Raw genomic sequence first — 56,733 nt, 5'->3', positions numbered from 1 at the left:
TCAGCGGTGGGTGTGCCGACCGGCACCATGCGAGTGATGTCGGTGGTGCCACCCAAGTACTGGCCGCCGGAATCGATCAGCAACAGACCATCACCTTCGATGACCGCATGGGCTTCTTTCGTGGCGTGGTAATGAGGCATCGCACCGTTGGCGTTGAACGCGGCGATGGTGTTGAAGCTCAGGGAGACGAAGTCCGGCCGGCGCGTGCGGGCGGCAGTCAGGTGCTCGTCGATGGTCAACTCGGTGATGCGCTCGCGCCCCCAGGCCCCTTCCAACCAGGCGAAGAACTCACAGAGCGCCGCGCCATCCTGCTCCATGGCCCGACGGATGTGCTTGGCGTCGGCCAGGCTTTTGCGGGATTTGGCCAGCGTCGTTGGATTGAGCCCTTCGACCCGCTTCACGCCGCTGCCCAGGTTATCCAGTAAGCCGACCGTCACCCGCGCCGGATCGATCTGCAGGCTCGCACCACTCGGCACTTCACTCAACGCGGCGGCGGCTTCGCTGTAATCGCGCAGGGTCACACCGTCCTGTTCAAGAACGGCGCGCAACGATGCGTCAACCTTATCCAGGGCCACGAACAGCGTTGCCTGTTGCTGGCCGATCAAGGCAAAGGAGACGAACACAGGGTTGAACGACACATCCGCGCCGCGCAGGTTGAACAACCAGGCGATGTCATCCAGCGTGGCGATGAAATGCCAGTCGACACCACGCTCCTTGAGGGATTCACGCACTTTGGCGAGTTTCTCGACCCGGCTGACGGTCGCCTGGGGAGGCAAATGGGCGTAGACCGGCTGATCCGGCAAGCTTGGGCGATCGCTCCAGACCGCCTTGAGCAGATCGATGTCGGTACGCAACCGCGCACCGCGCTCCGCAAGCTTGCCGCCCAGGGTGCGAGCCGATGCCACGGCCATGACCGCACCGTCAACGGCGACCACTCCACTCTCAGGCGTTTGTTCCGCCAGCCAGTCCAAGGGCCCAGGCTGGCCGGGAATGAGCTTGACCAGCTCGATACCACTGCCCTTCAGCTCCTTGGTGGCCTGCTCCCAATAACGGCTGTCGGCCCAGACGCCGGCGAAACTGTCGGTCACGATCAAGGTCCCCACCGAGCCGTGGAACCCCGACAGCCATTGCCGTCCCTGCCAATAGCCTGGCAGGTATTCAGACAGATGCGGGTCGGCCGATGGTACCAACAGCGCATGAATGCCCTCTCGGCTCATCAGTTGGCGGATTTGGGCCAGGCGCTGGGGAACCAGTCCATGAGGCAAAGGCTCGGTGCTCATTGTTTCTCCTGCTCATTGATATTGTTGTTCGATGCCGAAGACGGTTTATGGGAGCGTGGCCCAGAACGCTGGCGCAGTCGCGCACGCCGCCTGGATCAGCTGCACCGCCTTGTCGATATCTTGCTCAGTGGTAAAGCGGCCCAGGCTCAAGCGAATGGTCCGGCCGGCTGCACGCGCATCGTGCCCCAGGGCCAGCAGCACGTGGGACGGAGTGTTCTGTGCCGAATTGCAGGCCGAGGTCGCGGAAAATGCAATCGATGCGCCCAACGTCGCCGGGTTGAACTCACCTTCGCTGAACGTCAGGCTCAGCGTGTGGGGAGTCCGGTGGCTCGCACTGCCGTTTAGACGCACACCGGGCAAGGCCAGCAGCGGTTCAAGCAAACGATTGCGCAACCGGGCAATCTTAGCGAGTTCTTCGTCGAATACCCCGGCTGCCAGTTCGAATGCCGCGCCCATGGCTGCGATCTGATGGGTCGCCAGGGTTCCGGAGCGCAAACCGCCTTCATGCCCACCGCCGTGAATCTGCGCCGACAGCCGTGGCCGAGCACGGTCGCCGACGTAGAGCGCACCGATGCCCTTGGGGCCATAGATCTTATGCGCGGAAAAAGACATCAGGTCCACCGGCCAACGAGACAGGTCGATCTGTACCTTACCGGCGCCCTGGGCTGCGTCCACATGAAACAGCGCACCGTGCTCACGAACGATATCGCCGATGGCGATGACGTCGTTGACGGTGCCCAACTCGTTGTTCACCAGCATTAGCGATACCAGGAACGTGTCTTCGCACAACGCCTCGCGAACCGCTTGCGGGCTGATCAGGCCCTCGGCGTCGGGTGCCAGCCAGGTCACCGCGACGCCGCTCTCTTCGAGCTGGCGCGCCGTGTCGAGAATCGCCTTGTGTTCGATCAGGCTGGTGATGACATGGCCGGCGGAACCTCTGCGCCCTTGGGCCACCCCTTTGAGGGCCAGGTTATTGGATTCGGTGGCGCCGGACGTCCAGACGATCTGTTCGGGCTGAGCCCCCACCAATTGCGCCACCTGCTGGCGGGCGCACTCCACCGAGCGCCGGGCCTCCTGGCCGAAGGCATGGGCGCTGGAAGCCGGGTTGCCAAAATTGCCGTCAAAGCCCAGACATTCGACCATGACCCGGATGACCCGCTCATCCACCGGTGTGGTGGCGGCGTAGTCAAAATACAAAGGACGTTTATTCATAGGAAACTCGCAGAGCCTGCTCCGGGATCAGGCGCCCTCGTTGGATTCGAGACTAGCAATACCTGATCAAAGACCTTAAAGAAGTCGGACTTCGTTTAAAAGTGCGTAGGAACGCTCCTGAACAGCGAGCTTAGCAGGCATCGCGGCGAAGCTCAGCCCTCAACTGATGCTTTCGAGCAACAACGGATACAGCGAAGCGACCAACAACAGTGCCATGCCCCAGTTGAACACACGCAACCAACGACGATCACGCAACAGGTTGCGCAACAGGCTGCCGCACACCACCCACAGGCTCACGCTGGGCAGGTTGATCAGAGCAAACACCGCCGCAATCACCAACACGTTGAAGAAATAACCCTGGAGTGGCGTGTATGTACTGATGGCACCGATGGCCATGATCCAGGCCTTGGGATTGACCCATTGGAACGCTGCCGCCCCCCAGTAGCTGATCGGCGTATTGTCTCCCGCCTGACTTTCCGAAACCGGACCGGAGTGGGCTATTTTCCACGCCAGGTACAACAGGTACGCCGCGCCGATGTAGCGCAGCGCGGTATAGAGCAGTGGATAAGTCTGAAACACCGCGCCCAGGCCAAGACCCACCGCCAGCACCAGGAAAAAGAAGCCGCAGGTAATACCCAGCATGTGAGGAATGGTGCGGTTGAAACCGAAATTGACACCCGAGGCCAACAACATGGTGTTGTTAGGTCCAGGCGTGATCGAGGTCACCAGGGCAAACAGGGCGAAGCCCAGCAGCAGGTCAAGCGAAAGGGTCATTTCAAGTCAGTCCATCAGGGCGGTCAGTCAAGCCATGACCCTACCCCACGCCTTGGCGCAAACCCACGGACAGTTGGGCGAAACTTTAAGCGGTACAGTCCCTCAGCTTGACCGGCCAGGTTGCGGCACGACCTGCTCGGCGCTCATTTGGCCCTGATCGTCGAAACCCACATTTTTCTGCGACGAACCGAGCAACTCGGCTTTTTTCGCGTGGTACTCATCAAACGAGAGGCCTCGACGATTCAAGGCTTCAAGGGCCAGCTCGCGGGTCTCATCGGCCGTGTAAGGGCGCAGCTCCGGGGAGGAACTGGCGCAGCCGCTCAGGAGGGTGGCGGTCAACAGCAGCAAAACAGCAAGGGTACGGTTCATGACGAGTGTCCGGCGTTCTGGAGTTGGGCGATGAACAAAGGCTACCCACCAGCCCTGCACGGCAGAAATCAACCCTCTCAATAGTGGCTATTGCCTTTGTGGATCAGCCGCTGCATTCAGTCGACCAACTGGCAATGCAGCGCGTTGTCCAGGCTGCGTTCGATGTTGCGCAGCACTTGGAACGAGCCAAACGTCACAGCTTTGGCTCGATGAGCCTGGATCAGCCGCCAGAAATTCTGCTCGCCACTTTCGAAACTTCGAAGCGCCGCCTCGCCTGCCTCGCGGGTTTGCCACTGCAGATAGTTGAGTACGCGCCGACCATCCTCGCTGGCCTGGATACTGGCACTCAGGAACCCCCGGTGGTCCCGAGCCAGGCGCTCGGTCTGCTCCGACAAGGCCGTTACCAGCGCCTGTTGCCATTGAGGCTCGATATCGAACTCCATCAACTGGGTGAAACTGCGATTGTTCCTTGGTAATTGCATGAAAGGTCCCCTCTGCACGTAAGGCGGATCTTGCGATCCGAACGCAGGCAGGGTAAAACCTAAAGTTAACTCTAGGTCAAGCAGAGAATTGAGCGGTGACGCAGATCGATGTCCACAAGGAACTCACCGTCGGCCAAGTAGCCGCCCGCAGCGGCGTGGCGGTCACGGCCTTGCACTTTTATGAATCCAAGGGGCTGATCAAAAGCACACGCAACCCGGGCAACCAACGTCGTTACTCACGGACAGTGTTGCGCCGTGTGGCGCTGATCAAGGTTGCCCAGCGCCTGGGCATTCCCTTGGCGGAAATCGGCGAAGCGTTGAAAAACCTGCCGGACAACCGTGCGCCAACGGCCGCCGACTGGCAGACCTTGTCGGCGCAGTGGAGCCGGGACCTGGACGAGCGCATCAACCAATTGATGGCGCTGCGCGATCGACTCACCGGCTGCATCGGCTGCGGATGCCTGTCGATGGACGCTTGCCCGCTGCGCAATCAGGGCGATGTGCTGGGCAAACACGGGCCAGGGGCTCACCTGTTGGAGCAGCCGTGAAGCGTTCGTCGGAACATGACCCCGTCCACGGCGGCTGACCTATAGTGGGTGGGCGTAAACCGACGAAGACTCTCTTCGCCTCCCATAACAACAAGGAGAACCGTCATGGGCGTCAAAGCCATTCCCGAAGGTTTCCATAACATCACGCCCTACCTGGGCATTCAAAAAGCTGCCGAAGCCATCGACTTCTACAAAAAAGCCTTCAATGCCACCGAGGTCATGCGCCTGGCCATGCCCGACGGCCGCATCGGGCATGCCGAACTGCGGATCAACGGTTTTCCGATCATGCTCGGTACGCCTTGCGACCAAGGCCCGCTGAGCAACCCGGACCAATCGCCATCGGTCGGCCTGCATTTATATGTCGAGGACGTGGACAGCGCATTTGCCCAGGCCATCGCTGCCGGTGGCACGTTGATTTCCGAGGTCAAGGACCAGTTCTACGGCGATCGCACCGGCACCTTGAAAGATCCCTATGGGCATCTGTGGTTCCTGGCAACGCACAAGGAGGATTTGAGCCAGGAACAGATCGAACAACGGGCCAGGGAAATGCTTCAACAGCAAGGCTGATTTGCCCTTGCTCCCGCGGGGTTACGCCCCGTAGGAGCTGTCGAGTGCAACGAGGCTGCGATCTTTCCCCTGACACTTGAGCCTCAAGCGAAAGATCAAAAGATCAAAAGATCGCAGCCTTAGGCAGCTCCGACCACGCGAAACATTTTCTTTCATCTTCCTCTTCAGGATTGCGATCGCTCGTTCGTCTTAATTAGATGCAGTAGGCCGCGTCGGCAAAAGCCACCGTCTGCTTTTTGCGGTTCAAGGTATTGCGAAGCCCGTAATACCGAACCTTTCATCGAATCAAGACGTTCAATCATGTCGAAGAAATCCCGCTCCAAACTCTGGTTCCTGGTCCATAGCTGGCTGGCATTGCCCGTCTGGTTTTTCGTGCTCATCGTTTGCGTCACTGGCACCCTGGCGGTGGTCAGCCAGGAGATTGTCTGGCTCGTCAACCCTGAGATGCGCGCCAGCAAGCCTTCGGACGATGCCGCCCTGCTCAGCTACGACCAGATCATCAGCGCGATCAAGCAGAACCAGCCGCAAACCCAGGTGCAAAGCATCATTCGCCCGGACGAGTCGCACTTTGCCCTGGAAGTCGGCGTGACCTACCCTGACGGACGCCCCGACACGGTCTACGTCAACCCGTACAGCGGCGTCATCCAAGGCTCGGCGCCGACATTCAACTTCCAGGCCTTCACCCGCGCCCTGCATGGCTGGTGGCTGGTGCCGTTCACCAATGGCTACAGCTGGGGCTGGTACCTGGTGTCGTTCCTGGGCCTGCCGTTGCTCGCATCCCTGGTGACCGGGCTGGTGGTCTACAAGCGTTTCTGGAAAGGCTTCTTCCGTCCGACCCTGCGAATTCGCCATGGCGCGCGGATTTTCTGGGGTGATTTCCACCGGCTCAGCGGGATCTGGTCGATCTGGTTCATCGCGGTCATCTCCGTTACCGGCACCTGGTTCCTGATTCAGGCCTTGCTGGGCGACAACCAGATCTCCATTTCCAGCGAACCGGTCATCCCGGTGGTGGCCCGTGAAAACGTGCCATTGTCCGTCGACGGCCTGCCGCCCCCGCAGTTGAACCTGGACCGAGCCATCGAAATCGCCCAGCAACGCATCCCGGGATTGGAAGCAAGTTTCATCAGCCTGCCCGGCAATGCCTACAGCCATCTGGAAGTCGGCGGCCGTGGTTGGTATCCGCTGATGTTCCAGACCGCCACCATCAATCCCTATAACGGTGACGTGGCCGCCTCGCGGCTGCTGTCCGACCGCACGACGCTGGAATTTGTCACCGAATCCATGCGCCCGTTGCACACCGGCGACTTCGGCGGCCTGTGGATCAAGCTCATCTGGTTTTTCTTCGGCTTGGTCCTGAGCTTGATGGTGCTCAGCGGGCTGCTGATCTGGACCAAACGCACGGCCCTGGCCACCGCCAATGCCCTCAAGCGTAGTCAGAAACCCTCCCGTGAACCCCGCATCGCGCAGGCATTGCAGCCGTCGGTCCACCGTGAGTCGTCGGAGGGCTACCTGTGAATCCGTCCAATGCCGCTTCATCACCGTCACGCCTGAGCCCGTTCTGGCGTAAATGGCGCTTTCACCTCAACGTGCTGTTACTGCTGATCCCCCTGGGGTTCATGCCCAAATATTTATCCGAAGCCGCGCTGTTCCGCGGGGACACCGGGCTTGGCGAGCGGGAAGTCGGTGAAGTCCAGGTCGGACCCTGGAGTCTGCGCCTGGCGGAATTTCGCAACGAAGCCCCACGCGTCCAAGGGCCTGCCGGCCCCATGAAGCATTTCAACGCGGCCCTGTGCGAACGCTGTATCGGTCAGGTCAAGGCCACCTACCTGCGCGTCGGCAAACCTCGCAGCCTAAGGGCCGCCGGGGTGATTTTCTTCGGCTCCCCCTATCGCATGGGCGCCGTGTTGCCGGTCCCGCCAAAGACCCATCCCGATGCCGAACTGTGGATAACCCTCGAGGGTTGGGACGGTTCGATGCATCAGGCCTCCATTCCCCTGAGCCAGGCCTCCCCGGCCACCGTCGCCTGGCTGAAGAACCAAGGACCCAAACCATGACCTTGCGCACTTTATCCAACGGCCTGGCATTGCTGTTCTGCGCAGGTGCAAGCACCAGCGCCTTGGCTCACAACCCATTGTGCGAATGCAAAGCCATCGACGCCGAGCAGATCCAATGCACCGGCGGTTTTTCCGACGGCAGCGGCGCGCCCGGAGTGACCCTGGACGTGATCGGCTATGACGAGACCATCCTCGTCCCGGGCAAGCTCGGTGCCGACTCGAAGCTGACCTTCAAGAAGCCGGACGCTGAGTTCTACGTGCTCTTCGACGCCGGCCCCGGCCACGTTGTGGAAATCGACCAAGCCGACATCGAGGCCCCATGACCAACACCACAACTCAAGTCATCCGCCCCGCTGGCGCGGGCCATGAAACCCTGTATGTGTTACTGCTGTGTCTGCTCATCGTACTGGTCGCCGGGTCTGTGGTGGCCTGGCATGGCAAAGCCGAAGCCCCCCCTCAGCTGGCCTCGAACCAACTCGACGCCCGCCGCGACCTCAGCGCCGCCGAGCAAGGCATCTACGCCGACCTGCGGGTGACCCTGGATGAAATCCGCTTGCTGCGCGAAGACCAACCCACCCTGCCCGGCCCGAAAACCCTGGCCGAAGAAGGCTTCGCGCCGTTCGCCCAGGACGCCAGCTCCGTCAGCCGGGGCGGCCACACCTGGCAACAACTGCAGGACCAGGCCTACTTCGGCGTCAGTGCCAATTCTTCCGTGGCCGGTTCGTTTCTGATGCGCATCGGCGAAGCAACCGACGCCGCGCCGGACATCTGGCTCAACCGCCGCAATGGCCTCGCGACACCTGCTGCGCTGGACGACGCTGCTTTGTCCGCCGCTGGCTGGCAACAGATCGTCGCGCAATTCGATGCCGGCGTAACCCGCCAGCACCGACACTGACCCCACGCCTTCATTCGAGAGAAGACCGTTTGCCCATGCCTATTGCATCCCCCCGCCGCCCCTTGCGGCGCCTACTGTTGATCGGCCTGCTGGCCTGCCTGTTTACCTCGCAGGCGTACGCCGTAACAGCCAAGCGCCTGCGCATCGGCATTACCCTGCACCCTTATTACAGCTATGTGACCAACATCGTCGGCGACAAGGCCGAGGTCGTGCCGTTGATCCCGGCCGGTTTCAACCCCCATGCCTATGAACCACGGGCCGAGGACATCAAGCGCATCAGCGGTCTCGACGTGATCGTGCTCAACGGTGTGGGCCACGACGACTTCGCCGACCGCATGATCGCCGCCAGCGAAACCCCGAACATGAAAGTGATCGAGGCCAATGAAAACGTGCCCCTGCTAGCCGCCACCGGCACGGCGGCCCGTGGCGCGGGCAAGGTCGTGAACCCACACACCTTCCTGTCCATCAGCGCTTCCATTGCCCAGGTCAATAACATCGCCCGGGAGTTGGGCAAGCTCGACCCGGACAATGCCAAGGCCTACACCCAGAACGCCCGCGCCTATGGCAAGCGCTTGCGGCAGATGCGAGCCGCCGCCCTGGCGAAGCTGACCCAGGCCCCCAATGCCGAGTTGCGGGTCGCCACGGTGCATGCCGCCTACGACTACCTGTTGCGCGAATTCGGCCTGGAGGTGACCGCCGTGGTCGAGCCGGCCCACGGTATCGAACCGAGCCCCAGCCAGTTGAAGAAAACCATCGACCAACTGCGCGAGCTCGACGTAAAGGTGATCTTCTCGGAAATGGATTTCCCGTCCACCTACGTCGACACCATTCAGCGTGAATCGGGTGTGAAGCTGTACCCGCTCTCGCACATTTCCTACGGCGCCTACAGCCCCGAGAAGTACGAAAAGGAAATGGCCGGTAACCTCGACACCGTGGTCCGGGCAATCCAGGAGGCTGGCGCATGACCGTCCAGGAAACCCTCACCCTGCACCGCGTCGGCCCCTTGATTGAGTTCGCCGACGTCAGCCTGAACCTGGGCCGCACCACCATTCTCGACAACGTGGCATTTCATGTGGAGCCCGGCAGCATCCATGCCTTGGTGGGCCCCAATGGCGGCGGCAAGAGCTCGCTGATCAAGACCTTGCTCGGGCAGATGCCGCACCAGGGACGTCTGAGCCTGCAATGGCCAGGCGAGCCCGGTGTGATCGGCTACGTGCCCCAAGCGCTGGAGTTCGACCGAGGCTTGCCCATGACGGTGGAGGATTTCATGGCGGCGATGTGTCAGCGGCGGCCGGCCTTTCTCGGTTTGAGCAAGCAATACGCTGGCGCCATTGGTCAGGCCCTGGAACGGGTCGGCATGGAGGACAAGCGCAAACGGCGCATGGGTGCGCTGTCCGGCGGTGAGCGCCAACGCGTGTTGCTGGCCCAGGGGTTGATTCCCTCGCCGCAACTGCTCGTGCTGGATGAACCGATGTCGGCCCTGGACGAGGCCGGCATCCAGGTGTTCGAACGGTTGCTGCAGCACTGGCGCCGAGCAGGAATCACCGTGCTCTGGATCGAACATGACCTGGAAGCCGTCGGGCGCTTGGCCGACCGTGTCACCGGCCTGAACCGCGGGGTGCTGTTCGACGGTCCGCCCCGCCAAACCCTGACGCCAGAACGCCTGCTGACGCTGTTCTCCACCCATCCGCGCACGAACGGGAGCGCTGCCTGATGAGCTATGAAGCCTTTCGTTTGATGGTCCAGGGCTGGGCTTCGGCCGGTTACCTGCCCGAAGCGCTGGCCTATGGGTTCGTGGTCAATGCGTTGCTGGCCGGGTTGTTGATCGGCCCTGTGCTGGGCGGCCTCGGCACGCTGGTGGTGGTCAAGCGCTTCGCGTTTTTCTCCGAGGCGGTGGGCCATGCGGCGCTGACCGGCGTGGCCATCGGCATCCTGCTCGGCGAACCCTACACCGGGCCTTACGGCAGCCTGTTCGGCTACTGCCTGTTGTTCGGCATCCTGCTCAATTACCTGCGCAACCGCACTGGCCTGGCGCCCGACACGCTGATCGGCGTCTTCCTGTCGGTGTCCCTGGCCCTGGGCGCCAGCCTGCTGTTGATCCTGGCGGGCAAGATCAACGTGCACATCCTGGAGAACGTACTGTTTGGTTCGGTGCTGACGGTCAATGGCAATGACCTGCTGGTGCTGGCGGTGGTCGGCTCGCTGGTAATGGCCCTGGCCTTGCCGCTGTACAACCGCATCATGCTCGCCAGCTTCAACCCGCAACTGGCGGCGGTGCGCGGGGTGGCGGTCAAGACCCTGGACTACTTGTTCGTGGTGCTGGTGACGCTGATCACCGTGGCGGCGGTAAAAGTCATTGGCGCCATTCTGGTGGGTGCGTTGCTGGTGATTCCGGCGGCGGCGGCGCGCCTGCTCAGCCAATCATTGAAAGGCTTTTTCTGGTGTTCAGTGCTGATCGCCACCGCCAGCACCTTGTGCGGGATTCTCGCGCCGATCGTGTTCGACCTGCCGATCCCGTCAGGCGCTGCGATCATCCTGGTGGCCGGCATCGCCTTCGCCCTGAGCGCCATCGCCCGCGGTGTCGTCCCCAGCCTCAAAGGGAATCTTGGATAAATGGTTTTTTCATTGCGACAACTGACCCTGGCCGTGGCGTTGTGCGGCGTGGCCGTCACCTCATCATTTGCCAGCGAAAAGGTCCGGCTGCTGGCATCGTTGCCGGTCACCTACGGATTGGGCGAGGCCTTGCTCAAGGGCACCGAGGTCAGCCTGGAGCGGGCGGCGCCCGTCAATCTGCCAGGCACCCGGCAAAGTGCCTACTTCAGCGGCCGTGGCGCACCGGCCTTGAGCAAACTGGCCAGCGATGCTGACGGGGTGATCGGCCTGCGCTCGCTATGGCCGGACGATCCGCTGTACCCCATGGCGCGACGCAGCAATATCCGCATCGTCGAAGTCGATGCCGCGCGCCCGGTGGACGGCGCCCTGCCCGGTATCGCCGTGCAGCCGGGCATGGCCGACGGCCTGGCGAGCCAGCCGTGGATGGCCAGCCATAACCTGGGACGCATGGCCGACGTGATCGCCGCCGATCTGGTACGCCTGACCCCGGCGGACAAACCGAAGATCGACGCCAACCTCGCGGCCCTCAAGCAGCGCCTGCTCAAACTCAGTGCCGACAGCGAAAAACGCCTCGCCAGCGCCGATAACCTGAGCGTGGTCAGCCTGAGCGAGCATTTCGGCTACCTGATCAGCGGGCTCAATCTGGACGCAATCAGCACCGATGCCCGGCCCGACGCCGAATGGACAGGTGAAGCCCTCAAGCAGTTGAGCACAACGTTGAAAGACAATGACGTGGCGCTGGTGCTGCATCATCGCCAGCCTTCGGATGCGCTGAAGGCAGCCATCACAGAGGGAGGTAGCCGGTTGCTGGTGTTGGGCACCGATGGGACCGATCCGGTGGCGGAGTTGGAAAGCAATGTAGGACTGGTGGTCACCGCACTGACGGCAGACTGACGGAAGAAATACGATCAACCTGTGGGAGCGAGCCTGCTCGCGATGAGGTCGGCACATTCAACATTGGCGTCGACTGATACACCGCCATCGCGAGCAGGCTCGCTCCCACAGGTTTTGTATTGTTCCTGAAGCATCGACTTAGAAAACATCCCCCGGCACCCGCACAAACCCTTCCATCAACACCCGCGCGCTACGGCTCATGATGGCTTTTTTCACGGTCCATTCGCCGTTGACCTGGCTGGCCTCGGCGCCGACGCGCAGGGTGCCGGAGGGGTGGCCGAAACGCACGGCGTTGCGCTCGATGCCGCCGGCCGCGAGGTTGACCACAGTGCCGGAAATCGCCGCGGCGGTGCCGATGGCCACCGCTGCGGTGCCCATCATGGCGTGGTGCAGCTTGCCCATGGACAGCGCCCGTACCAACAGGTCAACGTCCCCGGCCGCGACGGCTTTTCCGCTGGATGAAACGTAGTCCGCCGGCGGCGCGACGAACGCCACTTTCGGGGTGTGCTGGCGCTGGGCGGATTCGTCCAGGTGCTTGATCAAGCCCATGCGCAAGGCGCCATGGGCGCGGATGGTTTCGAACATGGCCAACGCCTTGGGGTCACCGTTGATGGCGCCCTGCAATTCGGTGCCGGTGTAGCCGACGTCCCGGGCATTGATGAAAATCGTCGGGATCCCGGCGTTGATCAGCGTCGCCTTGAAGGTGCCAACGCCTGGCACTTGCAAATCGTCCACCAGATTGCCGGTGGGAAACATCGAGCCACCAACGCCCTCTTCTTCTGCCGCCGGGTCCATGAATTCCAATTGCACTTCGGCCGCCGGAAAGGTCACGCCGTCGAGTTCGAAGTCACCGGTTTCCTGAACCGCGCCGTCGGTGATCGGCACATGGGCGATGATGGTCTTGCCGATGTTGGCCTGCCAGATCCGCACCACGGCCACGCCGTTTTGTGGAATGCGACCGGCGTCAACCAAACCACTGCTGATAGCGAATGAACCGACCGCCGCCGACAGGTTGCCGCAGTTGCCACTCCAGTCCACGAACGGCTTGTCGATGGACACCTGGCCGAACAGATAATCGACATCGTGGTCGGCCCGGGGGCTCTTGGACAGGATCACGGTCTTGCTGGTGCTGGACGTCGCGCCGCCCATGCCATCGATCTGTTTCTCGTACGGGTCGGGGCTGCCGATCACCCGCAGCAGCAAGGAATCCCGGACAGCGCCTGGGACGCGGGCCGCTTCGGGCAGGTCTTGCAGGCTGAAGAACACGCCTTTGCTGGTGCCACCACGCATGTAGGTAGCGGGAATTTTGATTTGCGGTGCGTGAGCCATGATGCTCCTCAAGCGGACACGCCGGGTGTCCGCAGTTGTGATTTAGACGGCAACCGCCGATTCAAGGAAATCCTGGGCAAAGCGTTGCAGCACGCCCCCGGCTTCATAGATCGACACTTCTTCAGCGGTATCGAGGCGGCAGGTCACTGGCACTTCGACGCGCTCGCCGTTCTTGCGAGTGATGACCAACGTCAGCGTCGCACGCGGGGTGCGCTCGCCGATCACGTCATAGATTTCGCTGCCGTCGATGCCCAGGGTCTTGCGATCGGTGCCGGGCTTGAACTCCAGCGGCAACACGCCCATGCCCACCAGGTTGGTGCGGTGGATGCGCTCGAAACCTTCGGCAGCGATCGCCTCGACACCGGCCAGGCGCACGCCCTTGGCCGCCCAGTCCCGGGACGAACCCTGGCCGTAGTCGGCGCCGGCAATGATGATCAGCGGCTGCTTGCGCTCCATGTAGGTCTCGATGGCTTCCCACATGCGCATGACCTTGCCTTCGGGCTCGACCCGGGCCAGGGAGCCCTGCTTGACCTTGCCGTTTTCCTGGACCATTTCGTTGAACAGTTTCGGGTTGGCAAAGGTGGCACGTTGCGCGGTCAGGTGGTCACCGCGGTGAGTCGCATAGGAGTTGAAGTCTTCTTCCGGCAGGCCCATTTTCGCCAGGTATTCACCCGCGGCGCTGTCCAGCATGATGGCGTTGGACGGCGACAGGTGATCGGTGGTGATGTTGTCCGGCAGCACCGCCAGCGGGCGCATGCCCTTGAGCGGCCGCGCACCGGCCAGCGCGCCTTCCCAATACGGCGGACGACGGATGTAGGTGCTTTGTGGGCGCCAGTCGTACAGCGGCGTCACTTTCGGCCCGGTGTCTTCCTGGAGGGCGAACATCGGGATGTACACCTGGCGGAACTGCTCCGGTTTCACCGAGGCCTTGACCACCGCGTCGATTTCTTCGTCGCTCGGCCAGATGTCCTTGAGGCGGATTTCCCGACCGTCCACCACGCCCAGTACATCCTTCTCGATGTCGAAGCGGATGGTCCCGGCGATGGCATAAGCGACCACCAGCGGTGGCGAGGCGAGGAACGCCTGCTTGGCGTACGGATGGATACGCCCGTCGAAGTTGCGGTTGCCCGACAACACGGCGGTGGCGTACAGGTCGCGGTCGATGATTTCCTGTTGGATCACCGGGTCCAGCGCGCCGGACATGCCGTTGCAGGTGGTGCAGGCGAACGCCACCACGCCGAAGCCCAGCGTCTCAAGCTCGGACGTCAGGCCCGCTTCATCCAGGTACAGCGCCACGGTTTTCGAACCCGGCGCCAGGGACGACTTGACCCACGGCTTGCGGACTAGGCCCAGGCGGTTGGCGTTGCGCGCCAGCAGACCGGCGGCGATCACGTTGCGCGGGTTGCTGGTGTTGGTGCAACTGGTGATGGCGGCGATGATCACCGCACCGTCGGGCATTTGCCCGGGCACATCGTCCCACTGCCCGGAAATGCCTTTGGCAGCCAGATCCGACACCGCGACACGGGCGTGCGGGTTGCTGGGACCGGCCATGTTGCGCACCACAGACGACAGGTCGAAGGTCAGACCCCGCTCGTATTGCGCGCCCTTGAGCTTGTCGGCCCACAGGCCGGCCTGTTTGGCGTAAGTCTCGACCAGTCGCACTTGGTCGTCTTCGCGACCGGTGAGTTTCAGGTAATCGATGGTTTGCTGGTCGATGTAGAACATCGCCGCCGTGGCACCGTACTCCGGGGCCATGTTGGAAATGGTCGCGCGGTCGCCCAAGGTCAGGGCACTGGCGCCTTCGCCGAAAAACTCCAGCCAGGCACCGACAACTTTTTGCTTGCGCAGGAACTCGGTCAGCGCCAGCACCATGTCGGTGGCGGTGATGCCCGGTTGCAGCTTGCCGGTCAGCTCGACGCCGATGATTTCCGGCAGGCGCATCCACGAGGCGCGGCCGAGCATGACGCTTTCAGCTTCCAGGCCACCGACGCCTATGGCGATCACGCCCAGGGCATCGACGTGGGGCGTGTGGCTGTCGGTGCCCACGCAGGTGTCGGGGAACGCCACGCCGTCACGCTGTTGGATCACCGGGGACATTTTTTCCAGGTTGATCTGGTGCATGATCCCGTTGCCCGGCGGAATCACGTCGACGTTCTTGAAGGCCTTCTTGGTCCAGTTGATGAAGTGGAAACGGTCTTCGTTACGCCGGTCTTCGATAGCGCGGTTCTTGGCGAAGGCCTGGGGATCGGACCCACCGCTTTCTACCGCCAGGGAGTGGTCGACGATCAGTTGGGTTGGCACCACCGGGTTGACCTGCGCCGGGTCACCGCCCTGCAAGGCGATGGCGTCGCGCAGGCCAGCCAGGTCCACCAGCGCGGTCTGGCCGAGAATGTCATGGCACACCACGCGGGCCGGGAACCACGGGAAGTCCAGGTCGCGCTTGCGCTCGATCAGTTGCAGCAGCGACTCGCCCAGCGTGGCCGGGTCGCAGCGCCGCACCAGGTTCTCCGCCAGCACGCGGGAGGTGTACGGCAGGCCGTCGTAGGCGCCGGGGCGAATGGCATCCACGGCCTCGCGAACGTCGAAATAATCCAGCGAAGTGCCGGGCAGCGGTTTGCGAAATTCTGTGTTCATCGTCAGGACTCGGGTCACGGTGGTTTCAGAAGGGTGGCGCAGCTACTGAAGTGAACATGTTCCCTTGTGGGAGCGAGCCTGCTCGCGATTGCGGTGTGTCAGCCAACATTGATGCTGCTGACCCGACGCTATCGCGAGCAGGCTCGCTCCCACAGGGTTCAGGGTTTATCCAGTGCCTGCGGCTAGAACCCTCCAGCTCAGCGTTGTTCGATTGGCACGAACTTGCGCTGTTCGACGCCGGTGTATTCGGCGCTCGGTCGGATGATGCGGTTGTTGGCGCGTTGCTCGAACACGTGGGCGGCCCAGCCGGTCAGGCGCGAGCAGACGAAGATCGGCGTGAACAGCTTGGTCGCAATGCCCATGAAGTGGTACGCCGAGGCATGGTAGAAATCGGCGTTAGGGAACAGTTTCTTCTGCTCCCACATGGTCTTGTCGATGGCTTCGGAGACCGGGAACAGCACGGTGTCGCCCACTTCGTCGGCGAGTTTTTTCGACCAGCCCTTGATCACCTCGTTGCGCGGGTCGTTGTCCTTATAGATCGCATGGCCAAAGCCCATGATCTTGTCTTTGCGCGCGAGCATGCCGAGGGTGCCTTCGATGGCGTCCTGCGGCGAGCTGAAGCGCTCGATCATTTCCATCGCCGCTTCGTTGGCGCCGCCGTGCAGCGGGCCGCGCAACGAGCCAATGGCGGCGGTGATGCAGGAGAACAGGTCCGACAGCGTGGAGGCACAGACCCGGGCGGTGAAGGTCGAGGCGTTGAATTCGTGCTCGGCGTAGAGGATCAGCGACACGTTCATCACCTTGACGTGCAGCTCGCTCGGCTTCTTGCCATGCAGCAGGTGCAGGAAATGGCCGCCGATGGACACTTCGTCGGTCATACACTCAATGCGCTGGCCTTGGTGGCTGAAGCGATACCAGTAGCACATGATCGCCGGGAACGCGGCCAGCAGACGGTCAGTCTTGTCGTGTTGCTCGGAAAAGTCCTGCTCGGGCTCCAAGTTGCCCAGGAACGAGCAGCCGGTGCGCATCACATCCATCGGGTGGGCGTCGGCGGGAATGAGCTCCAGCACTTCTTTCAAGGCTTGGGGCAGGTCCCGCAGTTGGCTCAGCTTGCGTGTATAGGTATCCAGCTGGGCCTGGGTCGGCAGCTCGCCGTATAGCAACAGGTAGGCCACTTCTTCAAATTGCGCATCTGCCGCCAGGTCGCGAACGTCGTAGCCGCGATAGGTCAGGCCGGCGCCCGACTGGCCTACGGTGGACAATGCGGTTTGCCCGGCCACCTGGCCACGGAGCCCGGCGCCACTGAGTACTTTTGCTTCGGCCATTTGCTGTCTCCATTTTTTAGATTTGTAGAGAATGGGGGGGAACGATCGCCGCCTCGTTGCACTCGACAGCTCCTACACAGCACCTACGCGGTCCAACTCTGGAGCTGTCGAGCGAAGCGAGGCGGCGATCTTTTCATTTTTTCGCCGCGAACAACGCATCGAGCTTCTGCTCGAAGGTGTGGTAGTCGATGCGATCGTAAAGCTCCATGCGGGTCTGCATGGTGTCGATGACGTTTTGTTGCGTGCCGTCGCGGCGGATCGCGGTGTAGACGTTCTCGGCGGCCTTGTTCATGGCCCGGAAGGCCGACAACGGGTAGAGCACCAGGGACACGTCGGCACCGGCCAACTGTTCGGTGGTGTACAGCGGGGTCGCGCCGAATTCAGTGATGTTGGCCAGGATCGGCGCTTTCACGCGGCTGGCGAACAGCTTGTACATTTCAAGCTCGGTGATGGCCTCCGGAAAAATCATGTCGGCACCGGCCTCGATGCAGGCCGCGGCGCGGTCCAAGGCTGATTCCAAGCCTTCCACCGCCAGGGCATCGGTACGGGCCATGATCACGAAACTGTCATCGGTACGGGCATCGACGGCAGCCTTGATGCGGTCGACCATCTCTTGCTGCGAGACGATTTCCTTGTTCGGACGATGGCCGCAACGCTTGGCTCCGACCTGGTCCTCGATATGGATGGCCGCCGCGCCGAACTTGATCATCGACTTGACCGTGCGCGCCACGTTGAACGCCGAGGAACCAAAACCGGTGTCCACGTCTACCAGCAGCGGCAGGTCGCACACGTCGGTGATACGGCGCACATCGGTCAGCACGTCATCCAGGCCGGTGATGCCCAGGTCCGGCACGCCGAGGGAGCCAGCCGCCACGCCGCCACCCGACAGGTAGATCGCCTTGAAACCGGCGCGTTTGGCCAGCAGCGCGTGATTGGCGTTGATCGTGCCCACCACTTGCAGCGGATGCTCATTGGCGACCGCATCGCGGAAACGCTGGCCTGGAGTGCTGTTGCTCATGACTCACCTCGTTCAGTGGCGGCGCTGTCCTGGAAATGACGCGCGATGTTGCGTTTGGAAGCGCCGATGTGTCGGCGCATCAATAATTCAGCCAGCTCGCCGTCACGGTCGGCGATGGCGTCTAGAATCCGATGGTGCTCGGCAAAGGCCTGGCGCGGACGGTTGGGCGTGGTGGAAAACTGGATGCGGTACATGCGCACCAATTGGTACAGCTCGCCGCAAAGCATTTGCGTCAAGGTGCGGTTGCCGCTGCCCTGGATGATCCGATAATGGAAGTCGAAATCGCCTTCCTGCTGGTAATAACCAACACCGGCCTGGAACGCCGCATCGCGTTCGTGGGTTTCCAGCACCCGGCGCAGCTCGTCAATTTCTTCCAGGGTCATGCGTTCGGCCGCCAGACGGCAGGCCATGCCTTCGAGAGACTCACGGATTTCGTAGAGTTCCAGCAGCTCGGCATGGCTCAGCGACACCACCCGGGCGCCGACGTGAGGCACCCGCACCAGCAGGCGCTGGCCTTCCAGGCGATGGATCGCCTCGCGCAGCGGCCCGCGGCTGATGCCGTAGGTACGTGCCAGCTCCGGCTCGGAGATCTTGCTGCCAGGGGCGATCTCGCCTTTGACGATGGCGGCCTGGATACGTCGGAAGACGTTTTCGGAGAGGGTCTCCGAATCGTCCTGGGCCATCACCGGGGTTTCGAGCTGATCGAGCATATTGTCGACACCTTGCAAATCAATACGGCAAAAACTAACCAATAGCGGCGTTAACGTCAAAACAAAAATAAACATTGTCGACAATCGTCTAATAAGCCCACCTACCATAACCGCTCGTTTGAATGCGTCGTAGCGTCCGGCCAGCGGTGGCGTCAGAAAACCACCGTGCTAGAATGCCGCGCGATTTGCCACTCTCCTTTTATAGGGAAGGCTACCCAGGGAGCTTGTGCAGCAATGCCAGGGCCTGAACCGATAAACGGAACGCTGCGCACCAGGATCTATGACACTCAAGCCCTTCACCGCTGTTCTATATTTCATGTGCCTGCCGGGGCTTGCCGCGGCGGGTGAAAAAACCGTGTACGGCCTCAACGAATACGCTGCCCTGCAGGGCATCGACCTGGAGGTCGCCGCCAAACTGGACACCGGCGCCAAGACCGCTTCCCTCAGTGCCCGGGACATCAAGCGCTTCAAGCGCAATGGCGAATCCTGGGTGCGCTTTTACCTGGCCATCGACGCGGCCCACTCGCACCCCATCGAACGTCCGCTGGCCCGGGTCAGCAAGATCAAACGCCGCGCCGGTGACTACGATCCGGAAGAGGGCAAGAAATACACGGCCCGACCGGTCATCGAACTGGACATCTGCATGGGCTCGGCCTTGCGCAGCATCGAAGTGAACCTGACCGACCGCAGCGCCTTCCAATATCCGTTGCTGATCGGCTCCGAGGCGCTCAAGCGCTTCGACGCACTGGTCGACCCCAGCCTTAAATACGCCGCCGGCAAACCTGCCTGCACCAATGCCGCTCATACCGCAGAGTAATTTCCAATGCGCTCTCTTACCCTCCATCTGAAAATACTGATCGCCATCCTGGTGACGGTGGGCCTGTCGGTGACGGCCTATCAGATTTTCGTGCTCGGCATCCCGGTCAACGAAGACGCCACCGACGACTTGTGGAACATCGACGCCAAGGTCGAGTTCGTGCCCAATGCCAAGGATCCGGTGAAGATCCAGATGTTCGTGCCACCGCTGAGCCTCGACTACGTGAGCCTCAACGAGAGTTTCATTTCCAATAATTACGGCGTATCGGTGAACCGGGTCGACGGTAACCGCAAGGTGACGTGGTCGGCCCGTCGCGCCAAGGGCAACCAGACCCTTTACTACCGCCTGGTGCTGACCAAGCGCTACAGCACCGAAAAATCCAAGGTCAAGGGCCCGACCTTCCGCGACAGCATCGCCGTCGAAGGCCCGGAGAAGCTGGCCTCCGAAGCCCTGCTCGCGCCGATCCGCCAGCATTCGGCCGACGTCGAGACGTTCATCAGCGAAGCGATCAAGCGGGTCAACAACCTCAACGACGACAACGTCAAGCTGTTGCTGGCCGGCGACCCTTCCTCGGCCAACAAGGCGCGAATCGTCGAACTGGTGCTGTCCATCGCCCACGTGCCGGTGGAAAAGGTCCACACCATCCGCCTGGTGACCGGGCAGCCGCAGACACCTGAGCTGTGGCTGCGCAGTTTCAACGGCACCGACTGGCTGTATTTCAACCCGGACACTGGCGAACAGGGGCTGCCCAGCGACCGCCTGCTGTGGTGGACAGGCGATGAAAACCTGATCTCCGTCGATGGTGGCAAGAAGGCCACCGTCACCTTCAGCATGAACAACAGCGAAATGAACGCCATTCGCCTGGCCAAGCTGACGGACGAGAACACCGACGCCAGCTTCCTCGAATACTCGCTCTACGGACTGCCGCTGCAGACCCAGCAAACCTTCATGATCATGGTGATGATCCCGATCGGCGTGCTGGTCATCCTGATCCTGCGCAACCTGATCGGCCTGCAAACCCTCGGGACCTTCACCCCGGTGCTGATCGCCCTGGCCTTCCGCGAGACCCAACTGGGTTTTGGCATCATCCTGTTCACGGTGATCACCGCGCTGGGCCTGTCGCTGCGTTCATACCTGGAGCACCTCAAGCTGCAAATGCTGCCGAGACTCTCGGTGGTGCTGACGTTCGTGGTGGTTCTGATCGCCGCCATCAGCCTGTTCAGCCATAAGCTGGGCCTGGAACGCGGCCTGTCGGTGGCGTTGTTCCCGATGGTGATCCTGACCATGACCATCGAACGCCTGTCCATCACCTGGGAAGAGCGCGGCGCCGGCCACGCGATGAAAGTCGCCATCGGCACCCTGTTCGCCGCAACCCTGGCGCACCTGATCATGAGCGTGCCGGAACTGATCTACTTCGTCTTCACTTTCCCGGCGATCCTACTGATCCTGGTGGGCTTCATGCTGGCCATGGGTCGTTATCGCGGCTACCGCCTGACCGAGCTGGTGCGGTTCAAGGCCTTCCTCAAGGCAGACTCCTGATGTTCGGCTTCTGGAAGACCTGGAAGGCCCTGGAGGCCCGGGGCATCATGGGCATCAATCGGCGTAACGCCGACTACGTGCTCAAGTACAACAAGCGCAACCTGTACCCCATCGTCGATGACAAGATCATCACCAAGGAGCGGGCCATCGCCGCCGGCATTCATGTGCCGGAGCTGTACGGGGTGATCTCCACCGAAAAGGAAATCGACAAACTCGACGAGATCATCGGCGGGCGCACCGACTTCGTGATCAAGCCAGCCCAGGGCGCCGGCGGCGATGGCATCATCGTCATCGCCGACCGCTTCGAAGGCCGTTATCGCACGGTGTCCGGCAAGATCATCAGCCACGAGGAAATCGAGCACCATGTCTCCAGCATCCTCACCGGCCTGTACTCCTTGGGCGGGCACCGTGACCGGGCGCTGATCGAGTATCGCGTGACGCCGGACCAGATCTTCAAGAGCATCAGTTACGAAGGCGTGCCGGACATCCGCATCATCGTGCTGATGGGCTATCCGGTGATGGCCATGCTGCGGTTGCCGACCCGCCAGTCCGGCGGCAAGGCCAACCTGCACCAGGGCGCCATCGGCGTGGGCGTCGACCTCGCCACCGGCCTGACCCTGCGCGGCACCTGGCTGAACAACATCATCACCAAACACCCCGACACCACCAACGCGGTGGACGGCGTGCAACTGCCCTACTGGGACGGTTTCATGAAACTGGCCGCCGGTTGCTATGAACTGTGCGGGCTGGGCTACATCGGCGTCGACATGGTGCTGGACCAGGAAAAGGGTCCGTTGATTCTGGAACTGAACGCCCGGCCAGGCCTGAACATCCAGATCGCCAACGACTGCGGCCTGACCTTGCGCACCCACGCGGTGGAAGCCCACCTGGAAGAACTCAAGGCCCGCGGCGTCGTGGAAACCGCGGAAGAGCGCGTGGCATTCGTCCAGGCGTTGTTTGGGCATATTCCGCCGGTTGAGGGTTGAGGGCTGAAATGTAAAACCCTGCGGCGAGGGCGCTTGCTCCCGCGGGGTCTGTAGGAGCTGGCGAAGGCTCGGGCCGCGCTCGGACGATCTTTTGATCTTTCGCTTAGAACTCAATGGCTGGTGGAAAGATCGCAACCTCGTTGCACTCGACAGCTCCTACGGGCACAACCCAGCGGGATCTCCCGCGCCACAACCAGTAGCTTTGATAGCCACAGACGTACTCATCTCCGACATCCCTCTAGGAGCAAATCCTACAGAGGGATTACAATCGCTCCCCCGCCTGAACGGCTGACCCACCCCCGCCCATGCCAACCTGCTCCGTACACCCGCTGCCCTACCGCACCAACCCCGCCGAATATTTCGCGGCGATCCGTCATGCCCCCGGCAGCGTGCTGCTCGACAGTGGCCGGCCGAGTGCCGAGCGCGGCCGTTACGACCTGCTCAGCGCCTGGCCGTTGGCGCAACTGGCAGTGTTGCCGGACGAAAGCGGCAGCGATTTCCTGCAACGCCTGCGCATTCAGCTGACACAGCTAGGTGACGCAGAACTGCCGGCCACGGTGCAATTGCCCTTCGCCGGCGGCCTGATCGGCTACTTGAGTTATGACTTCGGCCGACACCTTGAAGCCCTGCCATCCCACGCCAAGGACGACCTGCAACTACCCGACGCTCGTTTTGGCGTGTACGACTGGGCGCTGATCAGCGATCACCAGGCCGGCACCAGCCAATTGATCTTCCACCCCCATTGTGGCGAAGGCGAACGCCAGCGCCTGATCGCGCTGTTCAGCCAGCCGACTGCGGCATCCGTTGGCGCCTTCAGCCTCGAAGGACCGATGACCCCCGACCTCAGCGCCGAAGCCTATCGACAGGCCTTCGAGTGTATCCAGGCGTATATCCAGGCCGGCGACTGCTACCAGGTCAACTTTGCCCAGCGCTTCCGCGCCACCTGCCAAGGCGATGCCTGGGCCGCTTACCAGGCGCTGCGGGCGGCGTGTCCGACACCGTTTTCCGGCTTCCAGAGCCTGCCCGAGGGTGGCGCGGTACTGAGTTTGTCTCCCGAGCGCTTCGTCAAGGTCAGCGAAGGCCATGTGGAAACCCGGCCGATCAAGGGCACCCGGCCCCGCGGGACAACACCCAGCGAAGACGCGGCCCACGCCGCCGAGCTGCTGGCCAGCCCCAAGGACCGGGCGGAGAACCTGATGATCGTCGACCTGCTGCGCAACGACCTGGGCCGCACCTGCCGCATCGGCTCGGTGCGGGTGCCGGAGTTGTTCAGCCTGGAAAGCTACCCGAACGTGCATCACCTGGTCAGCAGCGTGACCGGCGAACTGGCCATGGATAAGGACGCCCTGGACCTGATCGCCGGCAGCTTTCCCGGCGGCTCGATCACCGGCGCGCCGAAAATTCGCGCCATGCAAATCATCGACGAACTCGAACCGACCCGACGCGGCCTGTATTGCGGCTCGTTGCTGTACTTGGACGTGCGCGGGGAAATGGACAGCTCCATCGCCATCCGCAGTTTGCTGGTCAAGGATGGGCAGGTGTGCTGCTGGGGCGGCGGCGGGATTGTCGCGGACTCGGACTGGGAAGCCGAGTATCAGGAGTCGATTACCAAGGTGAAGGTACTGCTGGAAACCTTGCAGAACCTTTAAGGCATCACGGGCAAGCCGAGCTCCCACAGGTTGACGCTATACCCCCTGCTCGCGATGGCGTCGTGTCAGTCAACATCAATGCTGGCTAAACCAACGCTATCGCGAGCAGGCTCGCTCCCACAGGTCCTGTGCCTGTCCAGATCTAACTGGTTTACAAGCTCAGATTGCGGTTCGAAGCCTTGAGGAATTCCTGCTTCAACTCTGCAAAGCTGTGCACCGCCGGGAATTGCGGGAATTCGCGGATCACGTTTTCAGGCGCATGGAACAGAATCCCGGCGTCGGCTTCACTCAACATCGTGGTGTCGTTGTAGGAATCCCCCGCCGCAATCACCCGGTAGTACAGGCTCTTGAAAGCCAAAACCGACTGGCGCTTGGGATCTTTCTGACGCAACTGATAGCCAGTCACCCGCCCGCTATCATCGGTAATCAAGCGATGACAGAGCAACGTCGGGAAACCCAGCTGGCGCATCAACGGTTGGGAAAATTCGTAGAACGTGTCGGAAAGAATCACCACCTGGAAGCGCTCGCGCAGCCAGTCGACGAACTCGATGGCGCCGTCCAGCGGCTTGAGGGTGGCGATGACTTCCTGGATGTCGGAAAGCTTGAGGCCATGTTCATCGAGGATGCGCAACCGTTGCTTCATCAGCACGTCGTAGTCGGGAATGTCCCGAGTGGTTGCCCTGAGGGCGTCAATCCCGGTTTTTTCAGCGAAGGCGATCCAGATCTCCGGGACCAGTACACCTTCCAGGTCGAGACAGGCAATTTCCACAAGACACTCCCATTTTTTCTGATGTTTATCGGTTGAGCGAATAAAAGGCTTACCGACTCTAGCCATTCGTCGAAGCCTGCGCAACGCACAGGAACGCGCCAGCCCCGACAGCATTTGTTACCATCAGCCCCATATAGAGCGCCCAGCGCCACCGACCTGTAGGAAACCGCCCTGATGAGCCCATCGTTTGACGTCGTGGAACTCGCCACGACCTATGCCAACAAGTCCCCACAGGACATCCTCAAACTGGCCTTCACCGAATTCGGCGACGAGCTATGGATATCTTTCAGCGGCGCCGAAGACGTGGTGCTGGTGGACATGGCCTGGAAACTGAACAAGAACGTCAAGGTGTTCAGCCTCGACACCGGTCGCCTGCACCCGGAGACCTATCGTTTCATCGACCAGGTGCGCGAGCACTACAAGATCGACATCGAGCTGGTTTCGCCGGACCACACGAAACTTGAACCCTTCGTGAAGGAAAAAGGCCTGTTCAGCTTCTACAAGGACGGTCACGGCGAATGCTGCGGCATCCGCAAGATCGAGCCGCTGCGCCGCAAGCTGACCGATGTCCGCGCCTGGGCCACCGGTCAGCGCCGCGACCAGAGTCCCGGCACCCGCAGCCAGGTGGCGGTATTGGAAATCGACACGGCGTTTTCCACCCCGGAGCGCACCCTGTACAAGTTCAACCCCCTGTCGCAGATGACCAGCGAAGAAGTCTGGGGTTACATCCGCATGCTGGAGCTGCCTTACAACAGCCTGCATGAACGCGGTTTCATCAGCATCGGCTGCGAGCCCTGCACCCGCCCGGTACTGCCAAACCAGCACGAGCGCGAAGGCCGTTGGTGGTGGGAAGAAGCCACGCAGAAAGAATGCGGGCTGCACGCCGGGAACATCATCGCTAAATCCAAGACCGTCTAAGCGCCCGCCGCACCTTTGTACACAAAAATGTCACCACAAGTGGCATTTTTGTGTTCAATTACCACGTTACCGCCCCTAAAAGTTACACACACCTTCCCACCTTGCCTGCCCTCCTAACTCCACTGGCATTCGCCAAAAAGTAAATACCTGTTTAAACGGTCAGTTTTAAATCACGGTATTTCAGTTAGTTATCCAAAGACCATAACGAAACGAAATTAGTGCTTCATTGGATAGATCCGTAAGTGGCATAAATTTGGCTTTAGTCGACTTATGTTTTGTATACAATTTATATAAAACATACACACACTTTAGATCCGCAAGCCTGAAGCGCCCTATCCCGTACAGGCTGCAGATGCCCCGTAATCAATGATGCTCGCCCGCCGCGACGAAGATTTGTCGAGCCCCGCGCTCAAGCACAGTCATCGCTGCGCCGAGAATCAGGAGCCTGCCGGAATGCGTACAAGTCTCTCCAATAACATCGCGCTGGATCTGCCCTCCTCCTCCACTGCCCTCGATGACAACACTGCCTTGCCCCTGGCCCTGAGCCCGAGACTACACAACAAGGACCTGGCGCCGACCAAGGCCGAAGGTCGACGCTGGGGCCGCTACAGCATCTTTGCCCTGTGGACCAACGACGTGCATAACATCGCCAACTACTCCTTCGCTATCGGCCTGTGTGCGCTGGGCCTGGGTGGCTGGCAGATCTTGCTGTCCCTAGGGATAGGCGCGGTGCTGGTGTATGGCTTCATGAACCTGTCCGGCTACATGGGCCAGAAACCGGGGTGCCGTTCCCGGTGATCAGCCGGATCAGCTTCGGGATCCACGGCGCGCAGATTCCTGCCTTGATCAGGGCGGTCATCGCCATTGCCTGGTTCGGTATTCAGACCTACCTGGCGTCGGTGGTGTTGCGCGTGTTGCTGGTGGCGATCCACCCGGGCTTCGCCGACTACGACCACGACTCGATCCTCGGCCTGTCGAGCCTGGGCTGGGTGTGCTTCGTGGCGATCTGGTTCGTGCAACTGGTGATCCTGGCCTACGGCATGGAAACGGTGCGCCGTTACGAAGGTTTTGCCGGTCCGGTGATCCTGGTGACCGTCGCGGCCCTGGCCGGTTGGATGTACACCCAGGCCGACGCCACCATTGCTTGGTCGATCCGCGAGCCGCTGACCGGTGGCGATATGTGGCGCAATATCTTTGCCGGTGGCGCTCTGTGGCTGTCGATCTACGGCACACTGATCCTTAATTTCTGCGACTTCGCCCGCTCCTCGCCATGCCGCCGAACCATCATCATCGGCAATTTCTGGGGCCTGCCGGTGAACATCCTGGTGTTTGCCGGGATCACCATCCTGCTCTGCGGTGCGCAGTTCCAGATCAATGGGCAAATCATTGAAAGCCCGACCCAGGTGATTGCCTCGATCCCCAACACTTTCTTCCTCGTGTTAGGTTGCCTGGCCTTCCTGATCGTCACTGTGGCGGTGAACATCATGGCCAACTTCGTCGCCCCGGCCTTCGTGCTCAGCAACCTGGCGCCCAAGTACCTGACCTTCCGCCGCGCCGGGCTGATCAGCGCCGCCATTGCCGTGCTGATCCTGCCGTGGAACCTCTACAACAGCCCGCTGGTGATCGTGTACTTCCTGTCCGGCCTCGGTGCCCTGCTCGGGCCGCTGTATGGGGTGATCATGGTCGACTACTGGCTGCTGCGAAAAGGCCGCATCAACGTGCCGCAACTGTATAGCGAGAATCCAAACGGTGCGTATTTCTACAGCAATGGGATCAACCTGCGCGCGGTGGCGGCGTTCATTCCGGCGGCGCTGATCGCGATTGTCCTGGCGCTGGTGCCTGGTTTTGACAGCGTTTCACCGTTCTCCTGGCTGATTGGCGCTTCAATTGCAGGGCTGCTATACCTGATCATCGCCAAGCGCCAAGCGCATTACGAGGACGTCAGCGGCGAATCCATCGCGGTGGATAACGTCAATCATTGATTGCGCGAACGGCCCGCCAGGTTCGGGCCGCTGACTTTTATGTGTTAAGGAGGACCGTTCATGCGAATTCTTGTGGTCAACGTCAACACCACCGAATCCATCACCCAGGCCATCGCCCGACAGGCCCAGGCCGTCGCCGCGCCGGGCACCGAGATCGTCGGGCTCACGCCGCATTTCGGTGCTGACTCCATCGAAGGCAATTTTGAAAGCTACCTGGCGGCCATCGCGGTGATGGACCGGGTGATGTCCTACGATCAGCCGTTCGACGCGGTGATCCAGGCCGGTTACGGCGAACATGGCCGCGAAGGCTTGCAGGAACTGCTCAACGTGCCGGTGGTGGACATCACCGATGCCGGCGCCAGCACCGCCATGTTCCTCGGCCATGCTTACTCGGTGGTCACCACCCTGGACCGCACCGTGCCGCTGATCGAAGACCGGCTCAAGCTGTCCGGCCTGTTCGAGCGCTGCGCCTCAGTTAGGGCCAGCGGCCTGGCGGTGCTGGAGCTGGAGCAAGACCCGCAACGGGCGGTTGAAGCCATCGTGCAACAGGCCGAACTGGCAGTGAGCCAGGACAAGGCCGAAGTGATCTGCCTGGGCTGCGGCGGCATGGCCGGGCTCGATGAGCAGATCCGCCAGCGCACCGGCGTGCCGGTGGTCGATGGGGTGACGGCGGCGGTGACCATTGCCGAGTCGCTGGTGCGGCTGGGGTTGTCGACGTCGAAAGTGCGCACCTACGCGACGCCCCGGCCCAAGACCATCATTGGCTGGCCGGGGCGGTTTGGGCGATGAGTTCATGGCTTCAAACCGCATCGCCCCCTTCGCGAGCAAGCCCGCTCCCACTGGATATCTGTGTCAAAAATCTTCTGATCAACACAATCCAATGTGCGAGCCTGCTCGCGATTGGGCCCAGCTCGGTCTGGAGCCCCAGCTCATACCGCACTGAACCGCCGCGCCAACCCCTGCTCGGTAAACTGCTCGATGATGAAATCCACAAACGCCCGGGTCTTGCCCGGCAACAGTTTGTGTTCGGCGTAGTAGATGGAGATGTTGCCATCGTCGACATACCACTGCGGCAGCACCCGCTGCAGCACTCCGGTTTCCAGGAAGGGAACGGCGATCGGCATGCTCACCAGGCCGATGCCCAACCCTTGGGCGGCGGCCGCGCAGTCAGCTTCCGAATCGCTCATGGTCATGCGCGTCTTGAGCATCAGTGGGCTGTGTTCCCGATTGCGGTTGGTCAGTTGCCAGGATCGCACGCGCCCGGTTTGTGGTGACCGAATCAGGATGCCTTGATGCTGTGACAGATCTTCCGGTTCTGTCACCGCGGCATGGGTTTGCAGGTAGTCGGTTGAGGCAACCAGCACCCGATGTGCCACCGTCAATTTACGCGCCACCACCCCCTGGGGCAGCTCGAAACCGCCACCGATGGCGGCATCGAAGCCCTGACCGATCAGGTCCACCTGGCGATTATCGAAATGCCAGTCCGGGTTGATCGCCGGGTAGCGTCGCAGAAATTCCCCCAGCAACGGCACGACATACAATCGACCGAACGCCGTGCCCATGCTCACCTTCAGCGTCCCCGTGGGTTGCCCTCCGGCGCTGGCCAGGTTGGCGACGGCGTTCTGGATGGTGTTGAAACTGCTGCCGACCTCCCTCAAGAACAACTGGCCGGCTTCGGTCAGCCTCAGACTGCGGGTGCTGCGCTGGAACAGGCGTACACCCATTCGCGCCTCCAGCTTGGCGACGCTTTTACCGACCGCTGCCGGGGTTACGCTCAGACGTCGCGCCGCCTCGGCAAAGCTGCCGACTTCGGCGCTGCGCACAAAGCATTCGATACTGTTGAAGGTCTCCATGGGCACCACTCTAAACTTTTGGTTTAGACAGACTATAGCAATGACGGTCTACACAGCCCACGGTACCTTCTTGATACTCGCTCCATCACCGCGGTATCTCGCCCCGGCACTTTTTGGAGAACATCATGAGTAACCCAGCACTGAGCGGTAAAGTCGCCTTGATCCAAGGCGGTTCTCGCGGTATTGGTGCCGCCATCGTCAAACGCCTTGCAGCAGAAGGCGCCGCCGTGGCCTTCACCTACGTCAGCTCTGGCGCAAAATCTGAAGAATTGCAGAACAGCATCACCGCAGCAGGCGGCAAAGCCCTGGCGATCAAGGCGGACAGTGCCGACGCCGATGCCATCCGTAACGCAGTCGCGTCCACCGTCGAGGCTTTTGGCCGGCTGGACATCCTGGTCAACAATGCTGGCGTGCTGGCGATGGGGCCGCTGGATGAATTCAAACTCGAAGATTTCGACCAGACCCTGGCCGTCAACGTGCGCAGCGTGTTCATCGCCACCCAGGCGGCAGCGCGGCACATGGGCGAAGGGGGTCGGGTCATCAACATCGGCAGCACCAACGCCGACCGCATGCCCTTCGCCGGCGGCGGGCCTTACGCCATGAGCAAGGCCGCGCTGGTGGGCCTGACCAAAGGCCTGGCCCGTGACCTCGGCCCGCGCGGCATCACCGTCAACAACGTGCAACCCGGCCCGGTGGACACTGACATGAACCCGGCCGACAGCGATTTCGCCCCCAGCTTGCTGTCGTTGATGGCTGTCGGGCGCTACGGCAACGTAGAGGAAATCGCCAGCTTCGTCGCTTACCTGGCAGGGCCGGAAGCCGGTTACATCACCGGTGCCAGCCTGACCATCGACGGTGGTTTCGGCGCCTGATCCGGGCATGAAAAAACGCCGGTCATGGCTTTAACCGTGACCGGCGTTTTGCCGTGCCGCGTGACTGTGTCAGGCCCTCTCCAATTCCGGCAAACCGCAAAGGCTCGGCTGGAACATTGTCAAAGAGCGAATGATCCCGTCGGCATGGGCGTATTTTTCATCCGCCATGGCCGAATCCGGAATAGCAATGGCGGTCATGCCGGCGGCTTTTGCGGCCGTCACGCCGAACGGCGAATCCTCGAACACCAGGCAATCGCGCGGCGCAACACCCAGACGCCGGGCAGCAGTAAGGAAGATATCCGGCGCCGGTTTCGCCGCACCGACTTCAGGGTCATCCGCTGTCACGATGAAGTCGAACAGCGCGAACCAGTCCCGGTGCAAGGTGGTTTTCAGTGCGAACGTGGGGCTCGACGAACTGGTGCCCACCGCAATCGGAACGTTGTGAGCTTTCAAATGCCGCACCAGCTCCTCGGCGCCGGGCATCCCCAGCGCGTGAGGAAAGCGCTCGCGCATCAAGGGCTCGCGGATGACCAGGAACTCTTCGGGGGTGATCGGCAATTCCAGCGCCTGGACGACGTAATTGGCCAGGTCCGTGGCCCCACGCCCGATGATGTTCTGCTTGACGCTCCAATCGAACGTGCGCCCGTAGCGCTCAGCGATGATGGACGTGACCTCGGTGTAGATCCCCTCGGTGTCCAGCAACAGCCCATCCATGTCGAAAATCACAGCTTTGATCGGGCCAAACTCTTTCAGCGGTGCATTCATCGCATCTGATCCGTTATCAACACAACATGCCAGAGATGGCTCAGGTGCAGCCAGGGCAGCGTGTTCGCCTTAAAGGATTCAGCAGGATAACGAGGGGGCTTTGAGGCGGCAATGGGAAATCGGTGGAAGAGGTCTCGTGACGAGGGAGCGTGCTCTCTCGCCACAGCGGTGGATTGGGGACGCAGCGGTTATTGACCCGAGCTGCCGGAGCCGCCCGACCCCGAGCCACTGCCGCCCGAGCTGCCATCGCTGTCGCTGGTACCGCCTCCGCCATTGGTCCCACCGCCGGCGTCGGCACCGCCCATCGTGCTGCCTCCACTCATCGAACCACTGCCCGTACCGGGGCTGGTGCTGCTGCCGCTGGCATCGCCGCCGTTCCCACCGCTCACAGAGCCCGGGGGCAAGGCGTTACCGTCGGCACCGGAATTGGAGCCGGCCTGCATTTCTGTGGAAGGTGGCATCCCGCCCTTGTCCACGGGGGGCGTACCACCCGAAGATTCTGCCAAGGCAGCCAGTGAACTGAGCGAAAGAATTCCGGCGAGTGTCAGCGCTGTCATGTTGGACTTCATCATGGTGAGTCTCCTTTTCAAGATCCTTACCTGATGTGTGGCACGCGTGGCGGGACGATGGTGCCGCTGAATCGACAGGCGGGCCTGCCGATCAGCTCGGCTTGCCAGAGGCATCGTCACCGGCGATGTCCGGATCTTCCGAGGACGCCTCGACATGCTCATCGTCGCGCGATACCTGCTCGACGCCCGCCTCATCATCGGGTGGACGCTGGTCGCGACTCAGCGAGTTGGTGGGCGAAGGCAGCGGGTACTCCGGGGTTTCATCCTCCTCGATCAAGGGAACCTGGGCGTCATCCATCAGGGAACCGGGGTCTTCATTGCCCGGATCATTGACGACAGGTGCACCCGAGGAGTCGTTCTCTTCCTTGTCTTGCGTTTGCGGCGTCATGGTACACCTCGCAATTGTTGATGGATGTATGAGTTCGAAGCGGGGGGATGGCAATCGTTCCGAAGATTTTGATTTGCCGTTTTTTTGGGGGCCTCAGGATTGGAGTGTATATCCGTTTTTGTGGTAACGGCGGCTTAGGGTTCCGCCCTTAACGGCGGCTCACTTTTGAGAAGCCCAGGAGCCGGCCCAGTCAAAAGTCAGCAAAACGCTTTATGCCCCACCACTCGGCACCTCGCTTAGGCTCGGTGTGCCAGAACGAATGCATTGCTCCGTGGGTCCGCCGCGATCAACGTCCGCCGCGAGGCGGCCTGATAGCCGGCCTGGTTCTTGGTGGAGACCGCGTTTCTCCTGTGGAAGCGGGCTTGCTCGCGAAAGCGGTGATGCCGTTGCATAGCGGCTGGATCTGTCTGTTGCTCTTGCTTTGGGCTCTTGAGCTCGACGCGTCTTCAACCAAAAGAGGCCTAAAAAAACGGCGCTTCCCATTTCTGAAAGAAGCGCCGTTTTTTCCAAGTAAACAGCATCACGGCACAAGGCCGGACCTATTCATCCAAGCTTGCGCTTAACGATGTTTTCTCTTGTGCTTGTGCTTCTTGCCTCCGGAGTGACGGTCGTTGTCATTGGACAGGTTGCTGCCCAACGCGCCGCCCGCCGCGCCGCCGATGCCTGCGCCGATGGTCGAGCCGGTGGAGCCGCCCAAACGGTTACCGACAATCGAACCACCGGCCGAACCCAAGCCACCGCCAATGGCCGCTTCGGTGCGGCTGCCCTTGCGAGCGCCCACCGCACTGCCGGCTGCGCCGCCAACGCCCGCACCAATCGCGGCACCGGTGCTGCCGCCCATCTGCTGACCGACCACGTTGCCCAATACACCGCCCAGACCACCGCCGACCGCGGCAGTACCGTCGCCGGCAGCCATCGCGCCCTGGGCAACCACCAATCCCAGTACCAAGGTGGACAAAGTCAAACGCATGATAAAAACCTCAAAAATGCCGCATCGGAGAAAAATGGCCGGTGCACGCGGGCGCGAGTTTGCGCCACACAGCGTCAGCCATGATGGTTGGACAACGAAACGGCGATTTATTTTATGACAGGCAAAAAAAAGCCCGCTGGGGAAACGGGCAGGTACTGCTTTCTAACGGATGAGCTCAGAGTACGTACCTGCTTGTGAAAGAAACGTGAAAGAAAACGCCAGTTGAGAAAATTTACGCAAGAGCCGAAATGCCCCTGTAGGAGCTGCCGAAGGCTGCGATCTTTTGATCTTGATCTTTCGCTCTCGATTCAATTGTCTGGAACAAGATCGCAGCCTCGTTGCACTCGACAGCTCCTACACAGCTCCCACCAGTCCGGTGGGAGCAAACTCTGGCCACCGTCCGCCGTCACTTTCTGACCGGGACCCTGGGCAAGAACTTGGCTTTCTCGCCTCGCTGCACCTTGGCCACCTTCGTCTTGATGGACTTGATCGGTTCTTCACCAAAGTCCGCATGATAGGTCGACTGGCCACACTGCAACCCTTCATTGATCGGATACGCAGCTGTGTTCTCCTCGCTATACGGTGCACCCATTGCCTTTCCCCTTTCATCGAGGCCCATACCGGCAACAACCGGTTGCCTGACAATATCGGCCTTCACGACAGTTAGACTAGTCGGTCATCAACAGACTGCTGATTCAACAAAGCCCTTGCCCGACGAATGGAACTCACTGTTTCAAAAACATGGAAACACTCATTCGGCCCCCAGTATCGTCCGGTTTAGAACCCGGGAAACCTGATCGGCCGAATAGGGTTTGGACAAGAACTCAAAGCCCTCGTGGCCGCTGTGGGCCAACTCTTCGCTGTAACCAGAGGTCAGCACCACAGGCAAATCCGGGCGACGCTGGCGCAGTTCCCTGGCCAGGGCAATGCCGCTGATCCCCGGCATCAGCACGTCAGAAAATATCGCGTCGAATGCCATCACATCCGGGCCGACCATTTCCAACGCCTCTTCGGCGTTGGTCGCCCAGGCGGTTTCGTAGCCCAGGTCCTGGAGTATCTGGTTGGCAAAACGCCCCACCTCCAGGTTGTCTTCCACGATCAACACCCGACGCGTGCCCTTTTCCGGTAGCTGATGGGTGTGTTCTTCCCGGGCAGGTTCATGGTTTTTCTCGGGCGCCACTTCTGGAAGGTACAAGGTAAACACCGTGCCCTCGCCCACCACGGTCGAAATATCGACGTTGCCACCGGACTGCTTGGCAAAGCCAAACACCTGGGACAAGCCCAACCCCGTGCCCTTGCCCACCTCCTTGGTGGTGAAGAAGGGTTCGAAGATGTGCTCGAGCACTGGCGAGTCAATTCCGGTACCGGTGTCCGCCAAGGCAATGGCGGCAAAGGGTTGCCCGGCCCCGGCATGACCACGGATGGGCGGCATGCCACCGCCGCAACTGAGCCGAAGCCACAGCGTGCCTTGACCATTCATGGCATCCCGGGCATTGAGGGCCATGTTGATCAGCGCGGTCTCGAACTGGCTCAAATCCGCCCGGATGTAACAAGGCTGATCGCACAACTCGACGTTGACTCGGATCCGTGCCCCGGTGACGGTTTGCAGCATGTCCCCCAGGCTCTGCACCTGCTTGCCCACATCGATGACTTGCGGCGTCAACGGCTGACGTCGGGCAAACGCGAGCAACTGGCTGGTCAACTTGGCGGCACGCTCCACGGTTTCGGACACCGCCGTCATGTAGCGTTGCCGACGCTCCTCGGACAGGCTGGGCATGCGCAGGAAGTCGACCGAAGAACGAATGATGGTCAGCAGGTTGTTGAAATCATGGGCCACGCCGCCGGTGAGCTGGCCGATGGCTTCGAGCTTTTGCGATTGGCGCAGCGCCGCTTCGGTCTGTTTCAAACGCGCGGTGCGCTCCTCGACCCGTTCTTCCAGCGTCGCGTTCAATTCGGCCAGGGCCGCGAGACCTTCACGCACGGCAGCGTCGGCACGGGCGCGCTCGATGTGGGCCCAGGATCGCTCGGTGACTTCCATCAGCAGCGCCAGGTCGTTGGATGACCAGACCCGCGGCGCTTTATCATGGATCGCCATCAACGCGGTCAATCGCCCGCCCTTGATCAACGGCACGCAGATGGTAGCCGAGACGCCAATGGCCTGGAACGTCGCCGCTTCCTCCGGCGCCAGTTCCTTGAGGTTATCGTTGAGCACCAACGGCTTGCCGGCACGCAGATTCGTGACGGCCAGTCGACCAAAATCAGTCAGCCGATAACGCCCAAGGATATGCGGCGAACCCACCCTGGCCCAATCGCCACGAATAGTGAAGCCGTCCTCGTCCTCATCCATGTCCGCGTAGGCACAATTGGACAGGTTCAGGTGCGCCGCCAGGATCCGTGTGGTGGCTGCCATGATGCTCTGCGGGTCGGAGGCGTTCGCCACGGCATTGCCGATGGCATCGAGCACCGCCAGCCGCTGGGTCATGAACACCGTGGAAGTGGTTTCGGTGACCGTATCCAGCATGCCCACGACCTTGCCGAACTGGTCACGGATGGGGCTGTAGCAAAACGTGAAATAAGCCTGCTCAAGACCGCCGCCGCGCTCGATGACCAAGGGAAAGTTCTCTATATAAGTCGCTTGCCCATCGAAGGCGCCCTGCACGATCGGCCCGATATCGCTCCAGGCCTCCTGCCACACCTCATCGAACCGCCGGCCCAGCGCCTCTGGCTTGTTGCCGAGGATCGGCAGGAACGCATCGTTGTACAACGTGATCAGGTCCGGTCCCCATACAATGGCCTGGGGAAAATGCGAGGCGAGGCTCAGCGCCACGGTGGTCTTCAATACGTCAGGCCACTGCGCAGGCGGCCCGAGCGGCGTGTCCTCCCAAGGATGGCGGCGAACCCGCCGAGCCATTTCTCCATAGCTCTGGAGCCAATCTGTCATTGCGTTCGATCCTTCTGATACGCCGATACCAACGAGGGGGAAAGCTTGTGACCCCAAGCAGAACCGTATTATCCCGCGCCGGATGGGAATGCGCGATTGGATTGTGGGATGCGTCGAGGGGCAAATGGGGGATGAAAGGCGAAAATGGGGGGTGGGGCTACAGAAAGGTCCTACATATCGTTGGGAATTGGCCTGCGCATCAATCTATTGCGTGATTTTTGTGGGGGCGTTCATAGTCTTGGGATTGCCCAGATGCCAAATGGGTTTGCTGACTCGATAGACGGAGCATCTGGCGTTGATGGAGAACATTGAAGGAGTTCAGGACGGCCTGAAAGACGAGAATGCCGCAAGAGACAAGTCACACGATGATGCTTTTGCAGCCAGATGCTTACAAAGCTTGGCAGTAACCGAGGACCTATTTCTATACCAAAACAGCAATGCCACAGATCTGCGCCAGTTAATGCCAGAAGTGAGTCTTGGCACTAAACTCGTAAGTGTCGTCGCCGAAAAAAACATTACGTCGACACAGAGGTCTACACATTCCGTACGGGTGGAACAAATGGTCACTATTTTTCGGTGATGGTGACGCCTGGCGAGGTTTGGATCGACGTCAGTTTGGTTGATCCCGGTCGAGGCGGTAACGGTATCTACGCTGCGGTAGGCGCATTTGCAGCGAATACTAGGCGAGAATTTATTGGCGATCCTGAGGGGCTTTCAGACATTGCTGCGCGCCGACGGACTGACGCGATGCTTTCCTCAGCCCTAAAACAACGGACGACTAATCACATCAGGCCGCATCAACGCCAGATTGACGGTGATGAACGGCTAGGCATCCCGTCGATCAAATGGATAGACGATGATACTATCGGCAATATCCAACGTATGCTTGAGACAGCATATGAATCCTTAGCCTTCTACGTGCCGGAGGTACGAAATGCTTGCTACGACTTCGAAAGTAAAACCTTCCGCGACGTTGCGGGCGGACAGCTTCTGGATGAAGATTTGGCAGAGTGGAGTTTTGAGCATCCAGGAAGCCGAAAGGCGGGCGCTGGGCTCGCAACGTTTAAAAGAGGCTTACTCGTCGGTACCCTTCTACGCCAGGAAAGCGGCTCGAGATCCGCAATTTTGGAGCAAGTTTTACGCGAGCCGCGTGAATTCGTAGAGAACGGCAATCTCGCTGGGACTTTCTATTAGCGATACTGAAATCCCGCCCAATCCGTACGTATCCGTACCTAGTTGTGTTCGTCACCCCCATCCCACTTCCATGACATTTACCCATCGAAAGATGTAGGTGACGGCCTACGGCGTTGTAAGACGTACAGCTCGGATGCTTACGACGATGGCAACATCCTACATATGGTTGGGAATCCCCTTCCCTATCAATCCCTTGCGTATTTTTTGCTGAGGCGACTATAGTCTTGGCGTCGCCCAAATGGCGACCGGGTTTGGCGACCCGCAGTGGGATGCAAAAACGCTTGTTTTGTTGCAGGCGTTCTTGCATCTGTAAAGTTGTCGTTATGGCAGCTGTACGCGGGAGACCTCCGGGTCTGCCGGCTTCCACTCCGGTTCGCCAACCTGCGTACAGTTGCCACCTTTCGTTTGGCGACGATTAGGTGGTGAAACTTTCCCAGTGGAGCTTACTTATGAACCGATATATGGGCCTTACCAGCAACGCCGACGACCAACCCCTCTACGTCGATACCACCGCCCCGCTACACATCCTGCTCGACTCAGCCTCCTACCGAATCCGTGCCGCTACCCAGTTCCTGGAGAATTTGGCGATGCGCGATGGACAGACCATCGACCCCGCGACCTTGCAAGATCTGGCGCAGCTTTGCTGCATCCCACTGCGTGATGGGTGCGATGTGATGGATGTGATTGCGCGACGATTGGATGCGGCACCGGCAGGTTCCACTCTATAAGCCTGCCAACCGACAACCTGTGGCGAGGGAGCTTGCTCCCGCTGGGCTGCGCAGCAGCCCCTTTTGTGAGCGCTTCGCACTCAAGCGGGAGCAAGCTCCCTCGCCACGGTCCATCGTTTTTCTTGCGGGAGTAGCATTACGGTAGTCCCACTTTTGGTTTGCATACTAGCCTTCCAAAGGTCCGCACAAGGAAGTCAAAAAACCATGCCTGACCGCCAGCAACTCCACCAAGACGGCTACGCCCTGCTCCATCAAGCGATCCCGACCGAGTGGCTGGCCGACCTTCGTGCCGTGTTCGATGCAGGTGTGCGACCGTCGGACCAATGGCCAGTGCCACGCGGCATGGACTGGCGCTATTCGATGCTGGACGATGATTCGAAGATCCAGGCTGTATGTCGTCTACCCCAGCTACTGGCGGTGGCGGGAGAGTTGATCGGCGAGCGATTCTTCCTCTCCCAAGTGGAAGGACGCGAGCCTCTGGCCGGCAGCGGCCACCAACCATTACACCGCGACTTGTCGGCCCAACGGCCAGGCGACATCGCCATCGCCTTGGCGTTTTTCGACGATTACGGCCCCGAGAACGGCGCGACACGGATCGTCCCCGCCAGCCATCGCCTCGAGCCGGGCGCCCCACCCTTCGACTTCAATGACGAGTCACGCGCCGTACAGCTTTCAGGCTCTGCCGGTGACATCCTGGTGTTCGATGTCGATCTGGTACACGCCGGCAGCCTGAACGTGATCGGCGCACGCCGTCGTTCCATTCTGATCGGCTATTTCTCGGAGTCGCTCTACGCCTCACACCTGGAAACCGTGGCGCTGCGCAATATTCGTATGGACACCCGCGACCGATTCGCCCCCACGGACTTTGTTTTCAGGGGCTAGGATTTTTGCTCGATGAAAGTGATGCGCAGCGGTTCGAATCTGAGCTTTAATGCCCGTGCTTGTCGACAACCCCATTCGTCTGATCAAGGAAGAAACGACATTGAAAACAGCTTTCGGCGCCCTGTTGTTGGCTTGCCTGACGACCATCGCATTGGCTGACGAAAACCCCGTCGGTTTCCAATCCTCCACCCTGCCGGACTCACACAATGGCCGCGCACTGGAGATGGTTGTTTGGTACCCCAGCGCCACGACCGAAACCGCGCAACTGATCGCCGATAACGCGGTGTTTGTCGGCGCTTCGGCCGTTCGTAACGCGCCGCCCGCGGCCGGCGAACATCCATTGGTGGTGCTCTCCCACGGATACCGGGGCAACTGGAGCAACCAGATCTGGCTGGCCAGTTCTTTGGCCCAGAAGGGTTACATCGTCGCCGCCATCAACCATCCCGGCAGCACCACCCATGACCGCAGCCCGCAAGCAGCGGCGCGGCTATGGCAGCGGCCCGTTGACCTGCGCCGAGCCATCGATGCCGTCACGACCCAACCTGAAAAATTTGGCCGGGTCGCCAATGGCCGAATTGCCGCCGTGGGCCATTCACTCGGCGGCTGGACCGCCCTGGAGATCGCCGGCGCTCGCTTCGACCCAGAGCGCTTCGCCCAAGACTGTAAAACCCACCCGCAGCTAGCCAGCTGCACCGTTTACGAACAGATGAACCCTGCCAGCACCACTGAATCAAAGGCCGAACTGGCCGCCGATTGGCGCGATAAACGCGTTACTGCGGTGGTGACATTGGACCTGGGCCTTTCACGGGGCATGACCGATAAAAGCTTGGCCGCGCTGCCTGTCCCCGCCCTGGTGATCGCTGCCGGTGTACCGTCGCGAGAGCTTCCCGCCGAGTTGGAATCTGCCAACCTGGCCAAGCGCCTGCCCTCGGCGACAAGCCGCTATGTCGAGATCAAAGACGCAAGCCATTTCAGCTTCATGTCGATGTGCAAACCGGGAGCGGAGGGGATGCTCGAAGAGGACGTGCCGGGGGACGGGATCATTTGTCGAGATGGTGATGACGGTCGTGCTCGGGGGGTGATTCAGCAGCAAATAGCATCGCTGATAGCGGAGTTTCTCGCGCAAGCACCTGCAGACAAAAAAGGCAGTTTGTAACCGGTGGTACTGACTCGCTGCGGCTGAACGAAAATGCCGTGGCAGTCATTTGGCATTCATGGAGGATTCTGACTGATGGCACGCGTAGGATTGATACTGACACCCGGTTTTGCGGACTGGGAATATGCTTTCATCGCTGGAACTGCGTCCCCTTTTTACGGGATCGACGTCAGGTTTTTCGCACCTGCTACGGGGCAGTTCTGCTCACAGGGTGGATTGACCATAACGGTTGATAGCCGTTTGCAAGAATGCCTGGACTGGAAACCGGACGTTGTCGTCGTCATTGGTGGAATGGTCTGGGAACGTGCAGAAGCGCCCGATATTCGCGATTTTCTTCAGGCGAGTCGATCAAGTGGCGCGACTATTGCCGGGATCTGCGGAGGAACACTGGCACTGGCCAGGGCCGGGCTTCTCGACACGGTTCCTCATACCTCGAACAGCGCCGACTTCTTGCAAAAGAATGCCGTGGGTTATGAAGGCAATGAGTTTTATCGAAGCAGCCCAGTCGCGGTGGTCGCGGACCGCATCATCACTGCTCCAGGCCCTGCCCCCGTGAGCTTCACCTGCGCAGTGTTCGAAGCTGCCGGGTTATCTTCAGAGATCACTGCTCAGTTCAGGTCGATGTTGGCGGCGGAACATGGGTAAGCGCTTCGCCCTACGTGAGCGCCTGTCAAAGTCACGTGCCCGCCCAGGCCGGAAATGCGATGTTATCGACTTGATAAAGGAGGCTAGATGAGGGGCCCATCTGCCCAGCATTATCAGGATACTCAACAAGTAGGGGCTTGCGTGCAACGTGTCATGATTATCGGCCAGCCTGGATCAGGAAAAAGCACGTTGGCTCGGAAAATGGGCAAACACACCGGACTGCCAGTCATTCATATCGACACGATTCATTGGCAGCCTGGTTGGATCGAGCGAACCCCAGACGAAAAGACACGGCTTTGTCGCGAGGTCGAGGCGCGCGATCAATGGATTTTTGAAGGTGGTCATTCTGCCACTTGGAACAACCGTATTGCCCGAGCCGATCTTTTGGTATGGATTGATCGCTCATCGGCACTTCGGTTCTGGCGTGTGCTTCTCAGAACGTTGATCCAGCGAGGCCGCCCACGTCCCGATCTTCCAGAGGATTGCCCAGAGCAGCTAGGGAACCTCCCGCAGTTTTTCAGATTCATGTGGACTACCCGTAAATCAGCGCGTGCGAAGATGAAGCAGCTTGTAGCAACGGCCCCATCGACATGTCGCGTTATCTATCTGCGGTCCAACCGCCGGACCAAACTATTTCTGTCGAGTGTTGGAGAAGCGCCTAGCGTAGAACCGCCGCGAAAAATCGAAAAAGGGCACAGATTTGTTTTATGGAAGCAAAAGTAAATTTGTCCTCTTTCCCCTCTTCATTTTTTCATTTTTTCATTTTGAAGCGCAGGAGAAACGATGACGAGTTCGCCAGAAGAGAACGGTCTATCCCCGGCCAGCACACACAGCGACCTAGACGCGGCGGATAACACGGGTTTCGCCGCCTGGGCTCGCGTCTGGGCGGAGCTTGGCGTTGTTTGCCCGTCACAAGAGGCGTACGAAGCACTCATTCGGCACTACTGCGAGCCGCACCGCGCCTACCACAACCTCCAGCATCTGAAGGAATGCCTTCACGTGCGCCGAGTCGTCAACACGGCCTGCCAGGCCTGCGCCGAAATCGACCTCGCGCTGTGGTTCCATGATGCGATCTACGACCCGCTTCGCAGCGACAACGAGCTACGCAGTGCGCAATGGTTGGACGACGTGGCACGTGATAGCGGCTTGGGCGATGAAACGCGACGCAGGCTTTACGACCTGGTGATGGTGACACGACACGACGGCGCCCCGGCGTCGGCAGACGAAGCGGTATTGGTGGACACGGATCTGGCGATCCTTGGAGCGTCGTTCGAACGGTTCGAGGAATACGACCAACAAATTCGCCGCGAGTACCCGTTTGTGCCTCTGCCGGTGTACCGCCAAAAGCGACGCCAGGTCCTTGAAGGCTTCCTGACGCGCGGGCGGATCTATACGACTGCAGCGTACTTCGACGCATTCGAGCAGCAGGCACGCGCAAATCTTGCACGCGCCATCGGCCGTCTCGACTGAGGACTGGATTCAAGCGGCGAAGGGATAACTTACTCCCCTGACTCCACTCGCTTCATGGCTTCGAGAAGCAGGCCCTCAAAGTACTCGCTCCTATCTCGTTCCTGCTCTTTTTAGCGGCCAATACAGTTACCGTCAGTTTGCCCGCGCCGAGAGTCGCATCGTGCAAGATCTACCCGGTTACCTGCACTTGAGCATCACGCTGCGTCAATGCCTGTTGCAACCGCCAAACCACCGCTACACCAGGACAATACGTTTGAGCTTGGCGTTCAGTGCGGCGAACGCCGCTTCGGTACTGGCCTTGTGGTTGGTGATGAGCACGTCGATGCGTTCTGGCGGGCAAAAAGCGACGCGGCTCTCCACGCCAATCTTGCTGTAATCGGCGAGGATGACTACGCCTTCGGCATTGTCGGCCATGGCGCGCGCCACTTCGGCTTCGCGGTGGTCGTAGTTGCTGGCACCGCGCTGGGCGTCGATGCCGACCGGCGACAACAGCGCCAGGTCGGCCCGATAGCGGGCAATTTCCGCCACCGTGGTGCTGCCGACCGTCGCCGGCGCACGATCGTCGAGTGAACCGCCCAGTACGAGCACCTCGTTGTGCCGACCGCCCGACGCGGCGGGGTTGCGCAGTTGCAGTGCCACGTTGAACGAGTTGGTAATCACGGTCAGCCCTCCCAGCTTGGCCAACTCTTCGGCAAGGATGACGGTGGTGGTGCCCGCGTCGATGAACACTGTCTGCCCATGTGACAGCAGACTGACCGCGGCGCGCGCGAGGTCACGCTTGAACTTGACGTTGCTTTGCGCCCGCTCGGCAATGGGTGCTTCGTCCTCAACGCGGATGGCGCCGCCGTGTATCCGCTTCAACTCTCCCTGTTCTTCCAGAGCGACCAGGTCGCGCCGCACTGTCTCGCGAGAAACATTCAGGTCCGTGACGATGCGGTCGGTGGTGACGCGCTGCAAGGTCGATAGCAGTGCGCGGATCCGCTGGTAACGCTCTTCTTGCCACATACCGTGTGTTCCTGCTGTTCGAGCACGCATTGTGGAGGGGCGTCAGTCGCTGTCAAGTTTGGCTCGGCCCCAGGATCATTGAGCTGACACGCTCTGCGCGGCATATTTGTGTAATATTGAGGCATTATTGTTTTTTTGTGCATTTGGAGCTAGCCTCGTGGCCGGACGGTCTCTTCCCCTCGTCCGTATTTCGAAACACGCTTTCGCCATCGCCTCGGTTGCAACCTCTCGTCTAGCAGTAGGAGCTATGCCATGCAGCGTCGCCAGTTTCTGAACACCCTCGCCACCGTTTCCGTCGTCTCTCCGCTGTTGTTGTCATCCCGCATAACGCAAGCCGCCACGCCTGCGGCCACACCGAGTGCACTGGACCCAGCGCGCTGGTCGCCGCTTAACCAAAAGCGTCTGCAAGCAGTGATCAATCAGCACGGCGTCAAAAGCGCGTCCTACCGTCCTGACCAGCGCCCATACGCGGTGTTCGACTGGGACAACACCTGCATCATGAACGACTGTGAAGAAGCGCTGCTGGTCTACCAGATCAATCATTTGCAGTACAAGCTGACGCCTGATGAGTTCGCTGCTGTGGTGCGTCAGGACGTGCCGAACGGCGCGTTCATGAAGGACTACACCACGGTGGACGGCAAGCCGGTCAAGATGGAAGACATCGCCAGCGATGTGGAAGCGGATTACCGCTGGTTGCACGCCAACTACAAGGGGCTCGCTGGCGACAAGAGCCTGGAGGAGATCCAGACCAGCGAGCAGTACAAGGATTTTCTCGCCAAGCTCTACTTCATGTACGACGCGATCTGCGAAAGTTACCCGGTGGAGATCGGCTACAAGTGGATTCTGTATTTCTACAAGAACATGACCACGGCTGAGTTGCAGGCGATGGCCGAGGCTTCCAACAACTACGCCATCGGCGACGCGCTGCGCAAGGTCAAGTACGAGAGTTCGCGCACATTACCGGGCAGGGCCGGGGTGGTGGCCGCTACCCACTTCCATGGCATTCGTATCCATGAGGAGATTCGTGGCCTGATGCACACGCTGCGCGCCAACGGCATCGACGTCTATATCAGCACCGCCTCGATCGACGATGTGGTACGCGTGTTCGCGGGCAATCCTCATTACGGATACGGCGTGCCGCCTGAGAACGTGATCGGCCTGCGCATGGCGATGGAAGGCGGCAAGTACACCACTCGTTATCAGCCTGACTGGCACTTCAATTACGGTCCGGGCAAGACCGTCGGCATCAAGAACGTGCTGGTTAAACAGAAGGGCTATGGCCCGGTGTTGGTGGCTGGCGACAGCGATGGCGATGCCTGGATGCTGCGCGACTTCAACGATACGGCGGTGGGGGTGATCGTCAACCGCATGAAGAAGGGCGAGATCGGCGCCGACAGCCAGCAGGCCGCTACCCAACTGGGCAAGCCGGACGCCCGCTTCGTCCTACAGGGGCGCGACGAGCACACCGGCCTGATGATTCCAGACGAGAAATCGCTCAAATACGGTAAAGACGAGCTTAAGCTGCTGGCTTGATGGCACGGGCTCGCGGGTGGCCGGCGGCCATCCGCGAGCAGCAGTGCAACTCACCTTGTATCTGCGGGGATGATGATTCTGCGTCGGAAAATCGCTACCACTGCCGGCCCGAGAGAGTCTGTAAGTAGTATCGAGTCAAAATGTGAGCTGCCCCGAGTTTTCGAGGCGCGCCCCACAGGCCGATTTCTGCCGATGCTGACCATCAGCTATAGATCGATAACGCCCCTTTACAGATGTCAGAAATCGATCAAAAAGCCGCTATCGATTTAAGGCCGCCCCCTCAGATAGCCGCTTTTTTATGTGGTTCAGTGCCCCGTAACCGCAGGCCTGCCAGCCGCACGCGGGCCCGATTTAAAGCCGTGAACCCGAGCGCTCCAGACAATTGCAAACCCCGCCCCCGCCAATAGCACCATTGCCCATGGAAAAGAGGCGACGCCCCACCTATCCAGCAACACCCCACCCACCACCCCACTCCCCGCAATCGCGCTATTCCAAGCCACCACATTCAACGACAACGCCACATCCGCCCCATCCCCCGCCGCATCCGCCAGTGCCGTTTGCAGCAACGTCGCCGCCCCACCGAAGCTCAACCCCCAAACCGCCACGCCGATGTAGATCACCTCAGGCACACGACCCAAAAAACCAAGCACCACGCAAACCGCCGCAAACGCTGCCAGGCTCACCAACACAGTCTTGCGCAACAAAGGCTCAACCAATTTGGCAGTCACCCAAATCCCCACCAACGCCGCAACACCAAACACCAACAGCACCAAATCCACTTGATCCTCCAAACCCGCCGGCGCCACGAACGGGGCGATGTAGGTGTAGAGAATGTTGTGTGCCAGCATCCAGCTGATCACCACCGCCAGTACAGGTCGCACGCCGGGCGTGGTCAGTACAGTGCATAACGACATGCGCTGGTGCGCGAGTTGGGGTGAGTAGTCAGGGACTTTCACCAGTACCCAGGCAATCAGCACCAAGGTCAGGCCCGACATGATGCCGAAGGCAGTGCGCCACCCCGCGAGGCCACCCAGCCAGGTGCCGAGAGGCACACCCAAAGACAGGGCAATCGGTGTGCCGACCATGGCCAGTGCCAGCGCCTTGCCCTGTTGATGGGGCGCGACCATGCGCCGGGCGTAGCCGGCCAGCAAGCTCCAGGCCAGCCCCGCCGCGACGCCGGCGAAGAAGCGCGCCACCAAGGTCAAGCCATAGTGGGATGACAGCGCGGTGATGGAGTTGAACAGCAAGAAACCGACTATGGTCAGCAGCAGCACGTTGCGACGGCGCCAGGCGCGGGTGGCAATGGTCATGGGGATGACCGCCAGCACCGAGCCCAGGGCGTAGGCGGTGACCATTTGCCCGGCCATGGAGGGGGAAATCGCCAGGCCTTGGCTGATCAGCGGCAACAAGCCGGCGGGCAGGGTTTCGGTGACGATGCAGATGAAGCCGGTCATGGCCAGGGCGAGCAAGGCGCCAATGGGCAAGCGCTCGGGCGCTGCCGATAAGGTAATTGAGGGTGTCACGGGAGATTCCTTGAGTGAGGACTTCGACTTAAATACTGATCGATATAAATGTTGAGGGCAGTCAGCGCACGTTGTCAACGACTTATGTATCGACTAGTATTTATCTCATCATCCACAGGAGCCGTGAAATGGCGCAAATGGGCCGCCCCCGCACCTTCGACCGCGACCACGCCGTGGAACAGGCCATGCACCTGTTCTGGCAACACGGTTACGACGCAACTTCCCTCGCTCAGTTGAAAGCCGGACTGGGTGGCGGGATTTCCGCACCGAGCTTTTACGCGGCGTTCGGCTCCAAGGAGGCCTTGTTTGATGAGTGTGTGCAGCGTTACCTGACGACCTTCGCTCAGGTCACCGAATGCCTGTGGGACGATAACCTGCCGCCACGCCAGGCCATCGAGACCGCGCTGCGCCAGTCGGCGCGCATGCAGTGTGAAGACGGCCATCCCAAGGGCTGCATGGTGGCCCTCGGGGTGATGAGCGCGCCCAACCCAGAGAGTGCGCGGGTGGTCGAAGCCCTGACCCAATCTCGCGCCCGCACTCGCGCGGGGATTTTGGCGTGTGTTGAGCGGGGGGTCAGCGCCGGTCAGTTGCCGGGCAATATTCACGCGCCCGCGATGGCTACGGTGTTCGACAGTTTCCTGCAGGGTATTTCCATCCTCGCTCGGGATAACACGCAACATGGGGTCATTGATGCCGCCATCACCCAGATAATGCTGACGTGGGACATTGCTACCTATACCGAGCCGAGCAGCTAAAAAGCAGACATCCTGTTACACCCCCTCTTGAGCAGCAGCTGCCTCTGCATGGAGCATCGAGGCAGCTATCCATACTTGCGACCTAAGCCTGGAACAGGTTGGAGATCTTGACGTCCGGATCTACCTCAGCCTCGTAGTCAACCCCTTCGATCCCGAAACCGAAGAGACGCAGAAACTCCGCTTTGTAACCGGCAAAGTCAGTCAGTTCGTAGAGGTTATCGTTGCTAACCTGATCCCAAAGTTGCTTGACGCGGTCCTGGACTTCGGGAGCCAGCTCCTTGTAGTCCGCGCGCAGGCGGCCCTCTTCATCCATCACTGGAGAATGGCTGTACAAGCTGTCTTTGTAGAGCGCATAGACCTGCTCGATACACCCCTCGTGTGTGCCCTGCGCTTTCATGACTTTGAACAACAATGACAGGTACAGCGGCATGATCGGGATAGCTGAACTTGCCTGAGTAACCACCGCTTTCAATACCGAGACCCGCGCATCGCCCCCCAGAACAGCCAACCGTTCACGGATACCAAGGACTTTCTGATCCAGGTCCTTCTTGGCCGCACCAATGGAGCCGTTCCAGTAGATGTCATGAGTCAGCTTTTCGCCCAGGTACGTGAACGCGGTCGTTTTCGCCCCATCCGCCAAAACACCCGCTTCGTGCAGGGCATCTATCCACATCTGCCAGTCTTCGCCGCCCATCACGGCCACCGTGCCATCGATTTCGCTTTGGGTCGCGGGTTGTAGCGTGGTGTCCTTGACCACTTCCTTATCAGTATCCAGGCCCCGCAACGTCACGGCCTTGTCGAGCGGCTTGAGGGTAGAACTGAACACTTCACCCGTCTTGGGGTGTGTCCGGCGCGGTGCGGCAAGACTGTAAACAACCAGGTCGACCTTGCCGAAGTCGCGTTTGATAACGTCGATAGTCTTCTGTTTGATCTCATCGGAAAAAGCATCGCCGTTGATGCTCTTGGCGTAGAGGCCGTCGGACTCGGCAAACGTATGAAAGGCCGCAGTGTTGTACCAGCCGGCAGTGCCGAGCTTACCCTCATCGCCTTCACGTTCGAAAAACACACCGAGAGTGCTGGCGCCACAACCAAAAGCTGCCGTTATCCGCGCAGCAAGTCCGTATCCAGTCGATGCACCGATCACGAGTACGTTCTTTGGCCCTCCGGTGATCAATCCTTTCGTAGTAACGTAATCGATCTGATTCTTGACGTTGGCTTCGCAACCAGTGGGATGGGTAGTCACACAGACAAAGCCGCGAACGCGCGGTTTAATGATCATAAAAGTTCTCCCTCTTCCAGAATGAGAGCCAACCTTGGCTACAACGTTATAGACGCCTGGAAAGCTGGAGCGTCACGATGAAAGATCGGCAGCGATTGATGCCTCGCCAAGCAATGCTTGAACAAATCCTTCCTGCTGGTCATATGGGCATTGGCCGACCTCGAGCCTGGCAAGAGACTGCGACGGTCTAACCTCGACCGTTGTAGTGGGTAGTCAGACGTCCGTCTGTTCCTCCCTTTCCAGGGCGTCATCGACCTCGATCCCCAGGTATCTGACGGTACATTCAAGCTTCGTACGGCCAAGCAGGAGTTGCACTGCTCTCAGGTTCTTCGTCCTGCGATAGGTTAGCGATACCTTGGTTCTCCGTAGCGTGTGGGTTACATGGTTGGTGTGTCCTGCATCGGCAACCTCTCTACGAAAGTCGTTAGGTTCAGCGGTTGTTACAGAGTGCCCATTGGTTCGCGCGAATGGACAGAATCCGTGTGTCAGTCCGCACTTGGCCGTTTCTGACTGTCGCATCGTTACAGCGAATGTCGCCTTAGGATCCGCGGAGCAGCCGCCTCTCCTGGATATCAGTCACGGCGCAAATGGCAGAGGGCCGGATATCTGCCAGGCATGGGATACTACGCACCCGATCGATCACGGTTCAATCAAGATGCTTCGTCTTCTTTCCCTGTCTGGCAGCCTACGCACTGCGTCGTCAAATACGCACACACTCATCGCGGCAGGCCTGTTGGTGCCGCCGGGCGTTGTAGTCGAACATTACGATGAGATTGGCGAACTACCCCACTTTAATCCGGACCTCGAAGTCAACCTTCCCCAGCGCATCGTTGATTTGCGCACTCGAGTGGGTCAGGCAGACGGCCTCCTGATTTCTTGCCCGGAATACGCTCGCGGGATACCAGGGTCCTTCAAGAACATGCTGGATTGGCTGGTAGGAAGCCTGGATTTTCCCGGAAAGCCAGTCGCACTTTTCAACACCTCGCCTAGAGCATCTGCTGCCCAAGCCGCTTTGAAGCTGGTCTTGGAAACGATGTCCGCAACGCTCGTCCACGATGCTTGCGTCACTCTGCAATTATTGGGCAAGCAGACCGATCCAGTCGCCATAGCGAATGATCCCGTTAGCGGCGAAATACTGCGGCAAGCGCTTCAGGCAATCGTCGAGCATCTCCATGTCGTGGCGGCACCCTCTTAAATCCTAGGGGCGGAGCAATGATGCACCACGTCATTTGTCACCTTTGATCGACGTCTTTGCATTTTCCATACCTACGAACGTCGGATAGAGCCTCGGTAGCGGGCTTCGCAAACCGGCCGCGAGGGACCGCTCCTGGCCGATTTTAGTCTGTCTCGAAGGGCAGCAGCCGACCCCTTACGGATTATCAGCGTCATCAATATCGTGATCTGTCCCCGATGGGCCTCCGATGGGCCTTATAAGTAGATCCCCTGTTTTTGTCCAATGTTCAAGTACTGCCTAGGTGCGTTCTTGATCCGGCGCCGAAATCAAAATGCCATCTCCAGCCTTCTTGCTTTCCTGGTTCTGAAACGCGTCACTAAAAGCCGCCGCTAATATGCCGGTTGGCATGGCGACCAACCCAATACCAGCCACCGCAGTAATACCGGCGAAAAAGCGACCGGCAGCAGTTATCGGAGTGACGTCTCCGTAACCAACCGTTGTCAGCGTGGCGACACTCCACCACAAGGCTCTCGGGATGCTGCCAAAGGCTTCCGGTTGCTCAGCAGCTTCAAGCACGTAGAGGAAGGTGCTGGAGACCAGAAGCAGCATCAATGCGGCCATGCCACTCAGCATCAATTCGTAACGGCGCTTGGAGATGGCTTGCCACAGAAGCGTCCAAGCTCTTGTGAAACGCCCAAGCTTCGACACCCTGAGAATTCGCAGCAGTCTGGCCAAGCGCAAGTAGAAGGTGGTGCCGTCGAATACAATCAGCAGCAAAGGTAGTAGAGCAATGAGGTCAATGATCGACCAGACACTGAAAATGTATTTGAGCCGGCCATATTTGCCCGAGAACAGGGGATTCATTGGAGCAACGTAGACCCTCAAGCAATACTCGATCAGAAAAATCCCAAACAACAACCACTCTACTGCCCTGAACATCTGATGGTAGGTTTCGGCTACAGACTGCTCGGTTTCCAATACCGCCACCAGCACCGCGCCGATAATCAATACGCAGATGAAGCGGTTGAAACCTGATATGCCATGGTTTCTGGCAGTTGCATCGACCTCAAGAAAAAGACGTTCCCTGATATTCATCGTGATGCTTCCCTGTGTTGGCGATATGCATGGCAATGGCTTCTGGCGGACTTTTCCCCAAATCCCCTAGCCACTCGACGCGACTATTTCGATGGATCATTGTGTGATTCCGTGCTCTATTGGCTTATCAGCAATGATGGCATTATGAGGTCTCCCCATGAAACGTTTGGCTATTGGTTTTACTCTGCTGTTTGCTTTCAACTTCCCTTCGCTGGCAGTCAGCTCCTCTAGCCACGGTATGTCACAGAACGGAGCGGAGATTCTCGAGCACGGAGGCGGATGCCGTAAAAGCTCACCGCCAGGGCAGTGTTGTCATATGGATAACAAGGTCGGGAGTGTTCACTGCCATTGAGACTGAAGGCCCAGCCGTCGGCTAATACTTGGAGCTCCTTTGAATGGCCGACTGCTGCCGGTCAGGACAGGACGGAGTCGACCCAAAGAAGCCTGCTGTATACATCCAGAAAAGCGGAATTCACCCACCCACCCAATCAGCCTTCAAATCAACCGATCCACAACCCTCGCGTTCCACAATTCCCGATACCGCTCCCGCCAGCCCGGACTCCCCTTATCCAGCCACTCCAACGTCGCCTCGATACTCTCAGGGCTGATCATGAAGTGATTGATATGCTCCTCGATCCGCTCTTGCGATAAATGCAGCGAATCCAAGTAACCATTAAAAGAGTCCGCCAGCACCACGTACTCATCGCCCTGCTGACGACGCCCAGTCCAAGCGGGCAAGCCTGCCACCATCACCGCCACGTCCTGGCGCCCTTCCCGCAGGTCCAGCAGCAAGATACTCGCGCCGCCGTCGCGACCGATCGGCAGCAATCCCGTCTCGGGGAAGCCGGGCTGGGCCCGCAGTTGCTCCAGTTCAAAGGGGTTGGATTCATACGCTTTGTCCGGGTCCAGCCCGTACAGCGAAAAACTAAGCAGTTCCTCGTCGCCATTGGCCAGGGTCGCCAGCACATCGTATTCCACGTAGGCGCCGTTGCAGGTCTTGAGGAATTGGCGATAGTCGTCCGGCAAGCGAGCCCCCAGGCTGGCTTCCAGTTGCGTGATGGCACGCTCGGTGGCGCCTTCACGGGTGTCTTCGAGGATGAGGCCGCGGTAGTCAGTCATTGATGTCTCGAAAAGGTATTGGGTCCTGAAGGTCTTGAAACACGCCGCGCCGCACAATCAGTCCGACACGTCGATAACAAGTGCTCCGCTCACTTGCTGGCCAGATGTCTCTCGATCAGCCTCGCCGCCTCATCTGCGTGAGTAAAGCCCAGGCTGTGATCGGCACCAGAAAAAACGTGCAGTTCAGCGCGGGGCAACAGTTGGGCAAGGTACTGGCCGACGCGAACGGGGCTGATCGGATCAGCGTCGCCCCAGAGCAGCAGGACCGGCATGCGCAACTCGACCAAGCGGGACGTGAGGTCGGTGCGGTCGTCGAGAAACCAACTCGGCAGCGTCGAGTTGGCCGCCGCAAAATCCGGGCGCCAGTCCTGCGCGCCCAGCGCCGACATGTCCACCCCGCCCGAGGTGACGGTCAGCACCAAGTGGGTGATCAGTTCAGGACGTTCAAGCGCTGTAAGCACAGCGACGATACCGCCCATGGATTGCGCCACCAGCGCTGTGGGCCGGTCGATCTCGGCCAGCACACGCGCCACTAGGTCACTCATGCCGGTCACGCCAGGCACGGGCGGTGTGTCTCCAAAACCGGGCCAGCCGGTATGAACTTGCTGCGCCGGGTGGGCCAAGCGCTCAGCGACCGGATGCCAGAACTGGGTGTTGCCCGAGGCGCCGGGCAGGAAGATGAGTTTGACGGGGGATGCGGTCACGGGTTCGTCCTTGAGGGTGGATTTGAAAGGGTCAGCAAGAATGCAAAAGAGATACCGCCAGGTTCGATGAGCGCATCGAAACGAGAGCTGTCATCCATAGCTGCCCTTCGTGAAAGAGAGATCGTGGAAGACAGCAGCCATTGCGCCTTTCGTTTTGGTCAGTGAGGCCGAATCCTTCTATGCTCAGCCATTATGCGCAAGGAATTACCTTGATGGGTTACCTGATTCGAAACGCTATGGCTGCCGATGCCCCGGCCATCAGTCAAACGATCATCAATGCTCTGCGCCAGTCCAATGCCCAAGACTACTCATCCGAAATTATCGATCAAGTGGCGCAAAATTTTTCTCCCTTGGCAATTCTTCAATTGTTGGCTCAACGTCAGGTACTCGTAGCAATAGTCGACAATCATATTGTTGCAACGGCGAGTCTTGATCAGGACGTTGTCCGAAGCGTGTTTGTCGAGCCGAGCTATCAAGGGCAGGGTCTCGGGAGACACCTGATGGAGAGGCTTCAATCGATCGCCATAAACGCAGGTCTGAACCTGCTACGGGTTCCCTCTTCAATCACCGCAGAAGGCTTTTATGCTTCGCTTGGCTTTATAAAAGTCAGGGATGAGTTTCACAAATCGGAGCGCACGATCATCATGACGAAAATCTTGGACCTGTAGCACTGCGGCGATCCATCGGCATCGGGGACAGACCACGATATTGATGACGCTGATAATCCGTAAGGGGTCGGCTGCTGCCCTTCGAGACAGACTGAAATCGGCCGATTTTGTTGAAAAGTCGGATTTTCAGATCGCCTGAACTCAGGCACGGCCACCACCGAAGAACCGACTCACCACATTGAGTGGTTTCTCGGCCCTTCGTTGACCTTTGCTGCTCGGTTATTGGGTTAGTTTGAGGTTTTTTGCTTCGTGCAGGCGCACCTATCCCGTGATAGGTGGCCCTTGAGAGGCAAATTTGGCCAGCCGTCGCAGGTTCTGCACCGCAGCGGCCAGCGTGAATTCATCCGTCGCGCCACTCATGCCACGTAGCCGCAGGCGATCCAATTTCAGGATGCGCTTGAGGTGGGCAAACAACATCTCGACCTTTTTACGTTCGTGGCGAGAGCGCTAATATGCCGGCGTTGCTGCAATGCGCCGAGCCACATCGCGCGCGGCTTCATGGACGCTGCGAGCGATCTTGCGGAACGCAGTATTCGGACAGCACTTGGCTTTCATCGGACAGGCAGCGCAGTCGGTCTGCCGGGATCGGAAGATGATGGTGTTGGCTTTGGTGACGTGCGAACGCTCGTTCTTGAAGGTTCGCCATTCACTGCGCAATGCATTGCCGGCCGGGCAGCAGTATTCCTCAGCCTCTTCATTCCAGTGGAAATCGTTGCTCGAAAAACTGTCGTTCTTGCGCTCGGTTTTGTCCCACACCGGCACATGCGGCTCGATGTCTTTTTCCTCCACCATCCAGGCCAGCATCGGCGCGGTACCGTAAGCGGTGTCGCCAATGAGGCGCTCCGGCTTGATGTCGAACTGCGCTTCGACCCGATCGATCATCGTCTTGGTGCTCTCGACTTCTGCGGTTCGATGAGCCGGTGTGGATTCCACATCCATGATCACGCCGTGCTCGGTATCGATCAGATAATTCGTGGAGTAAGCGTAGAACGCTGGGCCACCTGAAGCTGCGGTCCAGCGGGCTTGAGGATCAGTCAGCGATAGGCGCTTGGGTAGCGTTTCGGCCAGAGCCTCTTCATCGAGTGCTTCAAGATACTCACGCACGGCTCGGGTGCTCAGGGCCGGATCACTCCAGTTGACCTGTTCATCGCCCGGTACACCGCGCTGCCGGCTGGCATCCGCTTTGATGATGCTGGCGTCCACGGCAAAACCTTCACCTTTGACCAAGCCTGCGTCCATGCAACGACGCAGCACTTCATTGAACAGCCAGCGAAAGAGATCGCTGTCCCGAAAACGGCCGTGTCGATTTTTGGAAAAGGTCGAGTGGTTGGGGACTTCATCTTCAAGGCTCAACCGGCAGAACCAGCGATACGCCAGGTTCAAATGGGCCTCTTCGCACAACCGCCGTTCGGAGCGGATGCCATAGCAGTAGCCGACGATCAGCATACGGATCATCAGTTCTGGATCAATCGACGGACACCCAATCGGGCTATAGAAATCGGCGAGGTAATGGCGCAGGTCGCTCAGATCAAGACACCGATCAATGCTGCGCAGAAGATGATTGGCTGGAATGTGATCTTCAAGGTTGAACGCGTAAAACAGCCGCTCCTGCCCACTCGATAACTGTCCCATCATGCTGCGTGCTTCCCTGCTGGCCAATGCGCAGATTTTGCCGGAGGCCAGCCAGGGGAGCTACTTTTTCAACAGAATCGGCCAGGACCGGACGCTCGGTCATGAGTTCAAAAGCCGCCATTCGCACTGATGCGACTGATTGTCTCAACGCTCGTTTGGTCCATTCACCACCGTGACTATCCCTCACGGATGCAAGGCCGAACAGGTTTTCCCAAGGCTTTGGCACTCCCATTCTCTACCTGCATGGTGGCCTTAAAAGAATTGCGGAAAACACAGATTAAGTTCTGTTAAGAAACTAAAATAGTTGCTTAATAAAACTAAAAAACATAGAGTCGAGACTACATTTCTTGCAGTTGAAGTCCTATGCCACGCCTGAGAGTCAACGAGTCCCTCTGTTCTGCCGCCCGCGCTCTTGAGGTTCTGGGCGATCGCTGGACACTCCTCCTGATTCGCGAAGTCGTATTCGGCACGCGCCGTTTCGACGAGTTTGCGTTGCACCTCGGCATCGCACGCAACATCCTGACCACGCGCCTGAATGCAATGATTGCCGCCGATATTCTGGTGCAGGCGCCGGTACGCGACGATGCGCTTCGCAAGGCCTACCATCTAACCGAAAAGGGACGAGATCTCCTGCCCGTCCTAATCGCATTGCTACAGTGGGGCGACCGCTGGCTACAAACTCCCGATTCGATTCCGATCCAGATCGTCGAGCGCGAGTCGGGCGAAGTGCTCGAGCCTATGCGACCTCGCAATCGGTCTGGCAAAGCGCTAACCCTGCGCGACCTTGACTGGGTTCCGGGCCCCGGCAGTACCGATCCACGGATTGCCCCATTAGTCGCCGCCTACGAAAAACAGCGACGCATCGAACCGCGGCCGATAGCTGCGCCAAAAAAATCGAAGAAAGAGAAATCAGCATGAGTCTTTACTTTCGGCTGTTCTGGACCTGGCTACGAGCACGTTTTAAATCGCCGATCCAGATGGGTGAAACCATCGAGCTGGTCATGCGCGTCTGGCCAAATGACCTCGACATCAACGGCCACATGAACAACGGTCGCTACATGACGATCACTGACCTGGCCCTGATCGAATACTTCACCCGCGCCGGATTCATCGAGGTCGCGCTACGCAAGAGATGGCGCCCCATGCTGGGCGGTAGCATCATTTCGTACCGTCGCGCCCTGAAGCCGTTCGCGGTTTATACCTTACGCTTTTCGATGAAATGCTGGGACGCGCGTTGGAACTACATGGCGTTCGAGTTTCTGCAGGATGGCAGGATAATGGCACACGGCCACAGCAAAGGCGCGATTGTCGGCAGAGAAGGTTTCGTGAGCAGCGCGGACGTACGCAATGCGATGGGTCTCAATCCGGCCTCGCCTGAATTTCCCGCGTCGATATCCGCGTGGGTCGAAACCGAACGCCTGATGAACATTTAGTAGGAACCGCCATGCTTGCGCAAATACTCATAACGATCAGTGCAGGAATCATCATGTTGTTAGGCCTGGTGCATCTGGCCTACACCTACTTTGGCGACAAACTCCATCCGCGTGACACCGACTTACTAGCACGACTTAAAACGACCTCCCCCGTCATCAGCCGCCAAACAAGCGTGTGGAACGCATGGATCGGCTTCAACGCGAGCCACAGTCTGGGTGCAATTTTGTTCGGAGTGATTTTTGGATATCTGGCACTTCAGCAGCCGATGCTGCTCTTTCATTCTTATTTCCTCGGATTCACAGGTTTGATCGTGCTTGGTGCCTACCTTGTGATGGCGAAACTGTACTGGTTCATCCGCCCCTTGCAAGGTATCTCGGTGGCATTCCTGTCCTATGTCGTCGGATTTATCCTCGCGAATATTCACCTTTTTGCGTGAGGCGACGGTGCTCAGTGCATGCAAATACCCTTCTTGGCTCCGCCCAGCAATTCGATGACATTGCGTTTCTGGCTGGTTCTGGTGCGCCTGCTGGACTCTACGGCTACATGAGGAATGCCTGCTTTGGGTCGATTGTGTTGAAAAAGTCGGCCATGGTTTCCACGGCAGAAAAGTACGCGCGTGAGATTAAAATCTTTGCATTGAACAGAGGATTCCAGGCTCTGATTTCGCGTAGCGGCGCGCAAAAAAGGCATTTTCAGCGGTCAGTATGCAAGCGATCTGGAAGAACCGACTTTTTCAACAGAATCGGTCGAGAGCTGCCTCCGGGATACGGAACATTGCCATTAGGGAAACTCTGAAAAAGACTTCCTGATTTGGCAAAATCACCGGACACCAGTCGCCGAGCTTTTCAATGATGAAACAGATGACCTTCGCCGATGCCGAGTACGCCAGCAAGCGCAAGCAGACCCGCAAGGAGTTGTTCCTGATCGAGATGGATCAGGTAGTGCCTTGGAAAGGCTTGATCGCCCTGATCGAGCCGCACTATCCAAAGGGCGAAGGCGGTCGTCCGGCCTATCC

General features: G+C 59.8%; 55 protein-coding genes and 4 pseudogenes (1 of these 59 only partly in view). 33 read left to right on the top strand and 26 right to left on the bottom strand.

The features are described from left to right. The 5 genes from AACY31_RS24405 to AACY31_RS24385 form a co-directional block, all read right to left on the bottom strand. Positions 1-1,280, bottom strand: partial view of an aminopeptidase P family protein gene (locus tag AACY31_RS24405; RefSeq protein WP_339483262.1) — the 5' portion only. The gene continues 529 nt to the left of window position 1, outside the view; only the first 1,280 of its 1,809 coding nucleotides appear in the window; it begins with the start codon at positions 1,278-1,280; the stop codon falls past the left edge of the window. A gap of 45 nt (positions 1,281-1,325) precedes the next feature. Next, positions 1,326-2,492: a cysteine desulfurase family protein gene (locus AACY31_RS24400; protein WP_339493059.1), complete on the bottom strand. Its 1,167-nt coding sequence runs from the start codon at positions 2,490-2,492 to the stop codon at positions 1,326-1,328. 159 nt (positions 2,493-2,651) lie between these two features. Beyond that, positions 2,652-3,266, bottom strand: coding sequence for a LysE family translocator (locus AACY31_RS24395; protein WP_339483266.1), 615 nt, complete (start codon positions 3,264-3,266; stop codon positions 2,652-2,654). A gap of 102 nt (positions 3,267-3,368) precedes the next feature. Next, complete coding sequence (locus AACY31_RS24390; RefSeq protein ID WP_339483267.1) at positions 3,369-3,635, bottom strand: hypothetical protein; 267 nt, start codon at positions 3,633-3,635, stop codon at positions 3,369-3,371. A 116-nt stretch (positions 3,636-3,751) separates the two neighbouring features. Then, complete coding sequence (locus AACY31_RS24385) at positions 3,752-4,117, bottom strand: antibiotic biosynthesis monooxygenase (protein WP_339483269.1); 366 nt, start codon at positions 4,115-4,117, stop codon at positions 3,752-3,754. Positions 4,118-4,212: 95 nt separating this feature from the next. Here AACY31_RS24385 and soxR point away from each other — a divergent pair, with 95 nt between their 5' ends. The 10 genes from soxR (at position 4,213) to AACY31_RS24335 (ending at position 11,688) form a co-directional block, all read left to right on the top strand. Next, entirely contained in the window at positions 4,213-4,665 is a 453-nt protein-coding gene (gene soxR, locus AACY31_RS24380; RefSeq protein ID WP_339483270.1) for a redox-sensitive transcriptional activator SoxR, read from the top strand. A 105-nt stretch (positions 4,666-4,770) separates the two neighbouring features. Then, entirely contained in the window at positions 4,771-5,232 is a 462-nt protein-coding gene (locus AACY31_RS24375) for a VOC family protein (RefSeq protein ID WP_339483271.1), read from the top strand. Positions 5,233-5,532: 300 nt separating this feature from the next. Then, positions 5,533-6,747: a PepSY-associated TM helix domain-containing protein gene (locus AACY31_RS24370; protein WP_339483272.1), complete on the top strand. Its 1,215-nt coding sequence runs from the start codon at positions 5,533-5,535 to the stop codon at positions 6,745-6,747. Next, a complete protein-coding gene (locus tag AACY31_RS24365; protein WP_339483273.1) occupies positions 6,744-7,286 on the top strand; it encodes a thiamine pyrophosphate-binding protein in 543 nt (180 codons plus the stop codon). Before AACY31_RS24370 ends, AACY31_RS24365 begins: the two co-directional genes overlap by 4 nt. Further along, the gene (locus tag AACY31_RS24360; RefSeq protein WP_339483274.1) at positions 7,283-7,609 is read left to right on the top strand and encodes a hypothetical protein; all 327 of its coding nucleotides are present in this window, start codon (positions 7,283-7,285) and stop codon (positions 7,607-7,609) included. Before AACY31_RS24365 ends, AACY31_RS24360 begins: the two co-directional genes overlap by 4 nt. Further along, complete coding sequence (locus tag AACY31_RS24355; RefSeq protein ID WP_339483275.1) at positions 7,606-8,181, top strand: DUF6162 family protein; 576 nt, start codon at positions 7,606-7,608, stop codon at positions 8,179-8,181. Before AACY31_RS24360 ends, AACY31_RS24355 begins: the two co-directional genes overlap by 4 nt. Positions 8,182-8,216: 35 nt before the next feature. Next, entirely contained in the window at positions 8,217-9,146 is a 930-nt protein-coding gene (locus AACY31_RS24350) for a metal ABC transporter solute-binding protein, Zn/Mn family (RefSeq protein ID WP_339483277.1), read from the top strand. Then, the gene (locus AACY31_RS24345) at positions 9,143-9,895 is read left to right on the top strand and encodes a metal ABC transporter ATP-binding protein (protein WP_339483279.1); all 753 of its coding nucleotides are present in this window, start codon (positions 9,143-9,145) and stop codon (positions 9,893-9,895) included. The genes AACY31_RS24350 and AACY31_RS24345 overlap by 4 nt, the downstream gene beginning before the upstream one ends. After that, positions 9,895-10,794 carry a metal ABC transporter permease gene (locus tag AACY31_RS24340; protein ID WP_339483280.1) on the top strand — a complete coding sequence of 300 codons (900 nt, stop codon included), beginning with the start codon at positions 9,895-9,897 and terminating at the stop codon, positions 10,792-10,794. Before AACY31_RS24345 ends, AACY31_RS24340 begins: the two co-directional genes overlap by 1 nt. Beyond that, on the top strand, positions 10,795-11,688 hold the full coding sequence (locus AACY31_RS24335) for a metal ABC transporter solute-binding protein, Zn/Mn family (protein WP_339505186.1): 894 nt from the start codon (positions 10,795-10,797) through the stop codon (positions 11,686-11,688). It begins immediately after the preceding gene. Positions 11,689-11,826: 138 nt separating this feature from the next. Here AACY31_RS24335 and prpF read toward each other — a convergent pair whose 3' ends face one another. The 5 genes from prpF to AACY31_RS24310 form a co-directional block, all read right to left on the bottom strand. Next, positions 11,827-13,017 (bottom strand): 2-methylaconitate cis-trans isomerase PrpF, encoded by a 1,191-nt coding sequence (prpF, locus tag AACY31_RS24330; protein ID WP_339505184.1) that lies wholly within the window; start codon positions 13,015-13,017, stop codon positions 11,827-11,829. A gap of 42 nt (positions 13,018-13,059) precedes the next feature. Then, positions 13,060-15,651 carry a Fe/S-dependent 2-methylisocitrate dehydratase AcnD gene (gene acnD, locus AACY31_RS24325; protein ID WP_339505182.1) on the bottom strand — a complete coding sequence of 864 codons (2,592 nt, stop codon included), beginning with the start codon at positions 15,649-15,651 and terminating at the stop codon, positions 13,060-13,062. Between the two features lie 197 nt (positions 15,652-15,848). Continuing rightward, positions 15,849-16,976 (bottom strand): bifunctional 2-methylcitrate synthase/citrate synthase, encoded by a 1,128-nt coding sequence (prpC, locus tag AACY31_RS24320; protein WP_339483284.1) that lies wholly within the window; start codon positions 16,974-16,976, stop codon positions 15,849-15,851. A gap of 133 nt (positions 16,977-17,109) precedes the next feature. Continuing rightward, on the bottom strand, positions 17,110-17,994 hold the full coding sequence (prpB, locus tag AACY31_RS24315) for a methylisocitrate lyase (RefSeq protein WP_047228278.1): 885 nt from the start codon (positions 17,992-17,994) through the stop codon (positions 17,110-17,112). Next, positions 17,991-18,704: a GntR family transcriptional regulator gene (locus AACY31_RS24310; RefSeq protein ID WP_003204063.1), complete on the bottom strand. Its 714-nt coding sequence runs from the start codon at positions 18,702-18,704 to the stop codon at positions 17,991-17,993. Before AACY31_RS24310 ends, prpB begins: the two co-directional genes overlap by 4 nt. A gap of 280 nt (positions 18,705-18,984) precedes the next feature. Here AACY31_RS24310 and rloA point away from each other — a divergent pair, with 280 nt between their 5' ends. The 4 genes from rloA to pabB all read left to right on the top strand — a co-directional run bounded on the left by rloA (position 18,985) and on the right by pabB (position 23,695). Continuing rightward, entirely contained in the window at positions 18,985-19,521 is a 537-nt protein-coding gene (rloA, locus tag AACY31_RS24305; RefSeq protein ID WP_339483285.1) for a retropepsin-like aspartic peptidase RloA, read from the top strand. Positions 19,522-19,527: 6 nt separating this feature from the next. Further along, positions 19,528-21,060 carry an osmotic stress tolerance membrane protein RloB gene (rloB, locus tag AACY31_RS24300; protein ID WP_339483286.1) on the top strand — a complete coding sequence of 511 codons (1,533 nt, stop codon included), beginning with the start codon at positions 19,528-19,530 and terminating at the stop codon, positions 21,058-21,060. Beyond that, positions 21,060-22,046, top strand: a complete 987-nt coding sequence (locus tag AACY31_RS24295) for an alpha-L-glutamate ligase-like protein (RefSeq protein WP_339483287.1) — start codon at positions 21,060-21,062, stop codon at positions 22,044-22,046. The genes rloB and AACY31_RS24295 overlap by 1 nt, the downstream gene beginning before the upstream one ends. Before the next feature lie 305 nt (positions 22,047-22,351). Next, on the top strand, positions 22,352-23,695 hold the full coding sequence (gene pabB / locus AACY31_RS24290) for an aminodeoxychorismate synthase component I (protein WP_339483288.1): 1,344 nt from the start codon (positions 22,352-22,354) through the stop codon (positions 23,693-23,695). Positions 23,696-23,846: 151 nt separating this feature from the next. On the opposite strand, the gene thrH is transcribed toward pabB, so the two are convergent. Further along, positions 23,847-24,464, bottom strand: a complete 618-nt coding sequence (gene thrH / locus AACY31_RS24285; RefSeq protein ID WP_339483289.1) for a bifunctional phosphoserine phosphatase/homoserine phosphotransferase ThrH — start codon at positions 24,462-24,464, stop codon at positions 23,847-23,849. 174 nt (positions 24,465-24,638) lie between these two features. Between thrH and AACY31_RS24280 the strand changes: the two genes are divergently transcribed. The 3 genes and pseudogenes from AACY31_RS24280 (at position 24,639) to AACY31_RS24270 (ending at position 28,153) form a co-directional block, all read left to right on the top strand. After that, entirely contained in the window at positions 24,639-25,382 is a 744-nt protein-coding gene (locus AACY31_RS24280) for a phosphoadenylyl-sulfate reductase (RefSeq protein ID WP_339505181.1), read from the top strand. Positions 25,383-25,835: 453 nt separating this feature from the next. Continuing rightward, positions 25,836-27,364: pseudogene (locus tag AACY31_RS24275) on the top strand (NCS1 family nucleobase:cation symporter-1). Positions 27,365-27,424: 60 nt separating this feature from the next. Continuing rightward, entirely contained in the window at positions 27,425-28,153 is a 729-nt protein-coding gene (locus AACY31_RS24270) for an aspartate/glutamate racemase family protein (protein WP_245138428.1), read from the top strand. A gap of 140 nt (positions 28,154-28,293) precedes the next feature. Here the strand turns inward: AACY31_RS24270 and AACY31_RS24265 are convergent, their stop codons facing one another. After that, the gene (locus AACY31_RS24265) at positions 28,294-29,217 is read right to left on the bottom strand and encodes a LysR family transcriptional regulator (protein ID WP_339483291.1); all 924 of its coding nucleotides are present in this window, start codon (positions 29,215-29,217) and stop codon (positions 28,294-28,296) included. A gap of 125 nt (positions 29,218-29,342) precedes the next feature. On the opposite strand from AACY31_RS24265, the gene AACY31_RS24260 reads away from it, so the two are divergent. Next, positions 29,343-30,089 (top strand): 3-oxoacyl-ACP reductase family protein, encoded by a 747-nt coding sequence (locus AACY31_RS24260; RefSeq protein ID WP_339483294.1) that lies wholly within the window; start codon positions 29,343-29,345, stop codon positions 30,087-30,089. A gap of 69 nt (positions 30,090-30,158) precedes the next feature. Here AACY31_RS24260 and AACY31_RS24255 read toward each other — a convergent pair whose 3' ends face one another. The 6 genes from AACY31_RS24255 to AACY31_RS24230 form a co-directional block, all read right to left on the bottom strand. Further along, the gene (locus tag AACY31_RS24255) at positions 30,159-30,854 is read right to left on the bottom strand and encodes an HAD-IA family hydrolase (protein WP_339483296.1); all 696 of its coding nucleotides are present in this window, start codon (positions 30,852-30,854) and stop codon (positions 30,159-30,161) included. Positions 30,855-31,042: 188 nt separating this feature from the next. Next, the gene (locus AACY31_RS24250; protein WP_339483297.1) at positions 31,043-31,426 is read right to left on the bottom strand and encodes a hypothetical protein; all 384 of its coding nucleotides are present in this window, start codon (positions 31,424-31,426) and stop codon (positions 31,043-31,045) included. An 88-nt stretch (positions 31,427-31,514) separates the two neighbouring features. Then, positions 31,515-31,700 (bottom strand): hypothetical protein, encoded by a 186-nt coding sequence (locus AACY31_RS24245; protein ID WP_339483308.1) that lies wholly within the window; start codon positions 31,698-31,700, stop codon positions 31,515-31,517. Between the two features lie 670 nt (positions 31,701-32,370). Then, complete coding sequence (locus AACY31_RS24240) at positions 32,371-32,781, bottom strand: glycine zipper domain-containing protein (protein WP_339483299.1); 411 nt, start codon at positions 32,779-32,781, stop codon at positions 32,371-32,373. Positions 32,782-33,187: 406 nt separating this feature from the next. Next, on the bottom strand, positions 33,188-33,439 hold the full coding sequence (locus AACY31_RS24235; RefSeq protein WP_339483301.1) for a hypothetical protein: 252 nt from the start codon (positions 33,437-33,439) through the stop codon (positions 33,188-33,190). 93 nt (positions 33,440-33,532) lie between these two features. Further along, positions 33,533-35,722, bottom strand: a complete 2,190-nt coding sequence (locus AACY31_RS24230) for a GAF domain-containing hybrid sensor histidine kinase/response regulator (RefSeq protein WP_339505180.1) — start codon at positions 35,720-35,722, stop codon at positions 33,533-33,535. A gap of 579 nt (positions 35,723-36,301) precedes the next feature. Here AACY31_RS24230 and AACY31_RS24225 point away from each other — a divergent pair. The 7 genes from AACY31_RS24225 to AACY31_RS24195 all read left to right on the top strand — a co-directional run bounded on the left by AACY31_RS24225 (position 36,302) and on the right by AACY31_RS24195 (position 41,797). Next, positions 36,302-36,916: a hypothetical protein gene (locus tag AACY31_RS24225; protein ID WP_339505187.1), complete on the top strand. Its 615-nt coding sequence runs from the start codon at positions 36,302-36,304 to the stop codon at positions 36,914-36,916. Positions 36,917-37,365: 449 nt separating this feature from the next. Continuing rightward, positions 37,366-37,644, top strand: a complete 279-nt coding sequence (locus AACY31_RS24220; RefSeq protein ID WP_339505179.1) for a short-chain dehydrogenase — start codon at positions 37,366-37,368, stop codon at positions 37,642-37,644. 204 nt (positions 37,645-37,848) lie between these two features. Further along, a complete protein-coding gene (locus AACY31_RS24215) occupies positions 37,849-38,526 on the top strand; it encodes a phytanoyl-CoA dioxygenase family protein (protein WP_339482304.1) in 678 nt (225 codons plus the stop codon). Positions 38,527-38,626: 100 nt separating this feature from the next. Further along, positions 38,627-39,682, top strand: a complete 1,056-nt coding sequence (locus AACY31_RS24210) for an alpha/beta hydrolase family protein (RefSeq protein WP_339482308.1) — start codon at positions 38,627-38,629, stop codon at positions 39,680-39,682. 75 nt (positions 39,683-39,757) lie between these two features. Then, a complete protein-coding gene (locus AACY31_RS24205; RefSeq protein WP_339482303.1) occupies positions 39,758-40,327 on the top strand; it encodes a DJ-1/PfpI family protein in 570 nt (189 codons plus the stop codon). A 141-nt stretch (positions 40,328-40,468) separates the two neighbouring features. Further along, entirely contained in the window at positions 40,469-41,050 is a 582-nt protein-coding gene (locus AACY31_RS24200) for an AAA family ATPase (RefSeq protein WP_339482301.1), read from the top strand. Between the two features lie 60 nt (positions 41,051-41,110). After that, positions 41,111-41,797, top strand: coding sequence for an HD domain-containing protein (locus AACY31_RS24195; protein WP_339482300.1), 687 nt, complete (start codon positions 41,111-41,113; stop codon positions 41,795-41,797). 234 nt (positions 41,798-42,031) lie between these two features. On the opposite strand, the gene AACY31_RS24190 is transcribed toward AACY31_RS24195, so the two are convergent. Continuing rightward, positions 42,032-42,802, bottom strand: coding sequence for a DeoR/GlpR family DNA-binding transcription regulator (locus tag AACY31_RS24190; protein ID WP_018613693.1), 771 nt, complete (start codon positions 42,800-42,802; stop codon positions 42,032-42,034). Between the two features lie 252 nt (positions 42,803-43,054). On the opposite strand from AACY31_RS24190, the gene AACY31_RS24185 reads away from it, so the two are divergent. Next, positions 43,055-44,335, top strand: coding sequence for an HAD family hydrolase (locus tag AACY31_RS24185; RefSeq protein WP_339505178.1), 1,281 nt, complete (start codon positions 43,055-43,057; stop codon positions 44,333-44,335). A 305-nt stretch (positions 44,336-44,640) separates the two neighbouring features. Here AACY31_RS24185 and AACY31_RS24180 read toward each other — a convergent pair whose 3' ends face one another. After that, complete coding sequence (locus AACY31_RS24180) at positions 44,641-45,858, bottom strand: MFS transporter (protein ID WP_339482294.1); 1,218 nt, start codon at positions 45,856-45,858, stop codon at positions 44,641-44,643. Positions 45,859-45,986: 128 nt separating this feature from the next. On the opposite strand from AACY31_RS24180, the gene AACY31_RS24175 reads away from it, so the two are divergent. After that, on the top strand, positions 45,987-46,613 hold the full coding sequence (locus tag AACY31_RS24175) for a TetR/AcrR family transcriptional regulator (protein ID WP_339482293.1): 627 nt from the start codon (positions 45,987-45,989) through the stop codon (positions 46,611-46,613). Between the two features lie 82 nt (positions 46,614-46,695). Here AACY31_RS24175 and fabV read toward each other — a convergent pair whose 3' ends face one another. Together fabV and AACY31_RS24165 are read right to left on the bottom strand one after the other, a co-directional pair. After that, positions 46,696-47,892 (bottom strand): enoyl-ACP reductase FabV, encoded by a 1,197-nt coding sequence (gene fabV, locus AACY31_RS24170; protein ID WP_053180817.1) that lies wholly within the window; start codon positions 47,890-47,892, stop codon positions 46,696-46,698. A gap of 213 nt (positions 47,893-48,105) precedes the next feature. Then, a pseudogene (locus AACY31_RS24165) lies at positions 48,106-48,270 on the bottom strand (integrase); the annotation flags it as partial. Positions 48,271-48,547: 277 nt separating this feature from the next. On the opposite strand from AACY31_RS24165, the gene AACY31_RS24160 reads away from it, so the two are divergent. Beyond that, complete coding sequence (locus AACY31_RS24160; RefSeq protein WP_339482292.1) at positions 48,548-49,087, top strand: NADPH-dependent FMN reductase; 540 nt, start codon at positions 48,548-48,550, stop codon at positions 49,085-49,087. A 276-nt stretch (positions 49,088-49,363) separates the two neighbouring features. Here AACY31_RS24160 and AACY31_RS24155 read toward each other — a convergent pair whose 3' ends face one another. The 3 genes from AACY31_RS24155 to AACY31_RS24145 all read right to left on the bottom strand — a co-directional run bounded on the left by AACY31_RS24155 (position 49,364) and on the right by AACY31_RS24145 (position 51,984). Continuing rightward, complete coding sequence (locus tag AACY31_RS24155) at positions 49,364-50,161, bottom strand: potassium channel family protein (RefSeq protein WP_339482291.1); 798 nt, start codon at positions 50,159-50,161, stop codon at positions 49,364-49,366. A gap of 495 nt (positions 50,162-50,656) precedes the next feature. After that, positions 50,657-51,280, bottom strand: coding sequence for an SMI1/KNR4 family protein (locus AACY31_RS24150; protein WP_339482290.1), 624 nt, complete (start codon positions 51,278-51,280; stop codon positions 50,657-50,659). A gap of 89 nt (positions 51,281-51,369) precedes the next feature. After that, positions 51,370-51,984: an alpha/beta fold hydrolase gene (locus AACY31_RS24145; RefSeq protein ID WP_339482289.1), complete on the bottom strand. Its 615-nt coding sequence runs from the start codon at positions 51,982-51,984 to the stop codon at positions 51,370-51,372. A 212-nt stretch (positions 51,985-52,196) separates the two neighbouring features. On the opposite strand from AACY31_RS24145, the gene AACY31_RS24140 reads away from it, so the two are divergent. Next, positions 52,197-52,652 carry a GNAT family N-acetyltransferase gene (locus tag AACY31_RS24140; protein WP_339493144.1) on the top strand — a complete coding sequence of 152 codons (456 nt, stop codon included), beginning with the start codon at positions 52,197-52,199 and terminating at the stop codon, positions 52,650-52,652. A 261-nt stretch (positions 52,653-52,913) separates the two neighbouring features. Here the strand turns inward: AACY31_RS24140 and AACY31_RS24135 are convergent. Next, positions 52,914-54,287, bottom strand: a pseudogene (locus AACY31_RS24135) (transposase). A gap of 360 nt (positions 54,288-54,647) precedes the next feature. On the opposite strand from AACY31_RS24135, the gene AACY31_RS24130 reads away from it, so the two are divergent. The 4 genes and pseudogenes from AACY31_RS24130 to AACY31_RS24115 form a co-directional block, all read left to right on the top strand. Next, entirely contained in the window at positions 54,648-55,202 is a 555-nt protein-coding gene (locus AACY31_RS24130; RefSeq protein ID WP_339493143.1) for a winged helix-turn-helix transcriptional regulator, read from the top strand. Beyond that, positions 55,199-55,717, top strand: a complete 519-nt coding sequence (locus AACY31_RS24125) for a thioesterase family protein (RefSeq protein ID WP_339493142.1) — start codon at positions 55,199-55,201, stop codon at positions 55,715-55,717. The genes AACY31_RS24130 and AACY31_RS24125 overlap by 4 nt, the downstream gene beginning before the upstream one ends. A gap of 11 nt (positions 55,718-55,728) precedes the next feature. Then, positions 55,729-56,154 (top strand): LIC_13387 family protein, encoded by a 426-nt coding sequence (locus tag AACY31_RS24120; protein ID WP_339493141.1) that lies wholly within the window; start codon positions 55,729-55,731, stop codon positions 56,152-56,154. Positions 56,155-56,569: 415 nt separating this feature from the next. Beyond that, positions 56,570-56,733: pseudogene (locus tag AACY31_RS24115) on the top strand (IS5/IS1182 family transposase); the annotation flags it as partial.

It is taken from the genome of Pseudomonas sp. RL_105y_Pfl2_101, assembly GCF_963970585.1.
Lineage (GTDB): Bacteria > Pseudomonadota > Gammaproteobacteria > Pseudomonadales > Pseudomonadaceae > Aquipseudomonas.
Note: the sequence above shows the minus strand (reverse complement) of the source record. Positions and strands in the feature narration are given on the sequence as shown.

Excerpts from the sequence above, each read along its gene's own strand:
- AACY31_RS24400 (WP_339493059.1), bottom strand. The coding sequence starts at position 2,492 with ATGAATAAACGTCCTTTGTATTTTGACTACGCCGCCACCACACCGGTG.
- AACY31_RS24395 (WP_339483266.1), bottom strand. The coding sequence starts at position 3,266 with ATGACCCTTTCGCTTGACCTGCTGCTGGGCTTCGCCCTGTTTGCCCTG.
- AACY31_RS24390 (WP_339483267.1), bottom strand. The coding sequence starts at position 3,635 with ATGAACCGTACCCTTGCTGTTTTGCTGCTGTTGACCGCCACCCTCCTG.
- AACY31_RS24385 (WP_339483269.1), bottom strand. The coding sequence starts at position 4,117 with ATGCAATTACCAAGGAACAATCGCAGTTTCACCCAGTTGATGGAGTTC.
- AACY31_RS24375 (WP_339483271.1), top strand. The coding sequence starts at position 4,771 with ATGGGCGTCAAAGCCATTCCCGAAGGTTTCCATAACATCACGCCCTAC.
- AACY31_RS24370 (WP_339483272.1), top strand. The coding sequence starts at position 5,533 with ATGTCGAAGAAATCCCGCTCCAAACTCTGGTTCCTGGTCCATAGCTGG.
- AACY31_RS24360 (WP_339483274.1), top strand. The coding sequence starts at position 7,283 with ATGACCTTGCGCACTTTATCCAACGGCCTGGCATTGCTGTTCTGCGCA.
- AACY31_RS24355 (WP_339483275.1), top strand. The coding sequence starts at position 7,606 with ATGACCAACACCACAACTCAAGTCATCCGCCCCGCTGGCGCGGGCCAT.
- AACY31_RS24350 (WP_339483277.1), top strand. The coding sequence starts at position 8,217 with ATGCCTATTGCATCCCCCCGCCGCCCCTTGCGGCGCCTACTGTTGATC.
- AACY31_RS24345 (WP_339483279.1), top strand. The coding sequence starts at position 9,143 with ATGACCGTCCAGGAAACCCTCACCCTGCACCGCGTCGGCCCCTTGATT.
- AACY31_RS24340 (WP_339483280.1), top strand. The coding sequence starts at position 9,895 with ATGAGCTATGAAGCCTTTCGTTTGATGGTCCAGGGCTGGGCTTCGGCC.
- AACY31_RS24335 (WP_339505186.1), top strand. The coding sequence starts at position 10,795 with ATGGTTTTTTCATTGCGACAACTGACCCTGGCCGTGGCGTTGTGCGGC.
- prpF (WP_339505184.1), bottom strand. The coding sequence starts at position 13,017 with ATGGCTCACGCACCGCAAATCAAAATTCCCGCTACCTACATGCGTGGT.
- acnD (WP_339505182.1), bottom strand. The coding sequence starts at position 15,651 with ATGAACACAGAATTTCGCAAACCGCTGCCCGGCACTTCGCTGGATTAT.
- prpC (WP_339483284.1), bottom strand. The coding sequence starts at position 16,976 with ATGGCCGAAGCAAAAGTACTCAGTGGCGCCGGGCTCCGTGGCCAGGTG.
- prpB (WP_047228278.1), bottom strand. The coding sequence starts at position 17,994 with ATGAGCAACAGCACTCCAGGCCAGCGTTTCCGCGATGCGGTCGCCAAT.
- AACY31_RS24310 (WP_003204063.1), bottom strand. The coding sequence starts at position 18,704 with ATGCTCGATCAGCTCGAAACCCCGGTGATGGCCCAGGACGATTCGGAG.
- rloA (WP_339483285.1), top strand. The coding sequence starts at position 18,985 with ATGACACTCAAGCCCTTCACCGCTGTTCTATATTTCATGTGCCTGCCG.
- rloB (WP_339483286.1), top strand. The coding sequence starts at position 19,528 with ATGCGCTCTCTTACCCTCCATCTGAAAATACTGATCGCCATCCTGGTG.
- AACY31_RS24295 (WP_339483287.1), top strand. The coding sequence starts at position 21,060 with ATGTTCGGCTTCTGGAAGACCTGGAAGGCCCTGGAGGCCCGGGGCATC.
- pabB (WP_339483288.1), top strand. The coding sequence starts at position 22,352 with ATGCCAACCTGCTCCGTACACCCGCTGCCCTACCGCACCAACCCCGCC.
- AACY31_RS24280 (WP_339505181.1), top strand. The coding sequence starts at position 24,639 with ATGAGCCCATCGTTTGACGTCGTGGAACTCGCCACGACCTATGCCAAC.
- AACY31_RS24270 (WP_245138428.1), top strand. The coding sequence starts at position 27,425 with ATGCGAATTCTTGTGGTCAACGTCAACACCACCGAATCCATCACCCAG.
- AACY31_RS24265 (WP_339483291.1), bottom strand. The coding sequence starts at position 29,217 with ATGGAGACCTTCAACAGTATCGAATGCTTTGTGCGCAGCGCCGAAGTC.
- AACY31_RS24260 (WP_339483294.1), top strand. The coding sequence starts at position 29,343 with ATGAGTAACCCAGCACTGAGCGGTAAAGTCGCCTTGATCCAAGGCGGT.
- AACY31_RS24255 (WP_339483296.1), bottom strand. The coding sequence starts at position 30,854 with ATGAATGCACCGCTGAAAGAGTTTGGCCCGATCAAAGCTGTGATTTTC.
- AACY31_RS24250 (WP_339483297.1), bottom strand. The coding sequence starts at position 31,426 with ATGATGAAGTCCAACATGACAGCGCTGACACTCGCCGGAATTCTTTCG.
- AACY31_RS24240 (WP_339483299.1), bottom strand. The coding sequence starts at position 32,781 with ATGCGTTTGACTTTGTCCACCTTGGTACTGGGATTGGTGGTTGCCCAG.
- AACY31_RS24230 (WP_339505180.1), bottom strand. The coding sequence starts at position 35,722 with ATGACAGATTGGCTCCAGAGCTATGGAGAAATGGCTCGGCGGGTTCGC.
- AACY31_RS24225 (WP_339505187.1), top strand. The coding sequence starts at position 36,302 with ATGGTGACGCCTGGCGAGGTTTGGATCGACGTCAGTTTGGTTGATCCC.
- AACY31_RS24220 (WP_339505179.1), top strand. The coding sequence starts at position 37,366 with ATGAACCGATATATGGGCCTTACCAGCAACGCCGACGACCAACCCCTC.
- AACY31_RS24215 (WP_339482304.1), top strand. The coding sequence starts at position 37,849 with ATGCCTGACCGCCAGCAACTCCACCAAGACGGCTACGCCCTGCTCCAT.
- AACY31_RS24205 (WP_339482303.1), top strand. The coding sequence starts at position 39,758 with ATGGCACGCGTAGGATTGATACTGACACCCGGTTTTGCGGACTGGGAA.
- AACY31_RS24195 (WP_339482300.1), top strand. The coding sequence starts at position 41,111 with ATGACGAGTTCGCCAGAAGAGAACGGTCTATCCCCGGCCAGCACACAC.
- AACY31_RS24190 (WP_018613693.1), bottom strand. The coding sequence starts at position 42,802 with ATGTGGCAAGAAGAGCGTTACCAGCGGATCCGCGCACTGCTATCGACC.
- AACY31_RS24185 (WP_339505178.1), top strand. The coding sequence starts at position 43,055 with ATGCAGCGTCGCCAGTTTCTGAACACCCTCGCCACCGTTTCCGTCGTC.
- AACY31_RS24175 (WP_339482293.1), top strand. The coding sequence starts at position 45,987 with ATGGCGCAAATGGGCCGCCCCCGCACCTTCGACCGCGACCACGCCGTG.
- fabV (WP_053180817.1), bottom strand. The coding sequence starts at position 47,892 with ATGATCATTAAACCGCGCGTTCGCGGCTTTGTCTGTGTGACTACCCAT.
- AACY31_RS24160 (WP_339482292.1), top strand. The coding sequence starts at position 48,548 with ATGCTTCGTCTTCTTTCCCTGTCTGGCAGCCTACGCACTGCGTCGTCA.
- AACY31_RS24155 (WP_339482291.1), bottom strand. The coding sequence starts at position 50,161 with ATGAATATCAGGGAACGTCTTTTTCTTGAGGTCGATGCAACTGCCAGA.
- AACY31_RS24150 (WP_339482290.1), bottom strand. The coding sequence starts at position 51,280 with ATGACTGACTACCGCGGCCTCATCCTCGAAGACACCCGTGAAGGCGCC.
- AACY31_RS24140 (WP_339493144.1), top strand. The coding sequence starts at position 52,197 with ATGGGTTACCTGATTCGAAACGCTATGGCTGCCGATGCCCCGGCCATC.
- AACY31_RS24130 (WP_339493143.1), top strand. The coding sequence starts at position 54,648 with ATGCCACGCCTGAGAGTCAACGAGTCCCTCTGTTCTGCCGCCCGCGCT.
- AACY31_RS24125 (WP_339493142.1), top strand. The coding sequence starts at position 55,199 with ATGAGTCTTTACTTTCGGCTGTTCTGGACCTGGCTACGAGCACGTTTT.
- AACY31_RS24120 (WP_339493141.1), top strand. The coding sequence starts at position 55,729 with ATGCTTGCGCAAATACTCATAACGATCAGTGCAGGAATCATCATGTTG.